This window comes from Vibrio zhanjiangensis (genome assembly GCF_030161235.1).
In the GTDB taxonomy this organism is placed as follows: Bacteria; Pseudomonadota; Gammaproteobacteria; order Enterobacterales; family Vibrionaceae; genus Vibrio; species Vibrio zhanjiangensis.
Map to the genome: position 1 here is coordinate 1 of NZ_BSPW01000010.1, position 57,671 is coordinate 57,671.

Consider the following 57,671-nt stretch of genomic DNA (forward strand, 5'->3'; position numbering starts at 1 on the left):
CATAAGCTGGATCAACCACTTAAGGAATTAGTTTATGTGTCCAACCATTGGGGTCCACTTCTACTAGAGCGCAGCAAGCAGATTGAAATGTTAGAAGGTGATTTGCCATCACCGATCAATCCACCTTCGGGTTGTGTGTTCCGTACTCGTTGCCCTCAAGCGACTCAGGCCTGTGCGGAGACTAAACCATCCATTAAGGGTAATGATATACATGCTGTATCTTGCTTGCTAGAAAGCGTGTAACTCATTCCAATACTAAGCTAATTCGAATTATTTGAACAACAGAGCCAACGGATTCTACTTTTGAATCGGTTGGCTTTTTTTATACTTGTTGCAGCAAATACTAATTGAAGGTGATCATCAATGGGAAAGCTAGTTGACGGGAAGTGGCACGATGTATGGTACGACACGGCTAAGAATGGAGGCAGGTTTGTTCGCGAGGATGCGGGCTTTCGTGATTGGGTCAGAAATGAGCCAGATGCCAAATATCAACCTGAATCTGGACGTTATCATCTGTATGTCTCACTTGCCTGCCCTTGGGCACATCGAACCCTTATTTTCCGCGAGCTTAAAGGCCTAAAAAATCATATTGATGTGAGCGTGGTTAGCCCTGACATGATGAATGAAGGCTGGATTCTAGCAACACCTGAGCCATTGTATGGTTTGACTCGACTGCACCAAATTTATACTAAGGCCGAAGCGACATACACAGGACGAGTGACGGTGCCTGTGCTTTGGGATAAGCAGCACCAAACAATAGTCAGTAATGAATCCGCAGACATTATCCGAATGTTCAATACAGAGTTTGATTCAATAACGGGAAATAGTGATGACTATTACCCTAAAGAGCACAAGTCTGCCATAGAAGAATGGAATAATTATATATATTCCAACATCAACAATGGTGTCTATCGGTGCGGGTTTGCCACAACTCAAGAGGCCTATGAAGAAGCGTTCAATAACTTGTTTAATGCGCTTGAGCGTCTTGAAAGTCACTTGGCTACCAGCCGGTATCTTGTTGGCAGCATCATAACTGAAGCTGATTGGCGACTATTTACTACGCTAATTCGTTTTGATGCAGTTTATGTTGGGCACTTTAAATGCAATAAAAAACGTATCGCGGATTACGTGAATTTGTATGGCTATATGAAAGAGCTCTATCAAGTGGAAGGCATTGCTGATACTGTCGATTTTTACCATATCAAACGACACTATTACTACAGTCATACCGGGATCAATCCGGTGCAAATTGTACCTAAAGGTCCTGATCTTGAATTAAATTCTCCTCATGGTAGGGAAAATGTAAGCTGACGGTAAATGAAAAAAGCAGCCTCAATGGGCTGCTTTTTAGTCTTTCGGCATACTCCTCTATGCGTGCTTTTGATCTGCTTGTATCGCTGTCAAAGCAATCGTATAGACAATATCATCAACCAGTGCACCACGAGAGAGATCGTTAACTGGTTTACGCATGCCTTGTAGCATAGGGCCAATAGAAACAAGGTCAGCACTACGTTGTACTGCTTTGTATGTTGTATTACCGGTATTTAAGTCTGGGAACACAAAGACAGTGGCTTTACCAGCGACAGGAGAATTAGGTGCCTTAGAAGCTGCAACGTTCTCCATTATTGCAGCGTCATATTGCAATGGGCCATCTATAACCAAATCTGGACGCTTCTTCTGGGCAAGCTTGGTTGCTTCGCGAACTTTGTCAACGTCGGCGCCTTTACCTGATTCCCCAGTGGAATAAGAAATCATGGCTACTCGTGGTTCGATACCAAATGCGGCAGCAGAATCAGCGGATTGAATAGCAATTTCAGCCAGCTGTTCTGCGGTAGGATCAGGGTTAATCGCACAGTCACCATAGACCAGAACTTGATCCGGTAGCAGCATAAAGAATACTGATGAAACGATAGAGGCGTTTGGCGCAGTTTTGATGATTTGGAACGGGGGAACGATAGTGTTGGCCGTCGTATGAACTGCGCCAGATACGAGTCCATCCACTTCGTCATTCTCCAGCATCATAGTGCCTAAGAATACCGAATCTTGGAGTTTCTCACGGGCCACGACTTCTGTCATGCCTTTCGCGCCTCGCAGCTCGACCAAGCGAGCAACGTAATTTTCTCTAATTGCATCCGCATCGATAATCTGAACGCCAGCGCCTAATTCGACACCTTGCTGCTCGGCCACTCGCTTAATTTCTTTTGGATTGCCCAGTAACACACATTCCGCAATGCCACGTTCGGCACAAATAGCCGCAGCTTTTACCGTGCGAGGCTCGTCACCTTCAGGTAATACAATACGTTTTCCAGCCTTGCGAGCAAACTCTGTTAACTGGTATCGGAACGCAGGAGGGCTTAGACGTCGAGATTTATGCGTGCCTTCGGTGAGAGATTCAATCCAGTTCCCGTCAATATGGCCCGCGACATGCTCGTTAATAAACTCGATACGTTCTTTGTCATCTTCGGGTACTTCTAAGCTAAAACTTTGAAGATTGAGTGAGGTCTGCCAAGTGTTTCCTTGCGCTTTGAAAATCGGTAATCCAGTATCAAAGGCTGGCTTACACAAGCCCAAAATTTCTTCAGGGATGTCATAGCCACCAGTGAGTAGTACCGCACCAATATCAACGCCATTCATTGCTGCTAATGCTGCGGCAACAATGACATCAGGTCGGTCTGCTGAAGTGACCAGTAAGGAGCCTGGTTTGAAGTGCTCAATCATGTTTGGCAGTGAACGAGCGCAGAAAGTGATGCTTTTAATGCGTCGAGTGTATATGTCACCTTTATTGACTATGTCCGCTTTTAGGTGTTTAGACATATCAATAGCACGAGTTGCAATGAGGTCGATACTCCAAGGCACGCAACCAAGAACACGAATGGGTGATGTATTGAAAATCTCCATCACTTTCATTTCATTTTGTTGAGCGCTGTCAGCGTCATCGAAGATCTCAGAAAGATCGGGACGAGTGCGTCCAGCATCATCGACAGGAGCATTAAGTTTATTGATAATAACGCCTGAGATGTTTTTATTTTTAGTACCACCAAAATTCGAACATGCGACTTCAATACGCTCTTTAAGTTGTGCAGGGTTATCGGTACCCGGCGTCGCAACGAGAACGATTTCAGCACCAAGTGTTGCCGCTATTTCCGCGTTAACTTGGTTAGCAAATGGATGTTTACGAGTCGGAACTAAGCCTTCAATTAACGTGACATCAGCGTCTTTGTTGATTTTGTTATAGCGTTCGACAATCGTTTCAAGTAGCTCATCCATGTTATCGTTGCCGATTAAATTTTCTGCAACTGACATGGTTAGAGGCTGACCAATTGTCATATCGCTGTTATGTGCGACTATCGTTGAAGTTAGGTCAGGTTGATCGCCTCCTGCTCGGGGCTGACAGATTGGCTTGTAAAAAGAAACCTTAACACCTTTACGTTCCATAGCACGTAAAACACCCATGCTGACGCTAGTAAGGCCAACACCGGCGCTGGCAGGGATAAGCATAATAGTACGAGACATTCGTAGAATACCTTCTGCTATTTTTAATCAAAGCCTAACTTCATAGTTCTCACTTAGAATAAAAGTTAAGCCCCTAGAAAGAAGACTGGCCGACGAATAAGCCAACCAGCAAATTTTGTTAAAGACCAGCTAGGCGAGCGGTATCTTCGGCAATGACCAGCTCTTCGTTGGTAGAAATAACCATAGCTGGAATGTTACTGTTAGCCGTTGTGATGGTACCTTCACCACCAAAGCGAGCTTTTAGGTTCGCGTCTGAATCGACTTTGATTCCAAATATACTTAGGCGGTTTAATACCATTTCTCGAATTGGACCTGAGTTTTCGCCAATTCCGCCTGTGAATACGATAGCATCAAGTCGGCCTTCAAGTGTTGCAGTATAACCTGCGATGTATTTCGCTAAGCGGTGACAAAATACGTCCATCGCACGTGTTGCTTCTTCTTTAGTTCCATAATTGTCTTCGACGAAACGGCAGTCAGAAGTGACTTGAGTTAATCCAGCCAGTCCCGATTCCTTGGTCAGCATATTGTTGATTTGATCGACTGAATAACCCAAAGTATCGTGCATATGAAAGATGATCGCTGGATCTATATCACCACAACGAGTGCCCATAACAAGGCCTTCAAGAGGAGTCAGACCCATTGAAGTATCAACCGATTTTCCATTCTTAATCGCACACACAGATGCGCCATTCCCTAAATGACAGTTGATGATATTCAGCTCAGATTCAGCTTTACCAAGGCGATTTGCCGTTTCTCGTGCAATATATAAATGAGAGGTGCCATGCATACCGTAGCGACGAATGCCGTGCTCTTTGTACAAATTGTATGGAAGGGCATACAGGTAGGCTTCCTCAGGCATAGATTGATGAAAAGCGGTATCAAAAACGGCCGACATAGGTAAGTTAGGGAACGCTTTTTGTGCCGCTTTTATCCCGATGATCGCAGCAGGGTTGTGGAGCGGTGCTAGGGTTGCACAATCTTCAATGCCTTTTAGTACGTCATCATTAATCAAAGCCGATTGAGTGAATTTCTCACCACCATGCACCACTCGGTGGCCAATGGCTTTAAGCTGCTCGGCAAGTTCTGGTTTAGATGCGAGGATAGTTTCAACGATGAATTTGAGTGCTTCATCGTGCGCAGCGTTGTCGCCTAGTTGAGCTTCGTGCTTACCATCAAGCTTCCATTTTATGCGAGCTTCTGGAAGGTGTAGGCACTCGGCAAGGCCTGTTAAGTGCTCATTACCGCTATCGGCATCGACAATAGCAAATTTAAGGGAAGAACTACCGCAGTTTAAAACTAAAACCAGCTTAGACATGAGTGGTTACCTGTAATCATCAGTTAGGATAAAAATCAATCAAAAGAATAGACGAACCTTACTAAGCTGCGTACTAATCTTGAGCAAAAAGTCAATTTCCGTATTTAAAGACAGCAGTGAAGCCCGTCACTGCTCATGCATCCACTGCAGAAAGGTCTCAATAGTTGCTTAAATGCAAAATAACGGCAACAATGAGAGAGTAGGTCTGCAAAGGATAACGATTATAGTCAATAATAACAAAAAAATTTGAAAGAATATTAATTTTCGTCAACTTATTACGATTTATTTTTAATTCTTAAACTTTTTTTTGGCTATTGCAGGCAGGTTAGTGTAGTGAGAGAGCCCTATGAGTAACAAAGTCGGTTTAGTGCATAACCTTCGTGATGGACAAAAATACATGGACATCTGGCCTATGCGCAAGGAACTCAGTGTTCTGTTTCCAGAGCAGCGAATTATTAAAGCCACCAAGTTCGGGGCAAAAGCTATGCCCGCTATCGCGGCAATCAGTGTGTTAACACAAATGGTGTTTAATAACTATCAATCTATGCCTCAAGCAGTGGTTGTTGCGCTGTTTGCGATTAGCCTTCCGATTCAAGGAATGTGGTGGCTTGGTAGCCGTTCGAATACTCAACTTCCTCCTGCTCTAGCTGGGTGGTATCGAGAAATTCATCAAAAGATAGCAGAAAGCGGCTTCGCCTTGGAGCCCATCAAAAATAAACCTAGGTACAAAGAATTAGCGCAAATACTGAATCGTGCATTTCGTCACCTAGACCAAGGTGCTCTTGAGCGTTGGTTTTAGATCCAACAGGCCTTAGTCTATCGCCATTCGATTAATACAAAAAAAGCGCTCATCAAAATGAGCGCTTTTCCGTTGTGTTCAAACCGCTTAGTTGAACATTGCAATCGCGTCAGCAGGAGCAACGTAGTCTAGGTCGAAGCTATCGGCCACTTCTTTGCAAGTCACTTTACCGTGAATGACATTTAGCCCTTCTAGGAAACCTTTATCTTCAAGCAGGGCTTGACGATAGCCTTTGTTTGCCAGTTTTACAATGTATGGGAGAGTGGCATTGTTTAAAGCAAATGTAGAGGTGCGTGCCACAGCTCCAGGCATATTGGCAACACAATAGTGAACAACATCATCAACAATGTATGTTGGGTCAGCGTGTGTTGTCGCGTGAGAAGTTTCAAAACAACCGCCTTGGTCGATGGCAACATCAACGACAGCCGCACCGGGTTTCATTTTCGCAATGTGCTCTTTAGTGACAAGTTTAGGAGCAGCCGCGCCAGGAATCAGTACCGCACCAATGACAAGGTCTGCATCTAATACGTGTTTTTCAATGGCATCTTCAGTTGAGTAAACGACCTTAGCTCGGCCTTGGAATTCCTCATCTAAACGACGAAGTGTGTCAACATTACGGTCCAAAATGGTCACGTCTGCACGCAAGCCAACCGCCATACGTGCAGCATTTGCACCTACGACGCCACCACCGACAATGACGACCTTAGCAGGTTCAACGCCAGGAACACCACCAAGAAGCAAACCACGTCCACCGTGAGATTTCTCCAAAGTTTGCGCACCAGCTTGGATAGACATGCGACCTGCAACCTCAGACATAGGTGCAAGTAGTGGTAAGCGACCTAGGTTATCTGTTACAGTCTCATACGCTATACAAACGGCTTTGCTCTTGATTAGCTCCTCAGTTTGTGGAAAATCTGGTGCTAGGTGCAAGTAGGTGAATAACACTTGACCTTCACGGAGCATTGCGCGTTCAACAGCTTGAGGCTCTTTAACTTTTACAATCATTTCTGCTTTCGCAAAAACGTCAGCAGCGGTAGGAAGAATGGATGCGCCGACAGCGATGTAATCATCGTCGGAAAAACCGATACCTGAACCGGCATTGGTTTCAACAAAAACCTGATGGCCTTGAGATACTAGTTCGCGAACGCTAGCTGGGATCATGCCAACACGGTACTCATGGTTTTTGATTTCCTTTGGTACGCCAATGATCATCCTAACTCCTCATTTTATATTGGTTGTATTAACTATAGTGGTTGTATTAACTATGTGTAGGGTAATACTGTCGAATTAATGCCTAGTATAGATACGATCGAATAAAATTTGATACTGAATATTAAAAAGTTGTAGTATATTTTTTTGCAAGGAAGTAATAAGGTGGAATAAAAAATGGCAGACAACAATAAGAAGCCGTCTAAGGATCTTGACCGTATTGACCGCAACATACTGAATGAGTTGCAAAAGGACGGTCGTATTTCAAACGTTGAATTGTCTAAGCGAGTTGGCCTTTCGCCAACACCATGTTTAGAACGTGTTCGTCGTCTTGAACGTCAAGGGTATATAACGGGCTATACAGCTCTACTCAATCCGCAATATCTTGATGCGTCACTGTTGGTTTTTGTTGAGATTACCTTAAACCGTGGTGCGCCAGATGTTTTTGAGCAATTTAATGCGGCAGTACAGAAACTTGATGACATCCAGGAGTGTCACTTAGTTTCAGGTGATTTTGATTATCTACTTAAGACCCGAGTCTCGGATATGAGTGCGTATCGAAAGCTTCTTGGAGATACACTCTTACGTCTTCCCGGAGTTAACGACACACGAACTTATGTCGTTATGGAAGAAGTGAAGCAAACTAATCAGTTAGTGATCAAAACCCGCTAAACTTTAGGTATTAGCGTAGGACTTTCTGTATTCTGACTTAAGGTAATTGGGTTTTAAGTTCTGATATGGTTAAATCAATGGTCCGAGGGGCGCGGCTCCTCGGACTATTTTTTTCATACAGTGTTGACCGACGCAAGCATGTTTTAGTGTTTCATGCTATGTATTTTGAGGTGAGCACAAAGCATTCGATAAGTGGGTTATGTTCAAAGACAGCAAAAACAGCGTTGAAACCATAATTAAAACTGGAGACGATTCACAAGTATCGCGTCTTGATGGTCCTCAGCGGCTAAAAGAGTGTTGCTTTATTGTTATTGTGTTGACTTCTATTTTGTTGTCAGTGGCGTTATTGACTTTCAACCCCGCCGATCCATCTTGGTCACAGACTGCGTGGGGGGAGGATATTCATAATGCGGGTGGTATTGTCGGAGCATGGCTTGCAGACACTTTGTTTTTTACCTTTGGCTCATTAGCTTACCCTATTCCCATTATTGCCGTATTTGCAGCGTGGATTACTCTTAGAAATCGGCGAGAAAACGAGTCAGTGGACTTACTCCTCTGGGGGACCCGTTTATTGGGGTTAACGGTCTTAATTTTGACCAGCTGTGGACTGGCAGATATCAATTTTGACGATATTTGGTATTTTTCTTCTGGGGGAGTGGTCGGTGATGTCTTAACAAGCTTAGCTCTGCCAACCCTAAATATCCTTGGTACGACTTTGGTCTTCCTATTTCTTTGGGGAGCTGGTTTTACATTATTGACGGGAATTTCTTGGTTAACCATTGTCGATCGACTGGGTGAGTGGACAATGACGTTGGTTACTGCCTTAGCCAACAAATTGCGCGGGGAGAAGGACGAAGTTATTAAACCCCAATTATTAACGACGGATGTATTTGACTCTTCGCCCACAGAAGAACAAGGTCTCGACGAAAGTAAAGTGCCTGGGGTAGATGGCTCTAGGGCAAGGCGATTCAATATTCACATGCCTGAAGTCAACGTTGAGTCAGCTCCATCGGCCGCTTTTCATGTAGAAACTAAAGCCCAAAGCTTTACAGAAGACATTGAACCAGCTCCTGAGAGAGCCAGGCAACTTGGTGCAACTATAGAAGAATTGGAAGCGGCGGCTCAATACGACAACGACTATGCACGCCAAGAAGAGTCTACCCAATCTGATACCAGCGCAGAGTTTTCTCAAGCGAACTCAGTGGATAAAGAGGCAGTTCAGACGAGCAAATTTGAAAAAGAGTCACCTTTTGAAGCAGATGAGGATGAAGCAACAGTCCCTTATCCTAAAATAGAGCCCAATGAACTCGAACAGATTGCTTCTGAAGATTTATCAGAAGCTTCTGAGCCGAAGATCTCTACCTTTGACATTGCTGAAGACGAAGCGCCTGATGTATTAGAGCCTGGCAGTCCTAAGCCAGTCGAGGCTGTTGACACAGAGGTGGCAGCATTTCAGGGCATAGTCGCCGAGGCTCAAGCTAAGGTTATTGCGCATCACAATCCTTTTCTTGTTCAGCAAGAGACCAATTTGCCTAAACCTGCTGAACCAATGCCAACGCTCGAATTGCTCTACCATCCTGAAAAACGCGAAAACTTCATCGATCGCCAAGTTCTCGAAGATATTGCAAGACTTGTTGAGTCTAAGCTTGCGGACTACAAAATCAAAGCAGAAGTTGTTGATATATTTCCAGGGCCAGTAATCACCCGATTTGAACTCGATTTAGCCCCAGGAGTGAAAGTGAGTCGTATTTCTGGGCTATCGATGGACTTGGCTCGTTCACTTTCTGCAATGGCTGTGCGGGTCGTGGAAGTCATCCCCGGTAAACCCTATGTCGGTCTAGAGCTACCGAACATGAGTCGACAGACCGTTTATTTTTCGGATGTTGTTGCCAGCTCTCAGTTCGTTGATGCTAAGTCTCCAACGACAGTGGTATTAGGACAAGATATTGCAGGTGAAGCCGTCGTCGCAGATCTGTCTAAAATGCCGCATGTATTGGTGGCGGGAACGACAGGGTCAGGTAAGTCAGTGGGCGTGAATGTCATGATCCTCAGCATGCTTTATAAAGCAACCCCAGAGGATGTGCGCTTCATTATGATTGATCCGAAAATGCTGGAGCTTTCGGTCTACGAAGGCATTCCTCATTTACTGTCTGAAGTCGTCACAGATATGAAAGATGCCTCTAACGCCCTACGCTGGTGTGTGGGAGAGATGGAGCGTCGTTACAAATTGATGTCTGCTCTTGGTGTTAGAAATATCAAGGGTTTCAACGACAAACTTAAGCTGGCTGCGAAAGCTGGCCACCCAATACATGATCCTCTATGGCAAGATGGCGACAGTATGGATGAGAGTCCACCTTTGCTGGAAAAACTACCATATATCGTTGTTATTGTTGATGAATTTGCAGATTTAATGATGGTCGTGGGCAAAAAGGTTGAGGAGCTTATTGCTCGTCTTGCTCAAAAAGCGCGTGCTGCGGGTATTCATTTAATTCTTGCCACTCAACGTCCTTCAGTTGACGTGATCACGGGTTTGATAAAAGCCAACATTCCAACTCGTGTTGCTTTCACTGTATCAACCAAAACGGATTCGCGGACTATCTTGGACCAAGGTGGTGCGGAGTCTTTGCTGGGGATGGGAGATATGCTTTATCTTCCACCTGGTTCTAGTCACACAATACGAGTTCATGGTGCGTTTGCATCGGATGATGATGTCCATGCAGTGGTTAACAACTGGAAGGCTAGAGGGAAACCAAATTATATTGATGAAATTACCCATGGTGATCAAGGACCAGAAGCTCTATTGCCAGGAGAAAAGCCGGAAGGTGATGAAGAGATAGACCCTCTGTTTGACCAAGTTGTCGAACATGTTGTTCAGTCCCGCCGAGGCTCTGTTTCGGGTGTTCAACGCCGTTTCAAAATTGGTTACAATCGAGCAGCACGAATTGTTGAGCAGCTTGAGTCTCATGGAATAGTGAGTGCCCCCGGACACAATGGAAATCGGGAAGTATTGGCTCCAGCCCCAGGACGTGAGGTTAACTAGTCGTCGATAAAGGTTATTGGTGGATTTTATAGAAAAGCAAGAGTCGTCCAACTCTTGCTTTTTTTTTAATATACTAATTGTGTGATGGATTACTTCTTTACACTCACAAATTGAGCAAGCCCAATGCCTGCAAGAGCGACCAAGTTGCCGGCAAAGATGATCACTAGCCATTGTGGCATGGATAGGCCCAAAAATTGCCAAACTACCTCACTACAGTCACCGTAAGCTTCGAATAACCAAGGGACCCATTGATTGATAGGCGCCCAGTCTGGGAAGGAGACAAACAAGTCACAAGTTGCAAAGGGTGATGGGTTAAATTGGTAATCCACGTGCTCTAACGCCAATTGCAGTCCTTTATAAGCACTCGCCCCCCAAGCAATCAGTCCGATCCACCGACATAAAAGATGATTAGGTGCAATTAGGCCAACCAAAGCAGCCCCGCCTATGGCAAACATTGCGACCCGTTCATAAATGCACATGACACAGGGTGATAGCAGCATAACATGTTGAAAAAATAGAGCACTTGCTTCAAAAAAAACGACCGATGCGAGTAACAAAAGCCATGCAAGACGTGTTTTGGAAAAAGTATTGAGAGTCCGAAGAATGTTCACAGATTTATCCTGTTATAAAAAAAGCTCTGACTAGTCAGAGCTTTTTACCGCGTAAAAGTTTCGCGTTCAACTAAAACTTTTATTGCTATTGACTCAGAAGCTGCTAATTGCTTGCAACAACGCTAGTCATTAATGAGCTTTTGGCATTGTTTGAATAGGCAGGCCTGAATGCTGGGTTATCCAGCCGGCATCGTAAAACCATGCTGTCATCGGCTCCACTAAGAAAACGATTCCAACAAGGCCGACTACGGTCAGGACTATTGTGTACGGCAGTGCCATGATGACCATTTGACCATAAGATAGCCGAATCAACGGAGCGAGCGCTGACGTCAACAAGAACAGAAATGCAGCTTGCCCATTTGGTGTAGCAACAGAAGGCAAATTGGTTCCTGTATTAATCGCGACAGCGAGTAGATCAAACTGATCTCGGGAAATGATACCTTTTACTAGCGCTGCTTTGACTTCATTGATGTACACAGTACCGACAAACACGTTATCTGAAACCATAGATAAAACGCCGTTTGCGATATAAAACAACGCCAATTGGGCACCTTTATCTTCTACATGCAATACCGCGTCGATGACAGGTTTAAACAGCTGTTGATCAACAATCACAGCGACGATTGAGAAGAACACGGCTAGTAGAGCGGTAAAAGGTAACGCTTCTTCAAATGCTTTGCCAAGAGCATGTTCTTCAATGACCCCAGTAAAGGCTGTTGCGAGAATAATTACTGATAGTCCTATCAATCCAACGGCTGCGAGGTGAAACGCTAGCCCAAAAATCAACCAGATCGCAATAATGCCTTGAATCCATAGTTTAGCGATATCTTGCTTTGTGCGGTGCTCCTTCTCTTTGATGTCAAAGTCGACGAGTATTTGGCGAACATTACCGGGAAGCTCGGCACCGTATCCGCAGATTTTGAGCTTTTCTACCAAGACACTAGTGAGCAGGCCAAACACGAGTACTGGAGCAGTAACAGGTAACATACGGATGATGAACTCACCAAACTGCCAGCTCGCTTGATCGGCAATAATTAAGTTCTGCGGCTCTCCAACCATAGTCATTACGCCACCAAGAGCAGTACCTACACCAGCATGCATTAAGAGTGAACGAAGAAAGGAGCGATAGTTTTCCAAATCATCTCGAGTGAGTTCACATAGGTGGTCATCTTTGGTGTGGTCATGGGAAGCATGAGAGATCCCTGAAGCTACCTTGTGGTAGATAGCATAGAAACCGACTGCGACACTGATCACGACGGCAATGACGGTTAACGCATCTAAAAAGGCTGACAAGAAAGCAGCGGCGAAGCAAAAAGCAACAGAAAGCATGCTTTTCGAGTGAATGCCAAGTAATATCTTAGTAAATATGAAGAGCAATAGCTGTTTCATAAAATAGATACCGGCGACCATAAACACCAGCAGTAGCAACACTTCAATGTTAACTACAAGTTCATGCTTTACTTGCTCAGGGCTCGTCATCCCGATTGCAATTGCTTCGATAGCAAGTAGCCCACCAGGTTGTAGTGGATAGCATTTTAATGCCATGGCGAGGGTAAAAATAAACTCTGCGACTAGTAGCCAACCAGCTACGAAAGGATCCAAAAAGAAAAAAACAATAGGGTTGATCACCAGAAATAGTACAATGGCTAGTTTATACCAATCTGGAGCTTTGCCTAAGAAGTTCTTAAAGAAAGCATTCCCGAGCGACATCTGCATGATAATGATACTCTTATATGTTGTGATGAATAGACATTATGTCTGCTTGTTACTAGGTGTTTGCCTAACATTATTTCGCATTTATTCCTGATGAGAAACCACTAGCTCGCGACATAAAATGTTTGAACAGGCGTTATTCACCCTTAGTTTAGACAGCAAATGACATTTTCTTACTATTTACTATAGCTAAGTTATTCTATTTACTATAGCTAAGTTATTCTATTTACTATAGCTAAGTTACAGCTTGAGAAAAACAAGCGCTTGTTACATGTGACGCAACTCTACTCCTCACGTTAATTTAGTCAATAACAAACACGCTAATGATAAAAATCACACTGTATTTTTGTCCAAAAACGCGAACCTGATTACGTTAAAGTATATAAGAGTTATGAAAAAGAACAATTCATTCAGACAATGTATCATAATGCCCAAAGAAGTCATTTATTAGTGAAAATTGAGCGAGAATTCGCTTTCATAAGTTGCAAATACTGAATAAAAATGTAAGTAATGAATACCCAGAAAAACAGTAAGTAATGAGTATAAAGCTTGGTAGTATAGTGAATTAATCAGGCTTTGAAATAGAAAACTCAATTTGTGATTGCATTACTGACATTAGATTATTTGCTCTATATGAGTTTTTACACTTTGTTTGCGATTGTCTTGTTTCCGATACACAAAAACTAGTGGTATGATGAGTACTATTAGACCCTAAAAATCAAAATATTGGACAGCTAAATAAATGGTCATTAAGGCAAAGAGCCCAGCAGGCTTTGCAGAAAAATACATCATTGAGAGTATTTGGAAAGGGCGTTTTCCACCCGGCTCTATTTTACCCGCTGAACGTGAGCTCTCTGAATTGATAGGGGTTACGCGCACTACACTTAGAGAGGTGTTACAGCGCCTCGCCCGTGATGGTTGGTTAACCATTCAGCATGGTAAGCCAACTAAGGTCAATCAGTTTATGGAAACCTCAGGGCTGCACATTCTTGATACATTGATGACCTTGGATGCAGATAACGCGACTTCTATTGTCGAAGACCTGCTTGCAGCACGGACCAACATCAGCCCGATTTTCATGCGTTATGCTTTTAAAGCAAACAAAGAAAGCTCTGAGCGTACGATCAGTGCTGTCATTGAGTCTTGTGAAAGCCTTCTTGCTGCAGATTCATGGGAAGATTTTATGTCTTCATCGCCCTATGCGGAGAAAATTCAGCAGTTTGTCAAAGACGATGGTGAGCGAGATGAAGTTAAGCGCCACGCGACCTTAATCGCAAAGACCTTTAACTTCTACGATTATATGCTTTTTCAGCGATTGGCCTTTCATTCCGGTAATCAGATCTATGGTTTGATCTTTAACGGCCTTAAAAAGTTGTATGATCGGGTAGGTAGTTATTATTTCTCAAATCCGGCATCAAGAACGCTGGCTTTGCAGTTCTATCGAGATCTTTTAGAAGTTTGTGAAACTGGTAATCGAGATCGTATCTTGGTCGTAGTGCGCCACTATGGTTTGGAAAGTGCGCAAATATGGAATGAAATGAAAAATTCGTTACCAACAAGCTTTACGGAAGATGATAGCTAGTAACAGCATTTCAATTAATAGACAACAGACCACCTAAGTGGTCTGTTTTTGTTGGTAACTTACCTAGCCGATATCACAATCTTCATAACCCCCTGCTTCCCTATACCAATTCGTTAAGTGCGTTTTGAGATCCTTGAGCTCTTCAGGTCCGATCAAGGCAAGTCCTAAATCTTCGGCCCTAGTGATATCGTTGTACCTCAGAGGACGGAAGCTGACGAGCATAGCACGAGCTTGCAATCCACCGAGTAAATCACGTAGAGATTCGAGCTTGTACAAAGTATCATCCCCATCGTCGCGCATGCCCTTGGTTTTGCATTCAATGATATGCAGCTTGTTGTTTGCGACTGACGCTACGTCCAGCTCATTGCGAACTTCACGGTCTCCAAGTTGCCGGTAAACTTGAACATTGAGTGAATGATCTTGGATTGTAGGGATATCTTTTTGAATTTCACGAACCGTGCTATGAACTAAGGTTTCTAGCCACTCCCCATTTGAGAATCGACGTGCGTCTTCATTGGCAAAAGTAAGTATCCCATCTTGATAACTCGCAATTTGTGCTTCAACCAAATCAGCAAGAAGCATATTTAGCTCTCGGTAACCTTGCTGTTTTTCTGACAATTCGACATTGAGCTTTTGCTCTTTGCGACATGTCGTTGCCAGATAGTTGAGCGTTGCAAGCCCAGGTCCGAGTTCGAGTGCATTACTCGCCCATCGCTCGCCAAGTTTATAAAGTTTTTGATCTAATGTAGCGGGAAGTTCTTGCTGATTAAATTCTCCTCGTGCACCGAATACAGTGAGGTAGTCATCGATAGTAATTCGGTCTTCGAGTTGCGTATCTTCTTTACCGTCTGGATACAGCCAGCATAGTCTATCGGTGTTAGGTTCGACGACAAAAATAGGCCAGTGAAACGTACGAAATACCTCATAAACAGACAAAAGCTGATGTCTTAATCCACAGCTAGCGTTTAATTTAACTTCCTCACCACGGGCGGTAAGATCATCGGCTAAAATGCCGATAGCTCGTTTAATTCGTGATGTATTGGCAACATTGGGGATTTCAAAAAAATCCGATGTAATGTCTCGTTTGGCAAGGACACTTTTAAGTCTCTCATACATGGCTATCTGGCTTTTTACACCAATAAAAATGATGTGGTTGCTGGTGGTACGGTTATCCAACAATGGAGTAACCAAACGGATAGGGTCTTGGTCGATGATGCCAACGTGGACTGCCATATAATTTCCTCATAGTTGGCTTGCAAAAGTGTGAGATAGATCTTGGCAAGCCCTATTACCCATATAAAGATGATGAGGATAAAAAACAAGAGTCAAAAATTTAAATTCATGCCCAACAGTTGATAATTTGCATAGCTCTGACAAATAGAGTAGCCCACATATACGCATTTAGGTGGGTGTTTTTCGCTGAGAGGTTGTTACACTGTTTAAAACGTTGAGTCACCATCGTACCAAACAGAGTTGTGCCTCAAATAGGTTACTATTTTTATCAATGCACTATTCTAAGCTTAGGTCTTGTGATAAATATCATTCAATCACAATATTGTGAACACTGTTTTTATTGTGATTTTGTTGTGCTTAGCGCATACTCCCTGACACTGTTTGACGCTAATAAAAAGTAATGGAGTGCTTCATGGCTGAAGAGACCATATTCAGTAAAATCATTCGTAGAGAAATCCCTTCCGATGTGGTGTACCAAGATGACCTTGTGACAGCCTTTCGAGATATTAATCCGCGTGCGCCAAGTCATATCCTGATTATTCCGAATAAGCTGATTCCCACTACGAACGATCTTGAAGATTCAGATGAGTTGACCATGGGTAGAATGTTTACCGTAGCACGAAAACTGGCGAAGGAAGAAGGTATCGCTGAAGATGGCTATCGCTTGATAGTAAATTGCAACTCCCATGGTGGGCAGGAAGTCTATCATATTCATATGCATCTAGTGGGCGGTCGGCCGCTCGGGCCAATGTTGGTCAATTAAATTTGGCGTATAGATAAAAATTACGGCAGTCATGTAAACTTTTGATGATTGCCACTGTCAAAGCGACGATAATAAAATTCTCACAACTCATTCGGAGCACGAAGTGCAAAAACACGTTCGACTCACCTTATTGGTATTTGGCTCAACGCTTCTTTCAGCCTGCGCAAATTTCTCAGCAGGCAACTTGTTTAGCCATTACAGTGCGCAAAACAAAGAGCTTTATCAAGCAGTAAAAGAAGGCCAGTATAATGAGGCTGAACAGGCCTTACCTGAGCAAGTTGCTGGGGATATTCTTGATAATATGGAAAAAGGTCGTGTCTACTTGCTTAATGAGCGGTACGATGAGAGTAAGTCTGCCTTTGAAGCAAGTGATCAAGCGGTAAGAATTCAGCAAGATAAAGCCACAATATCGATTTCAGAGACGGCGACAAGTATTGGTTCTCTTGCTGTCAATGATAACCTAGATATTTATCGGCCTGCGGACTATGAGCTTGGCTTTTTGCATTTATATCTTGGTTTGAACTATTTGCAAGACAATAATCTCGAAGGTGCCATCATCGAAATGCGTCGCGCAAATCAGGTACAAGAGCAAGCGAGAAAAGAAAGAGAAAAGGAACTCGAGTCTGCCCAAAAAGATATGCAATCAAAGGGGTTAACCCCGAATATAGGCAGTGTATTATCGAACTATCCTGATGCGGGGAAAACACTTCAAGCGGTCCAGAATGGTTATTTGCTATACCTATCGGCACTCCTGTATGAGGCGGATAAGTCACTCAATGACGCCTATGTTGATTATCGCCGTGCTTTAGCTGTGATGCCAAATAACGCGGCTGTTATCGATGGAGCTAAACGTGTAGCGAAGCGATTAGGTATGAATGAAGACTTAGCTCTGTTGGAGAAACGTTATGGCAAAGCTAGTCTTATCGAAAAAGACAAATCCAGAGTGATAGTGATTGAAGAGCAGGGCGTTGTCGATGCATTACAGGGGTGGAAGCAAACCCTTCCGTTGTTTGATAGTGCTGGCAACGTTGCGCTCTATACAATAGCTCTGCCTCATTACGGAAACCATAATGTCGAATCTTTCCCAGTGATGCAGCTCAATCAAACCAAGCTAAACAGCGATTTGATGACGGATGTCAATGCGATGGCTCAGTATGATTTATCAGAAAGAATGCCGGCAATTATTATTCGTCAAGCGTTGCGTGTATGGGCGAAAGACGAATTGCGCAGGAATGCCACCAATGAAGATCAGCTTGGGAATGCATTGGTCAATATTTGGAATACGCTAACCGAGCAACCGGATACGAGAAGCTGGTTAACGCTGCCTGGGCAGATAAAAAGCAGCAGTGTGATAGTTGAGCCAGGGCTTCAGACTGTCACACTTAACCACAAAGATTATCAGTTTGAGTTGAAAGCAGGTCACACTGCTTTGGTTTGGGTCTCTCGTCAGGGAGAAAGTGCCATCATATGGCATAAACAGTTAGGAAATATTAGATGAAAAAGTGGCTTATAGCAGCGTTTGCTGGATTATTGGTGGTGGGTTGTTCGAATAATACTGCTGGTTTACGAATCGATGGAGCATCACAAACAGTTTTGTTTGGTGATAACGTACTGGCAGGTCGTCTGCATATCGATGATATCTCGACTGCTCAGGTTGATGGGCGTGCTCGAGGTTTAGTAAAGGTCACCAGCCAGTATAAAGGCGATCAACATATCCAATACCGTTTCTATTGGTACGACGATAGTGGTTTAGAGGTCAATACTAAACTTGGACCTTGGAAACAGACTGTTGTCCGTGGTATGGAAACGATCTCTATCTCAGAAGTTTCAGTAAATCCGAATGGTACACAGTTCCGCATTCAGATTCGTGAAAGTGACAACTAAGCGCTAAAATCTCGGTATTTGCCTATTAAACAATTAACAGATATATGAAATTGAGGAACTAACAATGAATAAAAGTGTGATTGCATTACTTAGCCTAGCGGTAATACTTGGCGGCTGTTCTAATAAAGTCAGTTATGGTGATGCGCAAGCTGTTGAGACAACAACAATTGATTTTGGCTCAACGGATCTGCAAAAGATCGCTGGAGAGATGGTTGACAGCATGATGATGTCAGGGTCTGTCGCCGCTATCACAAGTAACTCTCGTCCAATCGTCTTTGTCGAAAAAATTAAGAACAAGACCAGTGAGCACATTGATACAGAATCAATTACCGACACAATTAGCACTAAGATGCTAAATTCGGGCAAATTCCGCTTTGTTGATATGGACCGTGTTGAAGCGGTTCGTGAACAGCTAAACTTCCAGAACAATGATGAACTTGTGAATCAAAGCACTGCTATCCAGTTTGGTCAGATGGTGGGAGCACAGTATATGTTGTATGGAAATCTATCCAGCATTGCCAAAACCGGAGGCAGTGATAAAGATGTATACTATAAGATGACAATGCGTTTGATGGACCTCAAAACAGGCTTGATCGAGTGGGCGGATGAAACAGAAATCCGTAAACAAGAATCGAAAAGCTTTTTAGGTCTGTAACTTTTTAGTAGGAGTGATCGATGGCTATAATGGCGTGGCATGAAGCGTGTCAGCTTGATACATCGTTGAGATCATTGGATCACTTCTTTTCACTCGCTCCGGAATATGCTCAAACATTGATCGGAGGACTGACCAATCGCTGCTGGAAAGTGAAAACTCAAGGTGGCGATTGCTTCGTTTGGCGGCCCAGTACACATATTACCAAAGCACTCTCCATTTCTCGGTTTCACGAGCAGCAAATTCTATCTCTCATTCAAGATACCAATATCGCGCCAAAACCAATATATCTTAATGAACATGGTCTATTGGTTGAATGGATTGAAGGAGAGTCATTGGCTGATGGTTTGCCGTTTGAATCCATATTGAGAACACTCGTCAAGATCCATAACTTGGATATCACTAAAGTACCGATCGCCCCATTCAATTTTACCGCTCGGGTGGATCACTATTGGATGGTGTTACGTGAAGACTTGCAGTTAGATGAATATCGAGATTTATACCAACAGTGGCGGAGTGTGCCAAGCATAGACAATGTGACTCATTCACTGTGTCACTTTGACTTGGCTGGGTACAATATGGTGAAACATCCAGAGGGGATTAAAGTAATTGATTGGGAATATGCCTGTATTTCAGATCCAAGACTAGACCTCGCTATGACAATTGGTGTGACGGGTGAAAAGCCATTGGAATCGGTTTATCGATACTGCCAGCTGAGAAACATTGAAAACGTAGACGATTGGGTGACTGGTGTTATGGCTTGGAAGCCAAGAGCAGAGGTGCTGGCGATGCTATGGTATCTTTTAGCCCATCAGCTCAAAGGGCATGATAAGTACTTAGAGGAAGCTCAAACGCTTTGTTATTCATTAACTTCTCAATCCTCATAAATAAACTTCTGATGATATTTTGGAGTTACTTCGCTTAATAACCCTATTATATGTGTTAGATTTATAGGGTGAAAACTGAGGATATTAGAATGATTATTTATCTACATGGGTTTGATTCCACGAGCCCTGGAAATCACGAGAAAGTCCTGCAATTGCAGTTTATTGATCAAGATGTCCGTTTTATTAACTACAGTACATTGCATCCCAAGCATGATATGCAACATCTTCTCAAAGAAGTTTACAAAGCGATTGAGCAGTCTGGTGATAATAACCCAATAATATGTGGAGTAGGGTTGGGTGGGTATTGGTCTGAGAGAATAGGTTTCTTATGTGGGATAAAACAAGTGATCTTTAATCCCAATCTTCACCCTGAGCTTACAATGCAGGGGCGTATTGATAGACCTGAAGAGTACGAAGATATTGCCACCAAGTGTGTTCAAGAGTTTCGTACAAAAAATAAGCATAATTGTTTAGTTATCCTCTCGAAAAACGATGAAGTTCACGATAACTTAAAAACTGCTGCAGAGCTTGAAAAATACTACCCTATTGTTTGGGATGAAATACAAACCCATAAGTTCAAGAAAATATCTCATCATCTACAGGCTATGCAATCCTTTAAAGAACAAGACTAAAAATTTAAAAGGCACTGCCTCAATAAAAAATTAGGTAAGTGCCTTTATTAGTCCCTATGTAGTTGAGATTTATCTGCGTCGTCTTTTTCTACCGACTTCCATGGTTACACAAAATGCATGTATGATTCCTGGAATAAAAAAGCACAAGGTTAAAACAAAGCTAATAAAAAAGTCCTTTCCCAATCCTCTATTACATAAGACAGCTACCGGTGGCAAAAACAAACATAAAATGACGAGTAAAAACTTATTCATAAAACACTCCTGAAGTTGTTATAATTCAATGATTTGGAAGTGTTAATGCTCTTATTTGGCACGTTTTTTGTCAACGGACAGAATAATTATTTTTTGTGTTGATTTGAGCAAATATAAAATTAAATATGAATAACTCGCTATACGTTGTAAAATATTTTCCAATTCACTCTACCTAGAAATACCCTCTACATAATATCGGCTTAACTTTTTTTATTTGTCGGTTTTATTTATCTAACATATCTTTTAGCATAACGACAACTTGTAATATTATCACAAGAGTAAAGGGTATAGCTCCGGCAATAGCCACTTGCTTATTGAGATCTACATCATTGAAGTACAGCAGTGCAGTTGAAAGTAGTACTAGAATAACAGCCCATAATACCTTTGCTTTATTGCTAGTGGTGTTCGTTAACATTGCGCACACCAATAAAGCGGAGTCAGCACTGGTGATGATAAAAGTGACCAACAAGATAAGGGCTGTCATTGCGAACATTCTACTCATAGGTAATTGTTCAAAGAATACAAATAAACCTTGGGTATAGTTTTCGTTAACTGAAGCGACAATTTGTGTACTGAATATACTGTCGAGGCTTGCACCCCCAAAGGTGCTAAACCAAATAATAGAGGCGAGTGATGGCACAAGAACGACACACGCTAAAAACTGCCGAATTGTTCTGCCTTTACTGATTCTTGCGATAAAAGGCCCAACAAAAGGTGCCCAGGCAATCCACCAAACCAAATAAGTGACTGTCCAGCCAAGGCTCCAATCTCGAGATTGTGGCTCAATAAAAAACGACACTTTGGGAAGCAGTTCGATATAGCTAACTGATGAACTTACCATTCTAATTACGGTCTGTGTTGGATCGAGCAAAAGAAATACGGCTGTGACCATAGCCAGCATAGCTAATGTATTGAAAAGACTTAGCCACTTGATGCCTCTCTTTAAGCCAAGCAGAGAAGAGCCGGTAAATAGGAATGCAATCATTATGAGTAAACTGTAGCGAAAGGCGAAGGAATTAACCGGCTTTGATAACGTCTGCTCTAGGCCTGTTTGGATAAGAGCAATGGCATTGGCAAAGGTTCCAGCGACACCAAATATGATGGCTATTACCGCCATCCAGTCAAAGACAGAGTACAGGCTGCCTTTAGGCTGGGAAGTGAATGCCGCGGATATATGCAGGGTACGTTTTCGATTGTAGCTAAACCATGCAATGGCCAGAGCTGATATCGCGTATATTGCCCATGCATGCAGCCCCCAATGGAAGTAGGTTAAAGCTAATGCTGTGTCGACATCATCTCCCAAGTTTTGAGCGAATTTGGGTAAGTTAGAAGCATGAAAAGAAGGCTCTGCAATTCCCCAGAAAATAAGGCCTGAGCCCATGCCCGCTGTAAATAGCATGGCCAGCCAGCTTGATGTGCTGAATTCGGGAGTAGATGCTTCTCCCCCTAGGCGCTGTTTTCCAAGGGGGCTTAAACTAATACAAAGACTGAGGAGTACCATTGCGCTAGCGAACACGACTAGGCTGAGACCAAACTGTTCAATCGCGTATTGGGTCAAATGCGCAAGATAACGGATGCTCCACTGAGGAAAAACAATAAAAAAAAGCACAAGTACAGCGATCATCGCAAAACTTGAGGTTGTATTATCAAGGCTAAGGCCTTGTGTCAGCCGTGATTTAACGATTGATAAGCTATAAGAAACCAATTCTTCCCCCAAAAGTTAAATAAATCTTTGCCTCCAACATGAGCCTTGGCCCAAAAATGCCACCACGCTACATCAAGTCGGTGGTAAAAGTCTAATGTTTCATTCACTTACAACCAGCAGATGTGGTTACAAGAGCATTCATACCATTATGACATCTGAATGATGAGTGTGTTTTTTTGGGAGTAGGGATGTAAGTTAGCGGGTTTTTACCGAAACTTTGCATGAGTTGGGAAAGGTTAACTTTCTGTCAGTATCTGCACAGAAACAATACGTTAACTAATGTGTCATTTATTCATTCTAGAGTGATTTGCAGACATCAAACCCGCTTCTTTAAGGATTAAGTAAAGGCTAATTATGGTTAATTGTAATAGACGTTCATTTATCAAAAATACTGCAGCTATCGGAGTTGGTGCAGCGGCAGCTACTTCATCATCAGGCGTATTTGCGAGCATTGAAAAGGCGTTGTCCATTCCTGCAAATCGTAAGCATGGAACAATAAAGGATGTAGAGCATGTTGTTATTTTAATGCAGGAAAATCGCTCATTTGATCACTATTTTGGGACCATGCCAGGGGTGCGTGGTTTTGCCGATCGGTTTCCTTTGATTCAGTCCAATGGGGACTTTGTTTGGAATCAGCACAATGCGCATCCTGACAAAGACGAAACCTATAAAAAAACCTTGTTACCTTGGTATTTTAATACTGACAAAGACATGGGGTATGAATACTTTGCTGGAACACCTCACTATTACAATAACGCACAATATGCGTATAACCATGGAAAAATGAACCAATGGTTACCCCATAAAACGGATCGTTCCATGGGATATTTCACGGAAAATGAAGTCTCATTTCAGTTTGCGCTTGCCAATGCGTTTACACTTTGTGAGGCTTATTATTGCTCGACACAGACAGGTACCAACCCAAACAGAGTCATGCATTGGTCAGGTACTATCGATCCACACCAAAAAAAGCATGGCCCAGCCATTACAAATAGTCACGACAGTTGGGTAGACATAAAAGATGGATATGATTGGAAAACATATCCTGAAAGGTTAGAAAAAGCCGGAGTTTCTTGGAAAGTACTGCAAAATCGAAACAACAATTTTGGTGATAATCCACTAGTGGGTTTTAGCCGTTTTATTAAAGCAAACAACGAAAATCAAGACGATCCCATTTTCCAAAAAGGCATTGGTGAAGACTACGATAGAAACAAACGTTCAATCGATCTTTTCCAGGACCTATACAATGAAGGGCTACCTAAGGTAACTTGGATCATCACAGAACAAGAGTTTTCTGAGCATCCATCAGGCTCTACACCGACGAAAGGAGCTGCATACACCTCAGCAGTATTGGATATTCTAACCTCTGATCCCAAAGTGTGGGCTAAAACCGTCTTTATTATTAACTTTGATGAAAATGATGGCTTGTTTGATCATATGCCTCCACCGTCTGTACCGCATAAAACACCAAGTGGAATGGTTTATGGGAAGTCTAATGTAAGTACAAACAATGAATATTACTATGATGTTGATTATCGTAAGTTTGATAGTGGAATTTCTCTTGCTAAAGATGTAGCTGATTTTGTTAACAATGCCTCACATGGGCTGGGGCCTCGGGTACCTTGTTATGTGGTCTCTCCATGGAGTGTCGGAGGCAATATTAACTCACAGGTATTTGATCATACGTCCGTGTTGCAATTTTTGGAGAAAGTCACAGGTGTAGAAGAACCCAATATATCAGAGTGGCGAAGAAGTGTATGTGGTGATATGACAAGCTGTTTTGACTTTGCCCATCGACACAATAATTTTGACGAAGTTGGAAGCGTATCCTTTAAAGAGGCAGAAAAAAAATATCAGGCAGCTTTAGACGCGCAGAAAAAACATGCCGGTGAGTCAGGATACACAAACGATGGCAAACGGAAAAAACCTCAGATGAACCTCGTTGGTCTACCTATTGTTGAACAAGGTGGCTCGCGGCCATCATGCCAGTTGCCCTATGAGCCGAAAGTCGACATCAGTTTTCACAGCAGCACCGTTGAGCTGGAGTTTTACAATTTGGGGAAACAAGGTATTGTCTATCAAACCTACAACTATCTCGCCAAAAATGAGCCAGAACAAAATGATTTTCTAGCGCCCGAAGGCAGTCCCTATGACATGACAATGCCCCGTCAATATACAGTGGGTGGGAAAGACAGCAATTTGCTCGAGCAGACAGTGTCAGATAAGTGGAATATTGGGGAACATAAAGATTTCGACCTTATGACTTTTGGACCTAATGGTTTTATTCGTCGTGTTAAGGGAAATACTTTAGAGCACAAAGAGATGCCACATATCAGTATTGAGCACAAGAAAAATAGAGTGGGTCGCTCTGAGCCTCATCTATCGATCAAGATTGAAAATCGTTCCAAGCTAGCGCAAGAGATTACGATTGCTGATAATGTCTATGGCAAAAAGTCGCAGACCTTGACGATTAAATCAGGCAAAGTGGAGCATATCCGTTATAAAACCAAAAATCACAATTGGTATGATATTTTGATTACTTCTAGTACAAGTAGTGACTTTTCTCTTCAAGCTGCTGGTCGTATTGAAGTCAATCACAGTAAGAACTTCAAAGCATGTACGGACCCAGCGATGGGGAACTTTAGCCAAGAGCCAAAGCTGATAGATTTGCAAAATTGATGCATGACCAGTTCTGACGGTGATATGGTTGATTAACCGCTAGCTCTGCTAGTCTATAAGCCTGTGACCGTGTAATGACCACCATGATAATTACACGGTCCATGCTTTCAGGGTCGCATGGATACACCACCAGAACGTTTGCCTTTTACGATCAGACTAAAAGTTCTTGAATGCAGCAGCGAAATCCCGTCTTTCTCGGATTTCAACCTCATAGCCGACTTCTTTCCACGAAGGTAAGGTAGAAGATAGACTTTTAATTGTAGTCTTATAGTGACCAGTATCGTTATTTATCCATATTTTTCCTGACTCAATGAGCTTTCCAGTTCCAGCGGATATAACGCTGACTCCTCCTGCCGCTACAGAGTGCTTTAATTCAGGACTGATTATCGATAATCCTTTACGGTTTAAAACCCACTTAAATTCGTTGCCTGAGTTTATCATTTGATGAAATCCGTCAGAGCCCTGACCGAACGGTCCCTTTCCTTCTGAGTATTCTGACAACATTGACTTTAGATTTGACTCATTCACTTCACCGGAGAATGATGTGGGCATGTTATTGTCAAATTTGTTAGGTTTTAAATTTGGGAAAGAAGGCAGGTTTTCAGTCAATAGGTTGACTATTTTTTTTATTGAAAAGCCAAATTGGTGATCAGTAGGGCCTTGGTTTACCGCTGCAGTGGTAGAAGTAATATTTGAAGTTGTAACCGGACCAGTCATAAAAAACCTTTAGTAAGAATAACATTACGTAAGTCCAGATTATCTTCATTCTAGAACTGAATCACACGAGACTAATTCTGAAATTTTGTAAAAAAACATATAAAAATTCGATGGATTTGCAACAACAGTTCACTGTCATGTTCTTAGAGCGATATCAGAGATCGATAAACGGGGGATTTGAAGAAAATTGCAAAAATGGGAATGCAGAGCTTGCTAAAGCGAGCATGCAGCAACACTATCAGGCCAAATATTACCAAAGATGAAAATTCTCAGCTCGAATTCGTTTAAATTCGCGCTCTTATGACAATCTTTAGTTGCACGGCCTATCCTGCCCTATATAATGACTTCTATCATAAGGATGTTGATGAAAATCAAAAAAATGAGAGCAAGTCGAAGCTTGCCCATGTAATATTAAAATGTTGAAAGCCTCTCGGAGGCGAAACAGTGTTTGAATAACGTGGCTTACTTGATAAATAAAACCTCTACACGCCTTTATTGCCGTAAGACTCAATCTAATTAGAGCTGGCTGGTCGGAAATTATGCAAATTTTATCGAGGCGAATCATCGGCTCGACACCTATTTTATTTTTCTAGAGGATAGTTGCTGTGACTCGAATTATCGTAGTAGGCGGCGGTGCAGGTGGCTTAGAGCTTGTCACCAAACTGGGCCGTACATTAGGTCGTAAAGGGCGTGCGAAAGTCACGTTAGTGGATCGCAAAGCCAGTCACTTGTGGAAACCCTTGTTACATGAAGTGGCAACAGGTTCGCTCGATGAGGGCGTTGATGCACTAAGTTATCGCGCCCATGCTAAGAATCACCATTTCGACTTTCAAATGGGCAGTCTTAAAAACATAGATAGAACTCGCAAGGTTATAACGCTTGGTGAACTCAGAGATGAACACGATGAGTTGTTAATGCCAGGTCGTGAATTAGAATACGACATCCTTATTATGGCATTGGGCTCGACCTCTAATGACTTTAACACTCCAGGTGTGCGCGAGCATTGTATTTTTCTCGATAGTACAGATCAAGCTTCTAGGTTTCGAACCGAAATGAACAACGAGTTTTTGAAGCTGCATGCTAAACACGGTCACGGAACCGTTGATATTGCCATTGTTGGCGCAGGTGCAACAGGAGTTGAGTTATCGGCAGAACTTCATAATGCAGTTAAAGAGCTACGCACCTACGGCTTTGGTGATTTGGACTCTAGCAAGTTGAACGTCAATTTAATTGAAGCGGGTGAACGTATCTTGCCAGCGTTACCCACCAGAATTTCAACCGCAGCGCATCATGAGCTGACCAAACTTGGCGTGAATGTTCGCACTAAGACTATGGTGACAGAAGCTTGTTGTGATGGTCTTGTCACAAAAGATGGCGATAAAATTCCTGCACAAATTATGGTTTGGGCTGCAGGAATTAAAGCCCCAGATTTTGTCAAAAATATTGCGGGCCTAGAGAGCAATCGTATAAACCAACTGATTGTTAAAGAAACTTTGCAAACAACACTTGACGACGATATCTTTGTTATTGGCGACCTAGCGCATTGCGCGCAACCCGACGGTTCATTTGTTCCCCCTAGAGCTCAAGCTGCTCACCAGATGGCAAGTCGAGCATTTTCCAATATTGTCGCCAAGCTTAACGGCCGAGAACTCAAGCCATATGTGTATAAAGATAAAGGCTCTTTGGTGTCTTTGAGTAAGTTTTCCACCGTCGGGAGCCTAATGGGGAATTTGACCAAAGGCTCAATGATGATAGAAGGTCGAATCGCACGAGTGGTATACATTTCTCTCTATCGCTTGCATCAAATGGCCCTGCACGGCGTATTCAAAACGGCACTCATTATACTTATGGGCAGGATTAACAGAGTATTACGCCCAAATCTAAAGCTTCATTGATCTTAATAAGCCTGCGGACACTTAAATCTGCATCGCTTCAAGATACTACTAAATGGCAGCACCGTCTTCGGAATGCTGCCATTTACATTGAGAATATCCCGTCCCCTGAAGTATTTCATCATTATCGCGTAAAATGATGCATCAAATTTATTGCGAAAATGAAGCCAAGAACCACACTGTAATTACATAAGCAAATTGATGTTGGAGGCAAAATGAGAGCAGCACTCTCTGTGATCTTGATTTGTGGAATCGCGTGTGTTCGGTACTGAGTGCACAAGAGCAGGATGTGGTTAAAGTCGCAATTGGTGAAGGTTTCCGAGGTAAAGACAAAAAAACACGCTATGGCATGACGGCAGAAGAAGTGCTTAACGCTATTTATGCGGGAGCTGGGATCAAGGTTGAGCTCACTTATATGCCTGATGAACGAGCGATACAGTCTGTTTTGACAGGAGAATATGATGCACTGGATCTTAGAATTAATAAGTTTGAGAGTGACCATAGTGAACGACTTGTAAGAGTTAATGTGCCTCTAGCTGACTTTGACACATATCTGTTTTCAATAGAGAATAAGCGCTACTCAAGTTTGGCTGAGCTCCAAAATAAAAATGTGGTTTCGATGCATGGAACCCGCTATGTCAATGAGTTGAGTCACTATCAACGTCTAAAATTGGTCTATCGTGAGGAACAAGCTGCTTTGATGCTAGTGGCGGGGAGAGCCGATGTATGGCTAGCACCGATGCAAGCTTATATGGAGGTTAAAGAAAAATTCCCTACCATTAAACTAGTGAGCCCCCCAATGACCAAAGATCATTTATACCACTACCTACATATTTCAAAATCGTATTTGCGAGAGCCTCTAGAAGTTTCAGCTAAACGCTTAATGGAAAGTTTCACTAAAAAGCCGGATAATTAGGTTAAGATAATTCAATCAAAGTTTATCTATTAAATCTTTTTTCAATACGGGCAAGTGCTATCATACTTTCCTAGAGATGGATTAAGCAAAGCAGACCAAACTTTTGCGTTTCACCAGACAAGCGTTTATCCGCGAGTCTGATGATGCGGGTTTTATAGTTTGAGCAATCTCAAAATTTTACTTTGCGGTTAATGCGATACCGTCAAAGCGAATGCCTGCCCAGCCGTGTCGGATAAAATTGCGAATATTGGCGTGATCGTTACCATTTGGATTATTTAATACATCGTCACGATAGAACTGGCCAAAGCAAGCCAGTGTGGATGACTCATCCAAGCCTTGCAGCTGCGCGAAGGCAAAAATCTTACAAGAGCCATTGTTCTGCCCGGCTTGATTGTGAGTGTCTCCGTTTACAAAGCTGACTGGATGAAAGTCAAAATGCTTATCAATTATCTGCATTGATTGCTCAAACATGACGTCATTAGGGTTTGTAGCCAGTTGTTTTAGAAACTTATCCATTTATTGCTTTCCTCACAGTTGATTAGAGTCGCTACTATATCATTAGGTAAATAGAAAGTTAGGCCACAAGGGAAAAAAGTCCTTAGCGATGGTCAATACTGGCTATTTTAAAACCAAGTCAATAATGTTGTCAGTGATGAAGAAAACAAAGCACACCTAGATAGTTTGGCTAACATAGCCCCCTAGTGTGCTTTGATGTGTTTAAAACGGTGACTGACTGTTGACTTGGGTAAAGCGGCTGTATAGCTCGGCAACTTCTTCTGGATCAAATGCCTCTGTGTAGGTTAGTTCGCTGAGACGGTGAGTAATATTTTGCAAATCATGGGAGCGTTTTTGAGCCCTGTATTGGTAACGCTCGAATGCTTTGGGAACATCAAAGAAGTTTGAGGCTAAGCACTGGGCAAGGATAAACGCATTCTCGATACCAAGACTAAAACCAATACCCATTGTGGGTAGAACAGCGCAGCAAGCATCGCCAAGCAGTACAGCATTATCACGCGACCATTGCTCAAATGGAGCAATATCAACCAGAGGTGACGGGATAATCTGCTCATCAGGGGTCTGGGCGATCATGTCTAGTAAGTAAGGGGAGTAATGCGCAAATTGGTCCAATATCTTTTGCTTGTTTAATGTTTCACCAGGTTCTACTTTGCAAGCGGCGAACCAGTATTTGCCTTGGGTTTTACGATTATAGGTATAGGTGACAATTCTTGATTGCATGCCAGCAAACACGTAGCACTCTTCATCACTCAAAGAAGAACTGTGGTAATCAACCATACCTCGGCAGCAATACACATTAGGTTGGCGATGCGTGACATTGGGTGCGACAAACTTTCTAACTTGAGAAAATACGCCGTCGACACCAACAATAACGTCTGCAACCAGTGGTTTGCCGTTGACAAGGACAGTGTCGTTTTCAACACTGCAGTGCTGACCAGTCAATATATTGTCTGCGCCATAGGCATCGAGCAGTAGTTGATAGAGATCGCGGCGATGGAATAGGCCCACGTCTGCATTGACTTTGCCGTTGACTTGACGCATCGACAGTTGGTTCAACGTTTCGCCATTAAAGGTCGCGGTAGTGAGAATATCGACGGTATTACACAAAGTATTGATTTTGGAAGCATCGGTTAAAGCCGCGAGCACCTGCATACCTTCAGGCCACATAATGATGCCTGTACCGTCAATACGAGGTTTATCTGAACGTTCATAAACCGTTGCGTTAATGCCAAATATGCGTAGGGATAAAGCCAAGGCTAGACCATTGAGCCCCGCACCTACAATGGCGACATTGAGAGATTTCTTGTCCATTTGTGTTACCGAAGATGACTAATTTTGCTTTTACGGTAACAGGAAGGACGGGCAGCGGATAGTTAAAAGTGTATTTTTCTTATGATTCAATGCAAAATTAATCTTTTAGAGAATGTGTGTGGATTTGTTTAATGATATTTATACTTTTTAGAGAGTTTAATACGCTGATCCTTTATAAAAAGGGTCATCATTTGGTGAGTAACGAGAAATTATGACAACAAAAACAGTTCAAAAACTTAGCAGGTTAACTCAGCTAGTGGTACTAATGAGTCTCTCTGCTTGCTCGTCTTTTGTGAATATCGATACTCCAAATAAAAATGACAGAGTTCAATCGATCGTCATTCACTACACCCAAGAGAATACGGAGAATACACTCAAACTGTTTAACGATCCAGAATCCAATGTCAGCGCTCATTTTGTCGTTACTGAAGAGAAAATTTACCAACTCATCGATTTTAGCCAGCGCGCATGGCATGCGGGGAAAAGCGCTTGGCGAGGCAAAACAGGTCTCAATGATACGTCAATCGGTATTGAACTTGTGTATGAGGTAGAGTGCATTGACTCACTGACTGAAGATGACTCCGCGCAATCAGTGACGTGTCTGTATCCAGATTATCCACCTGCGTTGGTGGATAATCTGATTAAGGTATTTGATAGAATTTATCAAATTTATCCGAGTATTGAGCCGATAAATGTTGTGGCTCATCAGGATATTGCCCCGACGAGAAAAAATGACCCTGGTCCCAAGTTTCCATGGCAATATTTAAATGAGAAAGGTTATGGCGCTTGGTATAACAGTGACGATTATCTCAGCGAATACAGCAAACTTGCGACTCAAACGATAAATCGGGATACCTTCTTTAGAGCGATAGCGCTGTACGGATACCAGCAAGTGACTGACTCAAATCAGGACGAGTTAATCAAGGCATTTCAAACCCACTTTACGCCGTGGCTAATTAGTGGTGAGGTAAATCAAGATAGCATGGCAGCGATTCTAGCATTACTAAAGAAATATGAGCCAGACTACTACCTTGATATTACGTCAGAAATGGATGGCTTTATGTTGTTCGAGCCAAAGCAGCCTTATTGAATCCCCAACGCGAGGAAACTGAGTGTATTGAGTGATGTAGCAAATTATTTGAGTTGAGGAGGCACTGATGTACTCTCTTCACTCTCGTTGTGAGGTGATTTATCAACGTGCTCATTTATCGTTATAGTGATTTTTGTTCCTTTTCCTATTTCACTCTTAACATTTATATTGCCTGATAGCTTGCGGGTACAAATATTGTAAACCATATGCATACCAAGACCTGTACCACCGCGTGCTCTAAGAGTGGTGTAGAAAGGTTGGAATACCTTTTTAAGATTGTCTGGACTTATACCTACCCCATTGTCTTCAATGACGATCTCAACATGACTATTTACGGACTGGGCTGTAATGGTGATGGAATTGCTTTTCTCTTGATCTCTATTTTGAAAACCATGTAGGGCACAATTGTTAAGCAACTCTTCGATGACATATTGAAGAGACATCTTAGGCACGAACAACTCAAGCGTATCTTCACAATGAATCTCAACCGCAATATCCTGTTGTGCTAGGATATCTTTCAATAACATCACTGACTCTTCAAGCAGCATCCTGATATTAATATTTGCAGGCTGCTCTAAAGACATTTTTTTATCCACTTGCTTAAGCTTGTTGACCAAAGTGACAGAACGTTCAATATTGTCTGAAATCATTTTGATGCAGTCATTAGAAATGTTGAGAAAGTGGGTAAGATCTGTGGTTGTAATGGTTTGATCGGTAAATTTTTTCTCAAGCCCTAAGAATTGCTCACGCAGTAAAGAGAGGCTGGTGACTGAAATACCTAGGGGAGTATTAAGCTCGTGGGCAACACCAACAACCATACCTGTCAGTGCAGACATTTTCTCAGCTTCCATTAACTGGTCTTGAGTGTGTTTGAAGTTTTCAATCAGAGTTTTAATGGAGTTTTCGTTAGATTGAAGCTGCTCGTTTTGAGTGGTGATTTCATCTTCTACTTCAGCAAGTAACGACCGTAAGCTAACAAGCATAGACTGCAATGATCTTGCCAAAATGTCCTTATCGCTTCTTGGGAAAACAACAACCTCATCGAGGTTTCCTTTTGCTACATGGTGTAATGCCTCAATGTTTTTTTCCAAATCCCCCATTAAGTAATTAAATGCTATGGCAACATCGCCCGCTTCGGTACCACATTCGATCGGCGCCCTTTTGGTGTAGTCCCCACTATTACTTATATCTTCAATGGATTTCACCGTTTCAAGCCAGCTCATTTTGACGCCATGTTCTGCCACATTTAAGCCCATTTTTTCTTTGTCGAGTGACACTCTGTGCAAGTCTAAGGACTTTAGAAAAAGAAATAACACATAAGCATTTACGGCCACCCAAGCAACGATAACAATAATTCCTAATAACTGAACTCCTATATACATTGGCCAGCCACTGCTGTTGCTGTTCGCAGCATAGCCAGTAAATAGCACCCCTAATATACCGCAGAATAGGTGGACGGGAACGGCACCTACAGGATCGTCAATCTTAAGATAAATGAGTAACTTTTCGCCATAAAAAATGGTTAACGCAGCAATTGCTCCTAACACAACGACTTGGTAAGTATTGAGAACATCTGCTCCAGCAGTCACGATAACTAGGCCACCGAGGATACAGTTAAGTATCAGAAAAACCGGGATATGAGGTTTATGCTGAAGAAATAGTAGTGCAAAAAATCCAGAAGTCACTCCTCCCAGTAGAGTATTGAGTAACACTTTTGGGACATCGTTGTTGAATTCGTAAAAGCTTCCTCCATTAAATCCTAGCCAGCCAAACACCATCATAAAGACACCTATAGTGACAAGCGTATGATTATAGGATGGAATTTCCACAGCTTCATTTGTTTCCGAGAATCTGTCATACCGAGGGCCAATCAGTATGGTGCCAATTAGTCCAAAGAGCCCTCCTACGATATGTACGGTAGCCCCACCAGCAAAATCGTGGAAATTGAGCGAAGCAAGCCAAGAGTTAGGGTTCCATGTCCAATAACTTACCACAGGGTATGTAAGAATACCGATGAATGCCGAAGCATATAGATATCCACGAAAACTCATTCTTTCAGCAACACAACCAGACACAATGGTCGCAGCGGTAGTGACGAACATAATACTAAACATCGCCATACCATAGTATTCGACTGTTAACGGAAAGGTTTCAAGCGAAAAAAACGAGCTGCCGTTGGCAAGATGGAACCCCAAAAATAGATACACAAAAGATACAACAACAAAGTCAGCCAAGTTTTTCATGGCGACATTAACGGAATTTTTTGCTCGGACGCTGCCGGTTTCAACCAGTGTGAATCCCACCTGCATAAAAAAAGCCACGCAGGTGCAGACAATTAACCAGATGAGAGAAGGCTCATCGCCATTCATAGCAAGGATTGCCCCTATTTTGCTGTCCATAAAACGTCACCGCGAGAGCTAGTTTTACTAGTTGTATAACTTCAGACTAGTAGTTAAATTTTGAAATTTCGACATTTAGTTGCTCTGACTGAGAGGACAAATTCTTAAGCACGTTGTCCACATCGATCACTTGTTGAGAGACTTCAGACGATGAGTCCGCAATAGAAGTAATACTGCTACTTATATCATTGGTTACTGCTTGCTGTTCTTCTGTTGCCGCTGCTATCTGGATATTCATTTCATTTAAATCATTTAGCATATCAACGATTTGCTCAAGCATTTTGGCATTGGTATCACATGTTTCAACACCTGCTGAGACGGATTTATCGGCTGATCCTATGCATGATGAAACGCTGTCGGTTTCTCTTTGTAGCGACTCGATTTTCTCTCTAATTTCTTCTGTGGATGTTTGTGTTCTTCCTGCTAACGAGCGTACTTCATCTGCAACGACAGCAAACCCTCGGCCTTGCTCACCAGCTCGGGCCGCTTCGATGGCAGCGTTGAGTGCAAGTAGGTTGGTTTGCTCTGCTATTCCTTGAATAACATCCAGCACTTCGGCAATCGATTGGCTTTCAGTGTGGAGTCGTCCGATTGCTTCAACGGCTGTTTGCATTTCCGTATTTAGGCGTGCAATCTCTGCTCCCAAATTTCTTCCGACATTTGAGGCTTTGTTACCTGTTTCATTACCGTCTTTGACAAATTCAGCGGCTCTTGCTGCAAAACTCGCTACCTCGCTAATCGAGGCACTCATTTGATTGACGGCAGTGGCTACAGATTCAGCTCTTTGACTTTGCTCCTCAACCGATACCCTTGTCGTATTCATACTATCCGACATGTTTTTTGTATTCACATTGAGGCTATCTGCGGTTTCAGCAAACGTAACAATAATGCTTTGTAGTTGTGAAAACAGCTCGTTTAGGGCCTTCGCAAGATCGCTCATTTCATCTTTGCCTTCATCGTTTAGTCTTGCGGTTAGATCATTGTTTTTACTAATCTGTTGTATTTTCTCACTTGCGGCTTTAATGGGTTTTGCAATACCGTTGCCGACAAAAAAGGAAATGATAATTGCACATATCGCACCGATGGCGATTATAATTGTGACCGTTATGACATTAGATTGCATCAGCGTAGTTAAATCCGCTAACGCTTCACTCTTATCGATTTCTGTTACGATTGCCCACTTTAATCCTGCGGCATCAATGGGTGAATAGGTCGATAACACTTCAACCCCACGATAGTCTTCGATAAGAGCTGAACCATTGTCCCCTTTCAAGGCCGCTTTGACACTGTCTGTGGCCACAGCTTGCTGGCCGATAGCGGATGATTTGCCTTTTATTTGTTCGATAGTTTCGGTTGAAATATTTACATTTTTCAGGGTCTCAAAGTACTCCTTGGGAGATTCCAGCAAAAATCTAGACTCGCTTCGTAGTAGCATGTCAGGTCCAGCAAGATAACTCTCCCCAGAGGCTCCGAGTCCCGCGTTGCTCCAATTTCCGTCAAAAGTCATGATGCCATTTATCTTATCGATGGGCATTTGGAATATAATCACACCTTCATTTTTTCCATCGATAACAATAGGACTTGCCATGAATGAAGCTGGTGCTTCATAGGAAGGGAAATAAGGGGCAAAATCTTCAAGATAATATTGGGACTCACTTTGATTTTTAGCTTGTTTAAACGCCTTTGCTAATCCAGTATCTGAATAAGGGCCAGATACTAAGTTAGTTGCGTAATCGAGTTCTTTGAATACGGAGTAAACCACGTTACCATCTACATCAACCAAGAAAATATCGTAATAACCAAATTCTTGTAAAAAGCTTCTGAGGCTAGGGTGGTGTATCTTATGTACTCGGTCGTATTCGGTGTCTAGTGAGTCTGCGTCTAATAAGTGTTTTTCTCCGAGAGGGTTTTGGTTAGCACCTATATATCTTGCTTGTAGCGCGGTTGCTTTTGGAGAAAGTGCTTTAAGCTTCCCTAACTCGTTTGCTGAGTTTCCACCATTTGATGACTTGTAGGTGGGTGCAAAACTGGATGTGTAATACCGTTTTAACTTCTCTATGTCTTGAGTGTGTACTTGCTCTGTAGGGTATTGCGAAAAGGCTGAAGAAAACTCAAGCATGGCCTGTTGTGTACCATATGAACTGGCCATTGAAGTTAACTGACCTTTTATGGTCATAAAGTAGTTTTCTATTTCATTTTTTTTAATTTCTCTTACGGAGGTAAGCTGGTTTAAGGAACGTTTATATAATGCTTCCTCTGCCAGTAATGCTGACTCCCAACCAGTAAATACTCCAGCTGAGGTGATGGCTAAACTACACATTAGTGCAGAAGCTATGACTATTTTTGTGGCAATTTTCATTTTGGTCGATCCTTGCTCCGCTATTTTCCTTTTGCCGAGTGCACAGAGACTGCATCGGATTGCATTAATAACAATAGTGTCATTAGTGGTGTTTTTGCAAATACAATTACGATATCAACGCTAATAACGATTAGAGTTTATCCTGTGTTTCTGTCAAAAGTGGGGATTGGGGGAGGATTATAAGCAGTGCTTATCTCGGGTATGTTATTGGCAAAATGAGTATTTGTTGGGCCAAAGTATGGACTGGATAACAAAGCCTAGACAGAGAAGACGGTTGGGGAATAATTTTTTTGGAGCAAGTTTTTCATTAGGCATTACCCACATATCTATGCTTAGCAAGCAAAGCCTTTGATGAAAAGAAGAGGTAGCGAATAAAGCTTTGCTCTGGCAGAGCTAGATACTATTCGTTGCTTTTTAAAACTTGAAGTTTGGCGCGAATAAACTCACTATGATCAACATAAATCAGTTCGGCGGTTTTGCGGATAACGGCATCTTCTAGCGGGTCAATGACTCCATCAGCGTTGGCTACTTCCCACATAGATTTGATCAAATCAAAACGCGCCACTTGACTTAATTCTCTCAGTTGGGAAGTAAACTCATAAAGAGAGGTCGACTGACTGCTAATCATTCGTGCGCGAGCAAGAAGCTCAGCTGCTTGTGCGCCGTCTATGTCCAATAGGCGAGCGAGGAGTGAATTTTGGGCCTGAGTTTCGGTATCACTGATGTTATGGTCAGCGCTGGCAACCTCGCACAGCAAACATGCCATTGCCAGATTTGGATCTGTGTTGTCACGTTTACTGAGGTCGTGTCCTTCGACTAACTGCTTAAAAAGCGTCGAGATAGAATTCAACATGTCATGGACCTCAAAGTATTCTGTTGTTTTTATAAATAGTGACTATTCTCGTCGAACACAAGTGTTTTGACAAAAAGATGACTTTTCTTCGAGTGGAGGAAAGTCGATTTCTTCACCTTCTCCTGTCAATATCGAGACACGCTTAGGTTTACCCTGCTGGTCCAGCTTCAATTCGCCAACGGCACTTGCATTCACCAAATATCGAGATCCTTGTATATTCGGTTGGCGTTTTTTGACTTTGAGACGCTTTCGTTTAGTGAAAAAATTGAGCAGTGAACTAGGAGAGTAGAATACTCTGTCTAAGTGATCGCAACATCCAAGTAAGGGCTCTGGAAATTGGTTTTTAAAGCCACTTGATGTGATTTGATAAATATTTGGACTAGAGCGGCGAAAACGAAGTTTTACATCATAGGCAAACGAATAGTGTACATCGCCAGACAAGATGACAAAATTACTTGGTGTTTTTGTGTGGGTAAAAATACTCAGTAGGGTATTGGCACTGCCACGATGCGCCATCCAGTTTTCCGCATCAATGACCAAAGGTTGGCCGATCACCGTCATTCCTTTTTGTAACGCTTCAATAAACTTCACGCCAAAAATAGGGGCAGCCGATACGACGATCACTTTATCTTGAAACATTAACTCTTGCTGAAATTCAATAAGAGCTTCCCAATCCATCAAACCAGAAGGCTTGTTCATACGAGACTCAGAGCGCCAGCGTCGAGTTCGTGTGTCGAGAACAACCACTTTCGGTGACGTTTCGATAGTATAATGCCAGCGTTCGAAACTGTATAAATAGCGGATAAAATCGTGATGATGTTGTGCACTCGGCTGTTTGAAGTAGCCCAAACCAAGAGATAAAAACTCTTGATTGAAGTTGTCAGGCTGATTTCCCCACCCTTGACAAAGCCAGTATGCCATTAAAGCATTACCGATAATTTGATAAGAAAATGGATTGGTATAGGCCGCTTTCTCCCAACCTATGGTTAAGTTCCAATCATCGGTGACATCGTGATCGTCGAAAATCATATAGGTAGGCAGGTGAGCAAACAGCCGTTGGACTTGTGGCAGTCCGTCGACAAATTCTGTTAGGCGATCGTATTCGCCCTGCCACTTTTGTTGGTAGTATTCACTGATGGCCTTGCCGTTGGGAGTATACGCTACCTCACGCAAGCGGTCTCGATTGATGCATGGCCAGAGAGTCGGTGACCAGACCAGCAAGTACATCACAAAGTATTCGGCGAATGTTATTAGATGATTGACGCTTTCGCGCGCGCTGAATATAGGAATATGTCGTTTAGGTAAAAACCGTCTAATCCAAGTTTCTTCACCAAAGTGATGAGGGAGGATGTTGTCACGGCCGTAAAAGCAATCGGGATGTTGGTACAGCTGTTTTGCAGACGCCAGTGGAGCGTCGGTAAAGGTTTCGTCAGGTAATCCTAGTAATTCGATAGTTTGCACTATCGCATCAAGCATAGGGCCCGATACATGATCAGCATATATTTGATCGCCACTCATCAATAACATATCCGGCCTGTCACTCAACGGCTGCGATGCGAGCTTATTGTCCATCGCAACTAAGGCATCTTTGCTAGGATGATCAGGATTGCGGCAAGAACCATGCAAGACGTAATCGGCTTGAGTGGAGATTTTGAAGGTCAATGCCGATTCGTCACCGTGGAGTAAATGTGGGTATAGCTGGCTAAGAGGTCCATCTTGGGTGTGAAATTCATAGCTAAGGGCAACATTGGTTGGGAAAGGGTGCTTAAAGTGCGCTAACGTAACATAGCAATGTTGTCCAATTTTTACTTGATGGCATGCTTCAAGAGATTGCTCGAAAATAACGCCACGATCAGGTTCATGGTTGAGAGAAAACTGTCCTTCAAGTGGGCGACTAGTGACTAACCAGAACACCAATTCATTGGCAGAGGACTTTCTTAGCAGAGGACCAGCGATTAGAAACGGAAGTTGAGGTACTATCTTCATTAAAACTCTGTTGGATCCTTGGGTACATCGGGGTCTTCTAAGATCTCTATAATTTCTGAGCTCGACATCTCATGCCCCATGAGAAATAACGCCAGCATAGCATCTGCTTTGCTTTTTGTATCGGAACTTTCATCGAGAATGTGTTCAAATCTTTTTCGAATCATATCAATTTCATGCTCAACAAAGCCACGACCTTCTTCATCGCCTTGTGTGTCTTCCGGTGCATTGTCAAATTCAAGAAACAGCATGTCTTGATCAAGTTGCGTGTTGACCAAGCGTTCAGGCAGCCAAATATCTCCTGTCACAATCTCGGGATCTTGAGTTTCATCGAGTGCATCGATTATTTTTTTTAAGTCTGAGGCTTTCACGATTTTTTCAAATTAAGTCAGCATATACTCTTATATTAACGGTGAATTGCCCTTAGCGATAAGTAAAAACGTATTTAGTTTTATCCGCTAGGTGCAATTTTGTGTGTCTTGCTAGTTTTAGGCTTAAAAATGAACAGCATACTGTCATATTCGTCGCTGATGGTTTTAATGACAACTCCAACCAGCGTTTCTTTTGCAAACGAGCAAGATCAATGGGGTATCGCCGCAGTATATCGAACCGCGTCAATTCCTTTTGAGACCGCTAACAATGACCAAGCTGTCGGAACTTTTGTTCCCATGATGTACTTTGAAAATGAGCATGTCTTCATCGACGGACTTCAAGGTGGGCTGCATCTCTGGCAATCGGAGGATGAAAAGATTCAGTTCAATGCCTTGATGCGAATGAGGTTTGTTGATATCCCTGCTTCTGAGCAGAATGCTAATGGGGGAGATACGGTCGATTTTGGTGGTCAACTGAGCTATTCAATCACAGAGAGGTGGCGAATGAATACGGAGCTTATGACAGATGATGAGTTTCGATTTCACGCTAACTTGGGTCTCAAAGGGCATTACGAGTATCAAGATTGGGAACTGAATCCGTTTGCTGAGATAAGGTACAAGGACGCAGATTTTAACACCCATTATTATACGTTTTCTGATGTAACGGATGAAAGACTTGGGGCAGGAGTAGATCTCAGAGTGGGGTTGGACGCTCGTTATCATGTCTATTCCAACCTCTATTTACTCGGAGCAGCGAGCGTACGTCGTTTGGATAGCAATGCTTATCGCTCGTCGACCGTTGAAGACAGATATCAAGGTGAGGTTTTTGTTGGTTTTGGTATTTTTAATGATAAATCTTCACCGCCAGATACAAAACTCAGCCACTCTAGATATGTCAGGGTAGCGCATGGCTGGGCCACGCCTTCGAATATTGGAGAGATACTTGCTCTGGAGACAGAATCAGACCAATACAACAATCAAATGAGCTCTTTTTTCTATGGCCATCCGTTAACCGATCAATTATTTGGTGTTCCTATGGAACTCTATTTTACACCGGGAATTGCTCATCACTGGTCTTCGGACGTCCAATCAGCCAGTACAGAATACATTGCTGCGATTAAGGTGTATTACACAATCGACTGGCCATTTACATGGAGGCTTGGATTTGCTGAGGGTATGTCTTTTATCGATAGTATTACCTACATAGAGCAAACAGAAATGGATGAAAAAGGCTACAAAGCCAGTAATCTTCTCAATTACTTGGATTTATCACTTGATGTGAATCTAGGAGAACTGGTCGGTTATTCTGAGCTCAACAAAGTGTGGTTTGGGTATTCACTTCATCACAGAAGCGCAATATTTGAGCAAGCTTCTCAGTATGGGCGCATTAAAGGAGGCAGCAATTACAATACCATTTATTTACAGTTCGATTTTTAGGCAGTGACATAATGATGTTTACTCGCCTTTCTCGTACTTTAATCAGGCAGGTTTGAGATATTTTTATTCTTGGCTGTGATACAATGCGAGCAGTTTTATGGAGTAAAAAGAATAGGTAATGCTTTGACATCGTCACAGCCCAAAACAGAATCTGCCACAGAGCATAAAGTCCAAGCCAATACGGCATCATCTTTACGCAGCGCTCTGAATCATTGTATGTTAAAAGACCGGTTTCGACTGAGTAAGCGTATCTCTGGTGCGAACAAGATAAAAAAAGACCAATCACGTCATGCCGTCTTCGATGAAATTGCTTTGGATATCGCCAAGTCCATGATGGAAGTGGAGCAAAGAAAGAACGCCAAACCCACGATTGATTATCCTGATCTCTTGCCAGTGAGCCAAAAACGGGACGATATTGCACAAGCGATACAAGAGAATCAGGTGGTGATTATTGCAGGTGAAACCGGCTCAGGAAAAACGACCCAGTTACCCAAAATATGTGCAGAGCTTGGTCGAGGACAGTTTGGCTTGATTGGTCATACTCAGCCAAGACGTCTTGCGGCTCGTTCGGTTGCTAGCCGTATTGCCGAAGAAATGGGCACCAAGTTGGGTGATTTTGTTGGTTATAAAGTTCGATTTAACGACCAAATCTCAGACCAAACTCAGATCAAACTGATGACAGATGGTATTTTGCTGGCCGAAATTCAACACGATCGGTTCTTAAATCAATACGACACCATTATTATCGATGAAGCTCACGAGCGAAGCCTCAATATTGATTTTATCTTAGGCTACCTAAAAGAGCTTCTGCCTCGTCGTCCAGATCTAAAAGTTATCATCACGTCGGCAACCATAGATCCGCAGCGTTTCTCAAAGCATTTCAATGATGCACCAATTATTGAAGTGTCGGGTAGAACGTACCCTGTTGAAACTCGATACCGTCCGTTGAGTGGAGACGAAGATGTTGATCGAGACCAGTTAGAAGGCATCTTTGAGGCGGTAGATGAGTTATGCGATGAAGGGCTAGGCGATATTCTTATCTTTATGAACGGTGAGCGTGAGATTCGTGATACCGCTGAAGCGCTGAGTAAAAGAAATTTAAAAAGTACCGAAATTGTGCCCCTCTACGCTCGCCTTTCTGCGGGAGAGCAGAATAAGATTTTTCAACCTCACGCAGGGCGCCGAATTGTATTAGCCACCAACGTGGCCGAAACTTCCTTAACGGTTCCGGGTATTAAGTATGTTATTGATCCGGGAACGGCTCGCATTAGTCGTTATAGCTATCGAACTAAGGTGCAGCGGCTACCGATTGAGCCTATCTCTCAGGCGAGTGCCAATCAGCGTAAAGGTCGGTGTGGTCGTGTTGAGGAAGGCATCTGTATTCGCTTGTATTCAGAGCAAGATTTTGAGTTACGTCCTGAATTCACAGATCCTGAAATTCTACGCACTAACCTAGCGTCGGTTATCTTGCAGATGACCGCTCTTGGTCTGGGTGATATCCAAGCATTTCCATTTGTCGAAGCGCCGGATAAACGCAATATTCAAGACGGTGTGCGCCTTTTGGAAGAGTTGGGTGCAATTGACGATAAAGCCAAAGATGCGAAAAAACGTCTTACACCAATAGGTAGGCAACTTGCGCGCATCCCGATTGATCCTCGCTTGGCTCGTATGGTACTTGAAGCCCCAAAATACGGTGCATTAAAAGAGTTGATGATTATTGCATCGGCTTTATCCATTCAGGACCCAAGAGAAAGACCAAGCGATAAACAGCAGTCTTCTGACGATAAGCACAAACGCTTTTTCCACGAAGATTCTGATTTTCTGACCTTTGTCAATCTTTGGGACTATATTCAAAAGCAGCAAAAGTTGTTGTCGGGAAATCAATTTCGCAAGCAGTGTAAGCAAGATTACCTCAATTACCTCAGAGTAAGAGAGTGGCAGGATGTGTATTTTCAGATCCATCAATCGATGCGTGAGATGGAATATAAGCTGAATGAGGAACCGAGTAGTTACGACAAGGTTCACAGTGCGATTCTGGTAGGTCTCCTATCTCATATAGGTGTGAAGGATCAAGAAAAGAATGAATATCAAGGTGCACGCAATGCACGTTTTCATATTTTCCCTGCTTCGGGTTTATTTAAAAAGCAGCCTAAATGGATAGTGTCGGCGGAATTGGTGGAAACGTCTAAATTGTGGGGACGCATCATTGCGAAGGTGCAGCCAGAGTGGATCGAACCACTGGCAAAACACTTAATTAAAAGAAGTTACAGCGAGCCCCATTGGTCGAAGAAACGAGCAGCAGTAATGGCACATGAGAAAGTGATGCTATATGGCGTACCAATTGTGCCTAAACGTTTGGTTAACTATGGGAATATTGATCCTACGGTCAGTCGAGAGCTGTTTATTCGCAGTGCATTGGTTGAAGGTGAGTGGGAAACCAGACATGCGTTTTTTAAAAACAATCGCAAACTGCTGCAAGAAGTGGAGCAATTAGAACATAAATCTCGACGCCGAGATATTTTGGTCGATGATGATGAGTTATTTGATTTCTATGATCAGCGTGTCGGAACAGAGGTTGTGTCTGGTAAGCACTTTGATTCATGGTGGAAGAAAGCATCGCAAACCAATAGTGAATTGCTGAACTTTGAAAAAGAGATGCTGCTTAAGGGAGATGCTAGTCATGTAACCGATTTGGATTATCCAAATTTCTGGCATCAAAATGGTCTAAAGCTGAAGCTGAGTTATCAGTTTGAGCCTGGCGAGGATAGTGATGGTGTCACCGTGCATATTCCTTTGCCCATTCTTAACCAAGTAGACCAATTCGGTTTTGACTGGCAAATACCGGGACTCAGGCACGAATTGGTGGTAAGCCTTATCAAATCTTTGCCAAAAACCTTACGTAAGAATTTTGTACCTGCCCCCAATTATGCAGACGCATTTCTTGCTCGGGTTGCGCCCGCTGAAAGCCCACTTCTAGACGCGCTAGAGAAAGAGTTGCGTCGCATGACAGGGGTTGAAGTGCTACGTGAAAACTGGAATCTTGAGCAGGTCCCCGATCATCTGAAAGTGACATTCCGAGCGGTTGACCATAGAAACCGCAAGCTCAAAGAAAATCGTGATCTACATCTTTTGAAAGAGAGCCTGAAAGACAAGGTCCAAGAGACCCTGTCCAAAGTGGCGGATGATGATATTGAGCAAAGAGATCTCAAGAGCTGGAGCTTTGGAGAACTGCCTAAAGTTTACCAACAAAAACGTGGCGGCTATGAGGTTAAGGCTTATCCGGCCATTGTGGACGCAAAAGACAGTGTTGAAATTAAGCTGTTTGAAACGGCAGATGAACAGTCTTTGGCAATGCAATCAGGTCAGCGTCGTCTGATTTTGCTCAATGTGCCATCGCCAATAAAATATTTGCACAGCCATTTACCAAACAAGTCTAAGCTTGGTCTTTATTTCAATCCATACGGGAAAGTACTGGATCTTATCGATGACTGTATCGCTTGTGGCGTGGATAAGTTGATGGAAGAGCAAGGTGGGTTAGTTTGGCAGCCAGAAGAGTTTGAACAGCTCAAAGAGCATGTGCGATCTGAGTTGGGCGACACAGTTGTTGAGATTGCTAAAAAAGTTGAGGTAATTTTGACGACAGCCTTCAATATTAACAAAAAATTGAAAGGGAAAATTGATTTCTCAATGGCATTCGCCTTATCTGATATAAAAGCACAAATTGAAGGACTTATATTTAAGGGTTTTGCGACAGAATGTGGCTGGAAACGTTTGCCGGACATACTTCGCTATATGCAGGCGATTGAGAAGCGCATGGAAAAGCTGCCGATCGATCCGAATAAAGACCGCCTGCACATGCTCAAGATTGAGTCTGTTGCTGAGGATTATCAAGAACTATTAAATAAAATCCCCCAAGGGTTGACGGTTCCGGAAAAAGTGAAGCAAATTCGGTGGATGATTGAGGAACTGCGTGTGAGCTATTTTGCTCAGCAGTTAGGTACACCCTATCCAGTGTCGGATAAAAGAATTAAGAATGCAATTGATGATTGTTAACAGGTGTATCGGCCACGTGTCGCTTTAGGTACGTAAATTGCTTTATTGGAAAACACAGTAAAGTTTTTGACTGAGAGAGGCAGAGGATTGCCGCAGCAGTTTCTGTCATGGAAAATAGAGAAGGCTAACTATGAAAAAATCACTACTTGCGCTGGCATTGCTCAGTATTTCAGCAACTGTATCGGCAGATTCGTTGGTATACGGCGGGGCTAGCGTTGGACAAACGGACCTCAATGGGGAAACGACTACTTCTTATAACGTGCATGTTGGAACGGGTATTTTGCCTTTTATCGGCCTTGAAGCGGGGTATCAAGACCTCGGAAAGTTTGATCGTGTTGATTACAACGGTATCAAAACTAACCTAACCGGCAGTGCTATTTATTTTGCCGCAAAGCCTAGTATCGACTTTGGACCACTCCATGTTTATGGAAAAGCAGGGGTACATTCCTACAATCTAAAAGCAGATGGCGGGTTTGATGAAGATGAAGTTGATGTGATGTACGGCGTTGGCGCTGAGTATTTTGCACCAGGACCTGTACCGATTTCTTTTGGTGCAAGTTACAATGTGTTTGGTATGAAAGACGATGATATTACTAACTTCTCTTTGAATGCGACCATCCACTTTTTGTAATATTCATTTTTCGTAATATCGACGCATAAATAAAAGCTTGGCTTTAGCCAAGCTTTACAAAGCCTAACACCTCTCATTGGTAGCACAAGTTGCCTTAATGTCCTGTACGCTTCCTCCTGTATTAAAACTCCTCTGCCTCCCTTATTGACTTGAATAGCCTGCCATTTCAGCAGGTGCGTTATTTATTCAACAAGATGCAATCAGTTCAGATGATCTACTTAGCATGACTATGAGAGTGTTGCTTTTGGATAGATATCAGGGTTTCACCTTATTTAACCTTCTTTATTGCTCAATATAATCCGCCATTAACGAGAAAAGAAGCTTTATATAGCTCATTTATTTCAAGTTTGAGCAGGTTCACTGCCGAACCTGACTTGCTGATAAATTAAACTTTAAGGTAACCTGATGTCATACTTTGTAAAATTTAAAAAAGACTACTTATATAAAAAATATAAGTGGTTGTTAACAATCTTTTTTACTTCTTTTATTTTGGTCGGATGTGGTGGTGGAGATGATAAACCTAACTCGGGTGTCCCAGCAACTCCAGCGAGTCCAGCAACTCCAGTGAACCCAGAAACACCAGCAACCCCAGTGAATCCGGCTGTTGAAGATAGTGAGGTAGTGTACTGGGATTTTGACCTAACTTATCCAAAAGATACAAATAGAGTTGCTACAAATGAATATTTTGACTCTTGGGGTAGTTTAGATGATGAATTGAAATATAAAGTTATAGAACAATATGGAAAAATACTAGACCTTGTAGATGAAACGACTGATATATATAACATAACTCGTAATGATCAAGAAGTAATTATTAAAGATGTATATTCTAGATTCTATTCTATGAAAAGAGTGGATGGAACTGACATCGATTTAAGTATATACGATGATTATTTCGATGCATATAATAATAGAAATGTTCATCTAGAAGATATGATGAATTATGCTTTAGTCTCTATGAATTTTTTCAAGGACCAATATTATGCATATAATAGATATCATCATGTGAAGCAAGATATTCAAAACTTCAATCAAATAACTCATGACTACAGTGAAGCATTATTGCAACAAATGCGATCTGCTCCGGACTTTGTAGAGCAGTATACCGCTAATCTACCAGGTAACGCTGACCAGAATGTTAATTTTGATGGCCTATTTCAAAATGATGTTTTTGCTGTATTGAATCAAGCGAATTTTCCAAGTGTGAGTGCTGAGGACTATCGAACGGGTATACAAGAAGCCTATGAAGACTTCAAAATTAAATGGGTAACTCAGGAAAATGAACAACGTAGAAGTGCTGGAAATCCTAGATTAATATTAGATCCAGACATGCTTGATAGACCATTATCGGCTCAAGAACGTATTGATTTTCTAAGACCTGATCAAATAACTCAACTTTATTTGTGGGGGGATGATCTACACAGGGATTGGGAAACGATCAAGAACAACCTACCTCAAGACATAAAGGATAGCGTATACTTTATGATGGTTGATATACCGAAAAAAATGCAGGAAAGCACCGAGCTAACGAATGAAGAGATAGATGAGTTAAAGAATATATGGGCACACCATGTATTAAATACAATGGATGGGTGTCATGATGGGAAAAGAAGCAAGTTAAGGAAGTTAATACCATCAATTCCAATTGAGGCGTTAGCAGATCTAGATGGATTTTATCATTCAGAGCTACCAGTACTTGGTAAAGTCTCTGCCATTATGGAAAAGTATAAAAGACAAAAAATAAAATCATTGTTTGGTTTAAATCGATTTAGTGCAGAGCAAACCCTATATACAGATTTAGGTAATATGCTTAGATTAGGTCCAGCCGTTGGTATTCTAGAAAAATTCCCAAGATTAGAATATGGTACTGCTAATTGGTTTGGACGTTATTTAGAAAATGCTCGCACAGAACAGCAGGTTATTGACTTATTTAATGGTGTTAGTCGAAATGAAATGATCAATGCGGTAATGGCAGATCTAAAAGACAGTGAAGATGATTTGGAACACTTAATATCTCTTAAAGATATTGAAGACGTTAGCAAGGGCGTTCCGGAAATGATATATGAAAAAAGAGTCCGAGAGTATAACGTATATTTGATGGGTGAGGACCCAGCAAACTACGCTCTTAGCTATATCCTTGAACCAGATACAGGCCCAAATAACGAGGCAAGTGGGCGAGTGACAGAGAAAACGGTAGAATTAATGCTATTTTCGTTAGGATATCTTAATTAGTGTAATAGCACTTCAATACCTAAGCGCAGCCTAGTGGCTGCGCTTATTCTATTAGCTTAATTATTTTACTCTGAGACTTTATTTACTGGTTGCTGGTATCATCGGTGAAACAAACTTAAGTAGCTGCACCAGTATCAATAGCTTGTTTTATCTGCTCTGGTGTTGAAATACCAAAGCCGAGTAGAACGGGTTGCGCCATCTATTTTGCTGTAAACCAAGTATTGATCTTGGACCACTTGATGCATACGGAAAAGCAGGGGGGCTATTCCTACAACCTAAAAGCAGATGGCGGGTTTGATGAAGATGAAGTCGATGTAAGGTATGGCGCTGGTGCTGAGTACTTTGCCCTTAGACTTGTGCCGATTACCCTCGGCGTGAGTAATGTGTTTGGTATGAAAGACGACGATATTACTAACTTCTCTTTGAATGAGACCATCCACTTTTTGTAATATCAACGTTTAAATAAAAGCTTAGCTGTTTTCGGCCAAGCTTTTTTCATTTTTATCCTGCCATTCAAGTTTTTAGCTAAAAATCTAATTTTTTGAAAGAATTAACAATAAATTAGTTTCTAGTTTTTCTTTATCATCCTAAGGGATTGATTCTTAAATCGATATTTGTGGCATGGTTTTTGATAGTGATCATTTCGGGTACCAGTCTATCGTGTAAACTTTTTTGCTTTCTTTCACATCCGGATTTTAAGTTATTAAGGCTCACTCTATGAAAATATTGAAGGTACTGTGCAATCAATTGTGACAAAAAATTCGCCCCAAATAGCACATAGTACTCAACGAAAACTTGGAAAATAATTTATTTCGAGATTGACAATGATGAACTCTATTGCCCTTCCAGGGCTTTCCCAAATCCCCGATACAGTAAAAGCCGTGTTAAAGCAGTTTAGCAGTTACGATGACCCTTGCTTGGTTTTGCTACACTGCAGTGCCACACAAGAAGTAGTCGAAGCGACATATCAGCAAGTGGTGGAAACAAATGACTGTGAAGCCTCAAAATTGCTTTGTCTAGAACAGAATATTCGCTTTTGTCACTTATTCTGTGATTATCGCAACGCCAATTTTATCGCTCACGACTTAACTGATACACTGAACCAACAAGGCTATGCAGCGAAAATCTCACTGTTTCGACACAACTGTATCACTGATGTGCAAGATACTTATCGATGGAATGTAACTCAATTACTCGCGTTGCTAGAAAGCAGCGATCCCGTAGCCATCAACGACTTTTGTGATAAGCATAATTGGCAAGGTATCAGCCAATACCTTGAAGCCGATGAAGTAGCCCGCTTCGAGGTTGAAGAAAGAGATTCCGAAAAAGTGGTTATTCCTGCCGTTGACCAAGGTGATAACATTACAGCACCTCTACAGGAGCTCTACCCCTTTATTGTTAATCTGCCTAAGGGAAAGATGCTGTGGCACTATGTGTTGAGTGGTGAGCTTGATGCAAAAATCCCATTAGCTGAATGCTTACTCGACCTCGACTCGGTACTGATTACCCGACATGCTAAACGTTACAGCCCAAATTTCTACCGTCATATTATACGCAAATGCAATCACGATACTGTGCCACCGCAGCATAATATATTGCGTAACTTGGATGAGGTTTTAGAACCTCTTCATCAAGTACTATTATCCGAGCCCCATCATCGCCAAAATCAAGAGCAATTTTTACGTGTGGTGGATATCTTCTTCCATCTTCTTGACCAACAAGACTTACCGAAAACCTTGAATCAAATCTTAGTCAAAGACAAAGAGACCGCATGTATCAGTTCCTTTGAATTTGAACGCCGTTACACGCTACCGAGTGAAACACTAGATAACAATATTTGTCCGAAAACCAAAAGAAAAATCAATCAAATCATCGACTCACTTGATCTTTTCTATACGAGTGACTACGAGGATTATCAGGAAATAGAACAAGTATTTAGCACTAGCCGTCATACATTTAACTACCAACTTTGGTTACGTGATGATGAGGAACAACAAATATTGTGTCGTTTGGTTGGTGCTATTTTGCTCAATATTGACTATTCAGCAGGACATTTCGATCACTATACTGAAGCGCTACAAAAATGGGTCAGTCACGGATTGTATAGAGATGTGTTTAAACAAATTACGGAGAACTGTGATGCTCCCCAAGAGCTCTTACGGATGTGGCTGTTAGAGGGGAAACAAGCGTGTTTTACTGCGCTCGTTGATGAGCTTAGTTCGAAGCTTGACGGCGACTATACCGCATATCACAATGCTGATATCGGTGTTACCCAACAGCAATACAGCCTTTTTGATTCGACGAGTATTTTTGGTCCAATCCTTGCCACCTGCTACTGGTTTTACAAAGTGAGTCAAGATGACTTTGCCAAACGTGTCATTTTGCTGAGTATGGCATTAGCACCTCAAGCGACGCTCACCTATATGTCTGGACTATACCGAGAATCATTTCGGGGATTTGTTGCACCAGCAATTAAAAACGCTTTCGTTATGCCTTTGTATGACATGGGTGTTTCCTATATTGACCTGTGTGCATTTGATATTAATATAGCTGTGGAAAATGATGAGATGGAACTCGAACCATTAGTTCAACGCTATGCTGGGCTTGATCAAGATGAGCGTGAAATATGGAACTTAGCGATCAATAAACTTTCCTCTTATAGCCGTGACTATTTCTATCTCAACGTCAATCGTTTACATCCGCAACTGAAAACACCACTCCGTGAATTTCGTTCTATTGTAGTGAACGAAATCATGTCCTGCGTTGCTAACGAGGATAAAAATGTCGACATCGGCACCTGCAGAAAATTTGCTCTTCGTTTCCTTGATGGTGAAATGAGTTTCAACCAGTATCAAAGTTTTGTTCATGATTACGTAGATGTGAGTAAGTTTGATCTACCACCAGATTATTATCGAGATAAAGCGCCTAAAATTCTGCCACAAATACTCACAGAACCTGACATCGCAACTCAGCTGCGATGGGTACAATTGTTTTGTTGTGAAGCAACACCAAATAATCTTGGGTGGATTAAATCGTTCCGTCGTCACTCAATACACAATGAAAAGCTCCAGAATATACTGTTAGAACATTTATTTTTCGAGCAACTTGTACACGAAAAGAGCTTGTCATTCTGCGATCGCCAAACGATCGAACTTAGTGATTTGGCGCCTGATTGGCTCGAATACTGGCGCGAATATCAGAAACACATGACGCGCAAAATCAAAAGCTTATAAACGCCAAGAGGATATTAATATGATTGATATGCAAGGTATTCTTAGTGAGTATTTGCCATTACAGCTGATTCGTTTTGGAGATGTGTATGCCGATGAAGGTGGGGACCCACATGCGTGGTTAAATGAGTATGATTTCATCTGGAAACCAATAAGCGATAGTAGCTCTTATATTCCAGTATTACTTGGTGATGAAGTGGTACGCTTCGGGCCTGATAGTGATCGAAATAAGGTGGAGAATCTTGTTCGCCGCATCAATGGACAACCACTACGTATGCCAAAAATTTCAATATGTTCGAGTAAATATATGTTACTCGTTGCCAATGAACTCTCTGACGAATTGGAGTTTACAGATAAGCTTGGCATTACTCGTTCGGCAAGCGAGGTTTATGACGCAGCTGGTCATCTGCATACTAATTTCACCGTATTGTCATTCCATAAAGTGTTTTTTCATCAACGCTTTGAGACTCGTTTCAAGGATACTCCAAGTGATAAACGTTTACTTGTATGTATTGAACTTGACGCACATTCATCGACGTACCTTATCCACCAATCTTTACTTGAACGTTGGAAAAAATACGGCGTAGAAGAAGTCAATTATGATATTAAAGCCGAGCACTTAAGCCTTAATACACTCATGACCCTTGATTTCTATTGGCCTAACCGTCCTCGTAGCTTTGCAAATATGGATGATTTCCAACAAAACCGAAATGGGGATATTGGTGATTATTAGACGCAACAAATCCAAACAGAAAGATCTATTTACAGAGTTTTGTAGAGTATTTAGTCTATCTTATTTTAGGGCATTTTTGATTTAAAAATGGCAGAGCTGCTATATCAGCACTGCCATTTTATTAGGGGTAAGTTGATTCCTCTCTTACAGGAGTATTATTTATTGGTTGCCGCTTTCATTGGTGAGATAAACTTAGATAGCTGCACCAGCATTTCTTCTGGGGCTTCTGTGTGTGTTTCTATGATTTTAACCACTGCTGAGCCTGAAATCGCGCCGGCTGCACCTGCATCAATGGCTTGTTTTACTTGCTCTGGTGTTGAGATACCAAAGCCGAGTAGGGCGGGCGGGGCATTGTATTGATTGAGCCTGTCGAGTAAATCACTGACTGGCATATTGGCCTTTGTTTCAGCCCCTGTTACCCCAGCGCGCGAGAGTAAGTAGGTGTATCCGCTGCCTAGTTCCGCTACTGATTTTAATGTCTCGTCTGAGGCTGTCGGCGGCGCAATAAAAATAGGATCAATGCCATGTTTGGTTGCCGCTTCGACAAATTCGGCGCTTTCGTTTGTTGGCACATCGGCGATCAATACTGAGTCAATGCCCGCTTCGGCGCAGCGCTGATAAAAGTTGTCAATGCCGCGTGCAAACACTAAGTTGGCGTACATGAGCAGACCGATTGGCAATTCTGGGTACTTTGCACGAATTTCTCCGATCAGGTCAAAGCAGATCTCTGGGGTTGCGCCAGACTCAAGCGCACGAATATTCGCGCCTTGAATGGTGGGGCCATCGGCCAAAGGATCAGAAAAAGGAATGCCAAGTTCGAGTGCATCCGCTCCCGCTTCGACCAGCGTTTGCATAATTTTTAACGACTGAGCTGGGTTAGGGTCGCAAACCGTCACAAAAGGAACAAATGCGCCTTGGTTTTGCTCGTTTAAGCGTGCAAACATAGATGGGTAACGGCTCATTAGATCACTCCTTTTTCTTCTAAGATGGCATGTACGGTGAAGATGTCTTTATCGCCGCGTCCTGATAGGTTAACAACCAGTAACTGTTCTTTCTCTGGATTCTCACGAGCCATACGAAGGGCATGAGCAAGAGCGTGAGAGGACTCAAGGGCTGGAATGATGCCTTCACTGCGAGCCAACTCCTGAAAGGCGTCTAAGGCTTCATCATCGGTGACACTATCATATTCTGCTCGGCCTATAGCATTGAGGTAGGCGTGTTGAGGGCCTACTGACGGGAAGTCTAGCCCTGCGGAGACAGAATAGGATTCTTCTACCTGACCATTGGAATCTTGCATCAAGGGGGCTTTCATGCCAAAGAAAATGCCTGTTTTGCCGTGTTTTAGGGGCGCACCATGCTGGTTGGTATCAATCCCTTTGCCAGCAGGTTCTACACCGATAAGGCGTACATTTTCTTCATCAATGAAATCTGCAAACATACCAATGGCATTTGACCCTCCACCCACACAGGCAATCACCGCGTCTGGCAGGCGACCTTCACGGGCCAAAATTTGGTTTTTGGTCTCTTCACCAATCATGCGCTGAAAATCGCGTACTATGGTTGGGAATGGGTGCGGCCCTGCTGCTGTGCCCAGTAGGTAATGGGCTTGCTCATAGGTTGCTGACCAATCGCGAAGGGCTTCATTACACGCATCTTTTAGTGTGGCCGAACCTGAGTGAACAGGGATGACTTCTGCACCCATTAACTTCATACGAAATACATTAGGGCTTTGACGCTCTACGTCTTTAGCGCCCATATATACTCGGCATTTCAGGCCCAATAAAGCACAGGCTAGGGCAGTGGCTACGCCATGTTGACCCGCGCCGGTTTCGGCTATGATTTCGTTTTTGCCCATACGCTTAGCAAGCAAGGCTTGGCCGAGTACTTGGTTGGTTTTGTGCGCGCCGCCATGGAGAAGATCTTCTCGCTTTAAGTAAAGTTTAGTGTTTGTCCCTTTGGTTAAATTGCGTGTTAGGGTCAAAGCGGTAGGGCGACCCGCATACTCTTGCAGTAAGCCCATAAACTCGCTGCGAAAACTAGGGTCGTCTTGCGCGTCAATAAAGGCCTGCTCAAGTTGCTCGAGAGCTGGCACAAGAATTTGGGGGACATATTGACCACCATATTCACCAAAATAGGCATCAAGTTTTGCCATTGTTATATTCCTTTAATCTTAGGAGGTGGCGTTTACGAGTCCGCCACCTCAGTCGTTATATCTTAACTATCTTACTCGGACTCATTGTCAGTAGTTGCGAATCGCCGCGAAAGCTTGTTGCAACTTCTGGCGATCTTTTTTGCCCGGAGATAATTCAACCCCTGAATTCAGATCTAGTCCTAAACAGCCTTGCTCTGCGGCTTTTTGAGCATTAAAAGGTGAGATGCCACCTGCTAACATGACTTGTTTTTTCTCTTTTATGAGCGCCCAGTCGAATACCAAACCAGTGCCACCCGTTTGTGCGCCAACTTGAGTATCAAGAAGATGGCGGTTGACTGGTGGGTTGAGAAAACTCGGTAGCGAGTCCTTCACCCCATATGCTTTCCAAATCTCAATATCCTGATTGAGCTGAGTATGCAGAGTATCAATATAGTCTTGATCTTCTTCACCATGCAGTTGAACGGCATTTAACCCAAGTTGGTTGGCGAGATTGGCAACGGTTTCAACGTCGTGGTTTTGGAACACACCCACATATCGAAGAGGGGCACCTGACATGGTTAAGCGTGCGGTTTCAATGTCAACGCACCGCTTGGACTTGGCGACAAAAATCAAGCCACCAAATACAGCGCCAGCTTGGTATGCTTTTGCTGCATCATCTGGATTGGTTAAACCACACACCTTGTTTTCACCTAATGTCACTTTGCGCACGGCTAGTTCAAGGTCATCTTCTGCCATTAACGAGCTACCGATAAGAAAGCCATCGGCAAACTCGGCCAAGTCACGTACTTGCTGATGGGTGTAGATGCCCGATTCCGAAATTATCGTTGCGTCTGGTGCCAAATCACGTATTTTGGGAGCCAATTCTTTGGTGCGGTTTAGATCGGTTGTCAGATCGCGTAAGTTACGATTATTAATGCCAATCACTTTTGCTTTAAGTTCGACGGCTCGCTGAAGTTCTTCTTCGTTACTGACCTCGGTTAAAATACCCATATTGAGAGAGTGGGCGACGGCGGCGAGTGCCTTATATTCCTCATCGTTAAGTACCGACAACATGAGCAGAATAGCATCGGCTGAGTAATGACGAGCAAGATAAATTTGATAGGCATCGACAATAAAATCTTTGCACAGTACAGGCTGAGAAACTTGGCGTCTCACTTGTGGCAAAAACTCAAAGCTGCCTTGAAAATACTTTTCATCCGTTAGGACCGAGATAGCATCCGCGTGTTTATTGTAGACTGAGGCAATATAATCAAGATCAAAATTCTCTCGAATCAGCCCTTTCGAAGGAGAGGCTTTTTTACATTCCGTTATAAAAGCCGTTTTCTCTCCACTGAAAGCTTGATAAAAACTGCGATCAGATGGCGTGAGTGCCTCTTTAAACTCAGATAGAGGTAAAGACGATTTGTGTTCTTCTAGCCATAGGTATTTATCACGGACAATTTTGGCCAATACTTCCGCCATTTGAGCTTCCTTAACGGAGATATGTTCGGAAAGTTTATCTTGTGTCTGAGTCATGGATTTTACCTTATCCTAGAGTACTTATTTATGGGCTGATAACTGTTTCACGAGTTCAAATGCCTTACCTGAATTCATGACAGCAATAGCTTGCTGGGTATTGTCTTTGAGATTGTCACGACCAAAAAGCCTCATGAGGAGAGCGACATTGACTGCGACCGCACCGATTTGAGCATCTGTGCCTTTACCCGTAAGAATATTAGTGATGATGGCTTTGTTTTCCTCGGGTGCGCCACCTTTTATCGCATCTAGCGGGTGCGTGGCTAGGCCAAAATCTTCTGGGAATAAGGTGTACTCAATAATTTGCCCATTTTTGATTTCTGCCACAGTGGTTTGACCATGAATCGCCACTTCATCAAGACCACTGCCATGCACAACAGCCGCTCGTTTCATGTTCATCTTGAGCATGGTTTCAGCAATTGGTCTAACTAAATCTTCACTGTACACGCCCATAAGCTCAATACTTGGTCTAGCGGGGTTAATCAGTGGACCAAGAATATTGAATATAGTTCGCGTTTTCATTGTTTGGCGAACGGGCATCGCATGGCGAACCCCACTGTGATATTGAGGGGCAAAGAGAAAAGCTACGCCCAACTTATCCATCGCTGAGCGACTGGTTTCAGCGCTCATCGCCAGATCAATACCAAACGAATCCAACAAATCCGAAGAGCCGGATTTACTCGAAACACTGCGGTTACCATGTTTGGCGACTTTGAGCCCGCAAGCTGCAGCGACAAAGGCTGCGGTGGTTGAGATATTAATGGTATTGTGGCCATCACCACCAGTGCCGACAATATCGGCAAAATCATAGTCGGGGCGAGGAAATGGGTTTGCATTATCAAGCAACGCAGTCGCTGCGCCGGCAATTTCATCAGGTGTTTCACCTTTGATTTTGAGCGCGGTGAGTGCCGAAGCCATCAAAATCGGGTCCAGCTCGCCGCGAATAATGACATCAAACAGCTGCTTGCTTTCGGCTTGGGTCAGAGAGGTCTGTTGGTAGAGTTTATTAATTATATTATCCATGTCTCTTTCCTTATTGCTGCAATGCGTGTGTTTCTGAGTTTTCTAACGCCCATTCAATGGCATTTGCCAACAAAGTAGCGCCTTGCGTTGTCATGATTGATTCGGGGTGGAATTGAAAGCCACAGACTTTATCTTGTTCTTGCACCACAGACATGACTAAACCATCAACTTCTGCGGTAACCGTTAATGACTCTGGTACATCGGTTGCGACAAGAGAGTGATAGCGCGCGATTGCAATGGGAGAAGGCAAATTCTTATAGATGGCATGATGCTGGTGTTCCATCATAGAAACCTTACCATGGACAATATCACCAGCCCCAGCAACCGTACCGCCATAGGCCTCAACAATCGCTTGATGGCCAAGGCAAATTCCTATCATAGGCACTTTACCTTTGAGGTTATTGATCACTTCTGGCATTGAGCCTGCTTCTGATGGCGCGCCAGGACCGGGTGATAGCAGTACAACAGGGTTATCAAGATGATTTACCGCAGCTTCAATGGTCGATGCTGGAATGCTATTGCGATAGATGGTGACATCGTGTCCCAGAGAACGAAACTGATCGACCAAGTTGTATGTGAATGAGTCAAAGTTATCAATAAATACGATATTAGCCATCTGCTTACTGCTCCTTATGTGCTGATTGAATTGCAGCGATGACGGCTTGCGCCTTACTACGAGTTTCGTCGGCTTCTGCTTGAGGGTCTGAGTCAAATACAACACCGGCACCGGCCTGAATTTGTGCTATTCCATTCTCCACATAAGCAGAGCGGATGACGATACAAGTGTCTAACGTACCTTCGCCTGTTAGGTAGCCAACGGCGCCGCCGTAGCTGCCACGACGAGAGCTTTCTACATTGCGGATAAGCTGCATAGCACGAATCTTCGGTGCGCCTGTGAGAGTGCCCATGTTCATGCAGGCTTGATACGCATGCAGAGCATCTAAATCATCACGTAATTGGCCGACGACACGGGAAACTAAATGCATCACGTGGCTATATCTATCCACCTTTAATAAGTCTGCTACATGACGTGAACCCGCTTTCGAGATACGTGCAACGTCGTTTCGCGCCAAATCAACCAACATCATGTGTTCTGCATTTTCTTTCTTATCAGTAC

Annotated in this window: 45 protein-coding genes (1 of these 45 running past the window's edge); 23 read left to right on the forward strand and 22 right to left on the reverse strand. The window is 42.7% G+C overall.

Going from position 1 to position 57,671, the window contains the following annotated elements; genetic code table 11:
* Both QQK21_RS01780 and QQK21_RS01785 read left to right on the forward strand, forming a co-directional pair.
* Positions 1 to 243: oligopeptide/dipeptide ABC transporter ATP-binding protein (locus QQK21_RS01780; protein ID WP_348541455.1), on the forward strand; the 243-nt coding region annotated here is incomplete at its 5' end.
* 120 nt (positions 244 to 363) lie between these two features.
* A complete protein-coding gene (locus QQK21_RS01785; protein WP_284190493.1) occupies positions 364 to 1,311 on the forward strand; it encodes a glutathione S-transferase family protein in 948 nt (315 codons plus the stop codon).
* A 57-nt stretch (positions 1,312 to 1,368) separates the two neighbouring features.
* Here QQK21_RS01785 and pta read toward each other — a convergent pair whose 3' ends face one another.
* Positions 1,369 to 3,513: a phosphate acetyltransferase gene (pta, locus tag QQK21_RS01790; protein WP_284190494.1), complete on the reverse strand. Its 2,145-nt coding sequence runs from the start codon at positions 3,511 to 3,513 to the stop codon at positions 1,369 to 1,371.
* A 118-nt stretch (positions 3,514 to 3,631) separates the two neighbouring features.
* Complete coding sequence (locus tag QQK21_RS01795) at positions 3,632 to 4,828, reverse strand: acetate kinase (protein WP_284190495.1); 1,197 nt, start codon at positions 4,826 to 4,828, stop codon at positions 3,632 to 3,634.
* Between the two features lie 346 nt (positions 4,829 to 5,174).
* Here QQK21_RS01795 and yfbV point away from each other — a divergent pair, with 346 nt between their 5' ends.
* A complete protein-coding gene (yfbV, locus tag QQK21_RS01800) occupies positions 5,175 to 5,627 on the forward strand; it encodes a terminus macrodomain insulation protein YfbV (protein ID WP_284190496.1) in 453 nt (150 codons plus the stop codon).
* Positions 5,628 to 5,714: 87 nt separating this feature from the next.
* Here the strand turns inward: yfbV and ald are convergent, their stop codons facing one another.
* On the reverse strand, positions 5,715 to 6,839 hold the full coding sequence (gene ald, locus QQK21_RS01805; protein ID WP_284190497.1) for an alanine dehydrogenase: 1,125 nt from the start codon (positions 6,837 to 6,839) through the stop codon (positions 5,715 to 5,717).
* Positions 6,840 to 7,013: 174 nt separating this feature from the next.
* On the opposite strand from ald, the gene lrp reads away from it, so the two are divergent.
* On the forward strand, positions 7,014 to 7,508 hold the full coding sequence (gene lrp / locus QQK21_RS01810; protein WP_284190498.1) for a leucine-responsive transcriptional regulator Lrp: 495 nt from the start codon (positions 7,014 to 7,016) through the stop codon (positions 7,506 to 7,508).
* A 199-nt stretch (positions 7,509 to 7,707) separates the two neighbouring features.
* Positions 7,708 to 10,548, forward strand: coding sequence for a DNA translocase FtsK (locus tag QQK21_RS01815; RefSeq protein ID WP_284190499.1), 2,841 nt, complete (start codon positions 7,708 to 7,710; stop codon positions 10,546 to 10,548).
* 89 nt (positions 10,549 to 10,637) lie between these two features.
* Here QQK21_RS01815 and dsbB read toward each other — a convergent pair whose 3' ends face one another.
* Positions 10,638 to 11,159, reverse strand: coding sequence for a disulfide bond formation protein DsbB (gene dsbB / locus QQK21_RS01820; RefSeq protein WP_284190500.1), 522 nt, complete (start codon positions 11,157 to 11,159; stop codon positions 10,638 to 10,640).
* Positions 11,160 to 11,288: 129 nt separating this feature from the next.
* Entirely contained in the window at positions 11,289 to 12,875 is a 1,587-nt protein-coding gene (gene nhaB / locus QQK21_RS01825) for a Na(+)/H(+) antiporter NhaB (protein WP_284190501.1), read from the reverse strand.
* Between the two features lie 739 nt (positions 12,876 to 13,614).
* Here nhaB and fadR point away from each other — a divergent pair.
* Positions 13,615 to 14,454: a fatty acid metabolism transcriptional regulator FadR gene (gene fadR, locus QQK21_RS01830; protein WP_284190502.1), complete on the forward strand. Its 840-nt coding sequence runs from the start codon at positions 13,615 to 13,617 to the stop codon at positions 14,452 to 14,454.
* A 63-nt stretch (positions 14,455 to 14,517) separates the two neighbouring features.
* Here fadR and QQK21_RS01835 read toward each other — a convergent pair whose 3' ends face one another.
* Positions 14,518 to 15,687 carry a DUF1887 family protein gene (locus QQK21_RS01835; RefSeq protein WP_284190503.1) on the reverse strand — a complete coding sequence of 390 codons (1,170 nt, stop codon included), beginning with the start codon at positions 15,685 to 15,687 and terminating at the stop codon, positions 14,518 to 14,520.
* Between the two features lie 412 nt (positions 15,688 to 16,099).
* Here QQK21_RS01835 and hinT point away from each other — a divergent pair, with 412 nt between their 5' ends.
* The 6 genes from hinT to ycfP all read left to right on the forward strand — a co-directional run bounded on the left by hinT (position 16,100) and on the right by ycfP (position 20,505).
* Positions 16,100 to 16,450, forward strand: coding sequence for a purine nucleoside phosphoramidase (gene hinT, locus QQK21_RS01840; RefSeq protein ID WP_284190504.1), 351 nt, complete (start codon positions 16,100 to 16,102; stop codon positions 16,448 to 16,450).
* Between the two features lie 103 nt (positions 16,451 to 16,553).
* On the forward strand, positions 16,554 to 17,948 hold the full coding sequence (locus tag QQK21_RS01845) for a COG3014 family protein (protein ID WP_284190505.1): 1,395 nt from the start codon (positions 16,554 to 16,556) through the stop codon (positions 17,946 to 17,948).
* On the forward strand, positions 17,945 to 18,334 hold the full coding sequence (locus tag QQK21_RS01850) for a YcfL family putative periplasmic lipoprotein (RefSeq protein WP_284190506.1): 390 nt from the start codon (positions 17,945 to 17,947) through the stop codon (positions 18,332 to 18,334). The genes QQK21_RS01845 and QQK21_RS01850 overlap by 4 nt, the downstream gene beginning before the upstream one ends.
* A 64-nt stretch (positions 18,335 to 18,398) precedes the next feature.
* On the forward strand, positions 18,399 to 18,989 hold the full coding sequence (gene lpoB, locus QQK21_RS01855; RefSeq protein WP_284190507.1) for a penicillin-binding protein activator LpoB: 591 nt from the start codon (positions 18,399 to 18,401) through the stop codon (positions 18,987 to 18,989).
* Between the two features lie 20 nt (positions 18,990 to 19,009).
* Entirely contained in the window at positions 19,010 to 19,873 is an 864-nt protein-coding gene (locus QQK21_RS01860) for a phosphotransferase (RefSeq protein ID WP_284190508.1), read from the forward strand.
* An 89-nt stretch (positions 19,874 to 19,962) separates the two neighbouring features.
* The gene (gene ycfP / locus QQK21_RS01865) at positions 19,963 to 20,505 is read left to right on the forward strand and encodes an alpha/beta hydrolase YcfP (protein ID WP_284190509.1); all 543 of its coding nucleotides are present in this window, start codon (positions 19,963 to 19,965) and stop codon (positions 20,503 to 20,505) included.
* A 69-nt stretch (positions 20,506 to 20,574) separates the two neighbouring features.
* Here the strand turns inward: ycfP and QQK21_RS01870 are convergent, their stop codons facing one another.
* Together QQK21_RS01870 and QQK21_RS01875 are read right to left on the reverse strand one after the other, a co-directional pair.
* Entirely contained in the window at positions 20,575 to 20,757 is a 183-nt protein-coding gene (locus QQK21_RS01870) for a YqaE/Pmp3 family membrane protein (protein WP_284190510.1), read from the reverse strand.
* Positions 20,758 to 20,980: 223 nt separating this feature from the next.
* A complete protein-coding gene (locus tag QQK21_RS01875) occupies positions 20,981 to 22,462 on the reverse strand; it encodes a BCCT family transporter (RefSeq protein ID WP_284190511.1) in 1,482 nt (493 codons plus the stop codon).
* A 354-nt stretch (positions 22,463 to 22,816) separates the two neighbouring features.
* Between QQK21_RS01875 and QQK21_RS01880 the strand changes: the two genes are divergently transcribed.
* Positions 22,817 to 25,141: a phosphocholine-specific phospholipase C gene (locus tag QQK21_RS01880; protein WP_284190512.1), complete on the forward strand. Its 2,325-nt coding sequence runs from the start codon at positions 22,817 to 22,819 to the stop codon at positions 25,139 to 25,141.
* A 156-nt stretch (positions 25,142 to 25,297) separates the two neighbouring features.
* On the opposite strand, the gene QQK21_RS01885 is transcribed toward QQK21_RS01880, so the two are convergent.
* Positions 25,298 to 25,858, reverse strand: a complete 561-nt coding sequence (locus tag QQK21_RS01885) for a hypothetical protein (protein WP_284190513.1) — start codon at positions 25,856 to 25,858, stop codon at positions 25,298 to 25,300.
* Positions 25,859 to 26,463: 605 nt separating this feature from the next.
* Here QQK21_RS01885 and QQK21_RS01890 point away from each other — a divergent pair.
* Complete coding sequence (locus QQK21_RS01890) at positions 26,464 to 27,753, forward strand: NAD(P)/FAD-dependent oxidoreductase (protein ID WP_284190514.1); 1,290 nt, start codon at positions 26,464 to 26,466, stop codon at positions 27,751 to 27,753.
* A 253-nt stretch (positions 27,754 to 28,006) separates the two neighbouring features.
* On the forward strand, positions 28,007 to 28,666 hold the full coding sequence (locus QQK21_RS01895) for a substrate-binding periplasmic protein (RefSeq protein WP_284190515.1): 660 nt from the start codon (positions 28,007 to 28,009) through the stop codon (positions 28,664 to 28,666).
* Positions 28,667 to 28,843: 177 nt separating this feature from the next.
* Here the strand turns inward: QQK21_RS01895 and QQK21_RS01900 are convergent, their stop codons facing one another.
* On the reverse strand, positions 28,844 to 29,182 hold the full coding sequence (locus tag QQK21_RS01900) for a HopJ type III effector protein (RefSeq protein ID WP_284190516.1): 339 nt from the start codon (positions 29,180 to 29,182) through the stop codon (positions 28,844 to 28,846).
* Between the two features lie 201 nt (positions 29,183 to 29,383).
* Positions 29,384 to 30,493 carry an FAD-dependent monooxygenase gene (locus QQK21_RS01905; protein WP_284190517.1) on the reverse strand — a complete coding sequence of 370 codons (1,110 nt, stop codon included), beginning with the start codon at positions 30,491 to 30,493 and terminating at the stop codon, positions 29,384 to 29,386.
* Between the two features lie 211 nt (positions 30,494 to 30,704).
* Here QQK21_RS01905 and QQK21_RS01910 point away from each other — a divergent pair, with 211 nt between their 5' ends.
* Positions 30,705 to 31,583, forward strand: a complete 879-nt coding sequence (locus QQK21_RS01910) for an N-acetylmuramoyl-L-alanine amidase (RefSeq protein WP_284190518.1) — start codon at positions 30,705 to 30,707, stop codon at positions 31,581 to 31,583.
* A 44-nt stretch (positions 31,584 to 31,627) separates the two neighbouring features.
* On the opposite strand, the gene QQK21_RS01915 is transcribed toward QQK21_RS01910, so the two are convergent.
* The 5 genes from QQK21_RS01915 to QQK21_RS01935 form a co-directional block, all read right to left on the reverse strand.
* Positions 31,628 to 33,982 carry an ATP-binding protein gene (locus QQK21_RS01915; protein ID WP_284190519.1) on the reverse strand — a complete coding sequence of 785 codons (2,355 nt, stop codon included), beginning with the start codon at positions 33,980 to 33,982 and terminating at the stop codon, positions 31,628 to 31,630.
* A gap of 46 nt (positions 33,983 to 34,028) precedes the next feature.
* Entirely contained in the window at positions 34,029 to 36,341 is a 2,313-nt protein-coding gene (locus tag QQK21_RS01920; RefSeq protein ID WP_284190520.1) for a methyl-accepting chemotaxis protein, read from the reverse strand.
* A gap of 400 nt (positions 36,342 to 36,741) precedes the next feature.
* Positions 36,742 to 37,194, reverse strand: a complete 453-nt coding sequence (locus QQK21_RS01925) for a tellurite resistance TerB family protein (protein WP_284190521.1) — start codon at positions 37,192 to 37,194, stop codon at positions 36,742 to 36,744.
* 42 nt (positions 37,195 to 37,236) lie between these two features.
* Entirely contained in the window at positions 37,237 to 39,180 is a 1,944-nt protein-coding gene (locus QQK21_RS01930) for an alkaline phosphatase D family protein (protein WP_284190522.1), read from the reverse strand.
* Positions 39,180 to 39,548, reverse strand: coding sequence for a VC1380 family protein (locus tag QQK21_RS01935; RefSeq protein ID WP_284190523.1), 369 nt, complete (start codon positions 39,546 to 39,548; stop codon positions 39,180 to 39,182). Before QQK21_RS01935 ends, QQK21_RS01930 begins: the two co-directional genes overlap by 1 nt.
* 129 nt (positions 39,549 to 39,677) lie before the next feature.
* On the opposite strand from QQK21_RS01935, the gene QQK21_RS01940 reads away from it, so the two are divergent.
* The 7 genes from QQK21_RS01940 (at position 39,678) to QQK21_RS01970 (ending at position 51,864) form a co-directional block, all read left to right on the forward strand.
* Complete coding sequence (locus QQK21_RS01940) at positions 39,678 to 40,985, forward strand: MipA/OmpV family protein (RefSeq protein ID WP_431313094.1); 1,308 nt, start codon at positions 39,678 to 39,680, stop codon at positions 40,983 to 40,985.
* Positions 40,986 to 41,108: 123 nt separating this feature from the next.
* On the forward strand, positions 41,109 to 45,038 hold the full coding sequence (gene hrpA, locus QQK21_RS01945) for an ATP-dependent RNA helicase HrpA (protein WP_284190524.1): 3,930 nt from the start codon (positions 41,109 to 41,111) through the stop codon (positions 45,036 to 45,038).
* Between the two features lie 130 nt (positions 45,039 to 45,168).
* On the forward strand, positions 45,169 to 45,669 hold the full coding sequence (locus QQK21_RS01950) for an outer membrane beta-barrel protein (RefSeq protein ID WP_284190525.1): 501 nt from the start codon (positions 45,169 to 45,171) through the stop codon (positions 45,667 to 45,669).
* A gap of 405 nt (positions 45,670 to 46,074) precedes the next feature.
* Positions 46,075 to 47,901, forward strand: a complete 1,827-nt coding sequence (locus tag QQK21_RS01955) for a hypothetical protein (RefSeq protein ID WP_284190526.1) — start codon at positions 46,075 to 46,077, stop codon at positions 47,899 to 47,901.
* A 239-nt stretch (positions 47,902 to 48,140) separates the two neighbouring features.
* Positions 48,141 to 48,350, forward strand: coding sequence for a hypothetical protein (locus QQK21_RS01960; protein WP_284190527.1), 210 nt, complete (start codon positions 48,141 to 48,143; stop codon positions 48,348 to 48,350).
* A 375-nt stretch (positions 48,351 to 48,725) separates the two neighbouring features.
* The gene (locus QQK21_RS01965) at positions 48,726 to 51,134 is read left to right on the forward strand and encodes a hypothetical protein (RefSeq protein WP_284190528.1); all 2,409 of its coding nucleotides are present in this window, start codon (positions 48,726 to 48,728) and stop codon (positions 51,132 to 51,134) included.
* 19 nt (positions 51,135 to 51,153) lie between these two features.
* Entirely contained in the window at positions 51,154 to 51,864 is a 711-nt protein-coding gene (locus QQK21_RS01970; RefSeq protein ID WP_284190529.1) for a hypothetical protein, read from the forward strand.
* Positions 51,865 to 52,019: 155 nt separating this feature from the next.
* On the opposite strand, the gene trpA is transcribed toward QQK21_RS01970, so the two are convergent.
* The 6 genes from trpA to QQK21_RS02000 form a co-directional block, all read right to left on the reverse strand.
* Positions 52,020 to 52,826: a tryptophan synthase subunit alpha gene (gene trpA, locus QQK21_RS01975; RefSeq protein ID WP_284190530.1), complete on the reverse strand. Its 807-nt coding sequence runs from the start codon at positions 52,824 to 52,826 to the stop codon at positions 52,020 to 52,022.
* Positions 52,826 to 54,016 (reverse strand): tryptophan synthase subunit beta, encoded by a 1,191-nt coding sequence (gene trpB / locus QQK21_RS01980; protein ID WP_284190531.1) that lies wholly within the window; start codon positions 54,014 to 54,016, stop codon positions 52,826 to 52,828. Before trpB ends, trpA begins: the two co-directional genes overlap by 1 nt.
* An 87-nt stretch (positions 54,017 to 54,103) precedes the next feature.
* Positions 54,104 to 55,531, reverse strand: coding sequence for a bifunctional indole-3-glycerol-phosphate synthase TrpC/phosphoribosylanthranilate isomerase TrpF (gene trpCF, locus QQK21_RS01985; RefSeq protein WP_284190532.1), 1,428 nt, complete (start codon positions 55,529 to 55,531; stop codon positions 54,104 to 54,106).
* A gap of 24 nt (positions 55,532 to 55,555) precedes the next feature.
* Positions 55,556 to 56,554: an anthranilate phosphoribosyltransferase gene (trpD, locus tag QQK21_RS01990; protein WP_284190533.1), complete on the reverse strand. Its 999-nt coding sequence runs from the start codon at positions 56,552 to 56,554 to the stop codon at positions 55,556 to 55,558.
* Between the two features lie 10 nt (positions 56,555 to 56,564).
* A complete protein-coding gene (locus QQK21_RS01995; RefSeq protein WP_284190534.1) occupies positions 56,565 to 57,170 on the reverse strand; it encodes an aminodeoxychorismate/anthranilate synthase component II in 606 nt (201 codons plus the stop codon).
* Positions 57,171 to 57,174: 4 nt separating this feature from the next.
* Positions 57,175 to 57,671, reverse strand: the 3' end of a protein-coding gene (locus QQK21_RS02000) for an anthranilate synthase component 1 (protein ID WP_284190535.1). It continues 1,069 nt past the right edge of the window; only the last 497 of its 1,566 coding nucleotides appear in the window; the start codon falls outside the window, past its right edge; it ends in the stop codon at positions 57,175 to 57,177.

What these genes read in the sequence shown, in the direction of transcription:
- trpCF (WP_284190532.1), bottom strand. Translation starts at nt 55,531, where the DNA reads ATGACTCAGACACAAGATAAACTTTCCGAACATATCTCCGTTAAGGAA.
- QQK21_RS01860 (WP_284190508.1), top strand. Translation starts at nt 19,010, where the DNA reads ATGGCTATAATGGCGTGGCATGAAGCGTGTCAGCTTGATACATCGTTG.
- lrp (WP_284190498.1), top strand. Translation starts at nt 7,014, where the DNA reads ATGGCAGACAACAATAAGAAGCCGTCTAAGGATCTTGACCGTATTGAC.
- fadR (WP_284190502.1), top strand. Translation starts at nt 13,615, where the DNA reads ATGGTCATTAAGGCAAAGAGCCCAGCAGGCTTTGCAGAAAAATACATC.
- trpD (WP_284190533.1), bottom strand. Translation starts at nt 56,554, where the DNA reads ATGGATAATATAATTAATAAACTCTACCAACAGACCTCTCTGACCCAA.
- QQK21_RS01960 (WP_284190527.1), top strand. Translation starts at nt 48,141, where the DNA reads ATGCATACGGAAAAGCAGGGGGGCTATTCCTACAACCTAAAAGCAGAT.
- nhaB (WP_284190501.1), bottom strand. Translation starts at nt 12,875, where the DNA reads ATGCAGATGTCGCTCGGGAATGCTTTCTTTAAGAACTTCTTAGGCAAA.
- QQK21_RS01900 (WP_284190516.1), bottom strand. Translation starts at nt 29,182, where the DNA reads ATGGATAAGTTTCTAAAACAACTGGCTACAAACCCTAATGACGTCATG.
- QQK21_RS01880 (WP_284190512.1), top strand. Translation starts at nt 22,817, where the DNA reads ATGGTTAATTGTAATAGACGTTCATTTATCAAAAATACTGCAGCTATC.
- QQK21_RS01785 (WP_284190493.1), top strand. Translation starts at nt 364, where the DNA reads ATGGGAAAGCTAGTTGACGGGAAGTGGCACGATGTATGGTACGACACG.
- QQK21_RS01955 (WP_284190526.1), top strand. Translation starts at nt 46,075, where the DNA reads ATGTCATACTTTGTAAAATTTAAAAAAGACTACTTATATAAAAAATAT.
- QQK21_RS01930 (WP_284190522.1), bottom strand. Translation starts at nt 39,180, where the DNA reads ATGAAGATAGTACCTCAACTTCCGTTTCTAATCGCTGGTCCTCTGCTA.
- yfbV (WP_284190496.1), top strand. Translation starts at nt 5,175, where the DNA reads ATGAGTAACAAAGTCGGTTTAGTGCATAACCTTCGTGATGGACAAAAA.
- trpB (WP_284190531.1), bottom strand. Translation starts at nt 54,016, where the DNA reads ATGGCAAAACTTGATGCCTATTTTGGTGAATATGGTGGTCAATATGTC.
- QQK21_RS01835 (WP_284190503.1), bottom strand. Translation starts at nt 15,687, where the DNA reads ATGGCAGTCCACGTTGGCATCATCGACCAAGACCCTATCCGTTTGGTT.
- QQK21_RS01915 (WP_284190519.1), bottom strand. Translation starts at nt 33,982, where the DNA reads ATGGACAGCAAAATAGGGGCAATCCTTGCTATGAATGGCGATGAGCCT.
- QQK21_RS01795 (WP_284190495.1), bottom strand. Translation starts at nt 4,828, where the DNA reads ATGTCTAAGCTGGTTTTAGTTTTAAACTGCGGTAGTTCTTCCCTTAAA.
- lpoB (WP_284190507.1), top strand. Translation starts at nt 18,399, where the DNA reads ATGAATAAAAGTGTGATTGCATTACTTAGCCTAGCGGTAATACTTGGC.
- hinT (WP_284190504.1), top strand. Translation starts at nt 16,100, where the DNA reads ATGGCTGAAGAGACCATATTCAGTAAAATCATTCGTAGAGAAATCCCT.
- QQK21_RS01885 (WP_284190513.1), bottom strand. Translation starts at nt 25,858, where the DNA reads ATGACTGGTCCGGTTACAACTTCAAATATTACTTCTACCACTGCAGCG.
- QQK21_RS01910 (WP_284190518.1), top strand. Translation starts at nt 30,705, where the DNA reads ATGACAACAAAAACAGTTCAAAAACTTAGCAGGTTAACTCAGCTAGTG.
- QQK21_RS01950 (WP_284190525.1), top strand. Translation starts at nt 45,169, where the DNA reads ATGAAAAAATCACTACTTGCGCTGGCATTGCTCAGTATTTCAGCAACT.
- QQK21_RS01850 (WP_284190506.1), top strand. Translation starts at nt 17,945, where the DNA reads ATGAAAAAGTGGCTTATAGCAGCGTTTGCTGGATTATTGGTGGTGGGT.
- QQK21_RS01995 (WP_284190534.1), bottom strand. Translation starts at nt 57,170, where the DNA reads ATGGCTAATATCGTATTTATTGATAACTTTGACTCATTCACATACAAC.
- trpA (WP_284190530.1), bottom strand. Translation starts at nt 52,826, where the DNA reads ATGAGCCGTTACCCATCTATGTTTGCACGCTTAAACGAGCAAAACCAA.
- pta (WP_284190494.1), bottom strand. Translation starts at nt 3,513, where the DNA reads ATGTCTCGTACTATTATGCTTATCCCTGCCAGCGCCGGTGTTGGCCTT.
- QQK21_RS01965 (WP_284190528.1), top strand. Translation starts at nt 48,726, where the DNA reads ATGATGAACTCTATTGCCCTTCCAGGGCTTTCCCAAATCCCCGATACA.
- QQK21_RS01925 (WP_284190521.1), bottom strand. Translation starts at nt 37,194, where the DNA reads ATGTTGAATTCTATCTCGACGCTTTTTAAGCAGTTAGTCGAAGGACAC.
- QQK21_RS01815 (WP_284190499.1), top strand. Translation starts at nt 7,708, where the DNA reads ATGTTCAAAGACAGCAAAAACAGCGTTGAAACCATAATTAAAACTGGA.
- QQK21_RS01870 (WP_284190510.1), bottom strand. Translation starts at nt 20,757, where the DNA reads ATGAATAAGTTTTTACTCGTCATTTTATGTTTGTTTTTGCCACCGGTA.
- QQK21_RS01905 (WP_284190517.1), bottom strand. Translation starts at nt 30,493, where the DNA reads ATGGACAAGAAATCTCTCAATGTCGCCATTGTAGGTGCGGGGCTCAAT.
- QQK21_RS01970 (WP_284190529.1), top strand. Translation starts at nt 51,154, where the DNA reads ATGATTGATATGCAAGGTATTCTTAGTGAGTATTTGCCATTACAGCTG.
- QQK21_RS01940 (WP_431313094.1), top strand. Translation starts at nt 39,678, where the DNA reads ATGAACAGCATACTGTCATATTCGTCGCTGATGGTTTTAATGACAACT.
- QQK21_RS01920 (WP_284190520.1), bottom strand. Translation starts at nt 36,341, where the DNA reads ATGAAAATTGCCACAAAAATAGTCATAGCTTCTGCACTAATGTGTAGT.
- ald (WP_284190497.1), bottom strand. Translation starts at nt 6,839, where the DNA reads ATGATCATTGGCGTACCAAAGGAAATCAAAAACCATGAGTACCGTGTT.
- ycfP (WP_284190509.1), top strand. Translation starts at nt 19,963, where the DNA reads ATGATTATTTATCTACATGGGTTTGATTCCACGAGCCCTGGAAATCAC.